This window comes from Leptospiraceae bacterium, assembly GCA_015075105.1.
In the GTDB taxonomy this organism is placed as follows: Bacteria; Spirochaetota; Leptospiria; order Leptospirales; family Leptospiraceae; genus JABWCC01.
Genome location: JABTUZ010000001.1, coordinates 560,344 through 618,014, shown reverse-complemented (window position 1 = coordinate 618,014; position 57,671 = coordinate 560,344). Strand labels below are relative to the sequence as shown.

At 34.7% G+C, this 57,671-nt stretch carries 52 protein-coding genes and 1 CRISPR repeat array (2 of these 53 only partly in view); of the genes, 19 read left to right on the top strand and 33 right to left on the bottom strand.

What is annotated here, in order from left to right:
* From sppA to HS129_03015, 11 genes are all read right to left on the bottom strand, one after another.
* Positions 1-83 carry the start of a signal peptide peptidase SppA gene (gene sppA, locus HS129_03065; GenBank protein MBE7411036.1) on the bottom strand. The gene continues 883 nt to the left of window position 1, outside the view, so only the first 83 of its 966 coding nucleotides appear in the window; its start codon is at positions 81-83; the stop codon falls past the left edge of the window.
* An 8-nt stretch (positions 84-91) separates the two neighbouring features.
* A complete protein-coding gene (locus tag HS129_03060) occupies positions 92-1,705 on the bottom strand; it encodes a tetratricopeptide repeat protein (protein MBE7411035.1) in 1,614 nt (537 codons plus the stop codon).
* 5 nt (positions 1,706-1,710) lie between these two features.
* Positions 1,711-2,022 carry a hypothetical protein gene (locus tag HS129_03055; protein MBE7411034.1) on the bottom strand — a complete coding sequence of 104 codons (312 nt, stop codon included), beginning with the start codon at positions 2,020-2,022 and terminating at the stop codon, positions 1,711-1,713.
* An 11-nt stretch (positions 2,023-2,033) separates the two neighbouring features.
* Positions 2,034-2,729, bottom strand: coding sequence for a serine O-acetyltransferase (gene cysE / locus HS129_03050; GenBank protein ID MBE7411033.1), 696 nt, complete (start codon positions 2,727-2,729; stop codon positions 2,034-2,036).
* A 25-nt stretch (positions 2,730-2,754) separates the two neighbouring features.
* Positions 2,755-4,521 carry a methyl-accepting chemotaxis protein gene (locus HS129_03045; protein ID MBE7411032.1) on the bottom strand — a complete coding sequence of 589 codons (1,767 nt, stop codon included), beginning with the start codon at positions 4,519-4,521 and terminating at the stop codon, positions 2,755-2,757.
* An 83-nt stretch (positions 4,522-4,604) separates the two neighbouring features.
* Positions 4,605-5,381: a hypothetical protein gene (locus tag HS129_03040; GenBank protein ID MBE7411031.1), complete on the bottom strand. Its 777-nt coding sequence runs from the start codon at positions 5,379-5,381 to the stop codon at positions 4,605-4,607.
* Between the two features lie 4 nt (positions 5,382-5,385).
* A complete protein-coding gene (gene rodA, locus HS129_03035; protein MBE7411030.1) occupies positions 5,386-6,900 on the bottom strand; it encodes a rod shape-determining protein RodA in 1,515 nt (504 codons plus the stop codon).
* Positions 6,887-8,836 carry a penicillin-binding protein 2 gene (gene mrdA / locus HS129_03030; GenBank protein MBE7411029.1) on the bottom strand — a complete coding sequence of 650 codons (1,950 nt, stop codon included), beginning with the start codon at positions 8,834-8,836 and terminating at the stop codon, positions 6,887-6,889. Before mrdA ends, rodA begins: the two co-directional genes overlap by 14 nt.
* On the bottom strand, positions 8,833-9,351 hold the full coding sequence (mreD, locus tag HS129_03025; protein MBE7411028.1) for a rod shape-determining protein MreD: 519 nt from the start codon (positions 9,349-9,351) through the stop codon (positions 8,833-8,835). The genes mrdA and mreD overlap by 4 nt, the downstream gene beginning before the upstream one ends.
* Entirely contained in the window at positions 9,348-10,508 is a 1,161-nt protein-coding gene (locus tag HS129_03020; GenBank protein ID MBE7411027.1) for a rod shape-determining protein MreC, read from the bottom strand. The genes mreD and HS129_03020 overlap by 4 nt, the downstream gene beginning before the upstream one ends.
* Positions 10,509-10,521: 13 nt before the next feature.
* On the bottom strand, positions 10,522-11,544 hold the full coding sequence (locus tag HS129_03015) for a rod shape-determining protein (protein ID MBE7411026.1): 1,023 nt from the start codon (positions 11,542-11,544) through the stop codon (positions 10,522-10,524).
* Between the two features lie 259 nt (positions 11,545-11,803).
* Here HS129_03015 and HS129_03010 point away from each other — a divergent pair, with 259 nt between their 5' ends.
* Entirely contained in the window at positions 11,804-13,357 is a 1,554-nt protein-coding gene (locus HS129_03010) for a Ppx/GppA family phosphatase (GenBank protein MBE7411025.1), read from the top strand.
* A gap of 11 nt (positions 13,358-13,368) precedes the next feature.
* Here the strand turns inward: HS129_03010 and HS129_03005 are convergent, their stop codons facing one another.
* Together HS129_03005 and bcp are read right to left on the bottom strand one after the other, a co-directional pair.
* On the bottom strand, positions 13,369-14,859 hold the full coding sequence (locus HS129_03005) for a leucyl aminopeptidase (protein MBE7411024.1): 1,491 nt from the start codon (positions 14,857-14,859) through the stop codon (positions 13,369-13,371).
* Positions 14,856-15,332, bottom strand: a complete 477-nt coding sequence (gene bcp, locus HS129_03000) for a thioredoxin-dependent thiol peroxidase (protein MBE7411023.1) — start codon at positions 15,330-15,332, stop codon at positions 14,856-14,858. Before bcp ends, HS129_03005 begins: the two co-directional genes overlap by 4 nt.
* A 104-nt stretch (positions 15,333-15,436) precedes the next feature.
* On the opposite strand from bcp, the gene HS129_02995 reads away from it, so the two are divergent.
* The 6 genes from HS129_02995 to HS129_02970 all read left to right on the top strand — a co-directional run bounded on the left by HS129_02995 (position 15,437) and on the right by HS129_02970 (position 20,937).
* Positions 15,437-15,811: a hypothetical protein gene (locus tag HS129_02995; GenBank protein ID MBE7411022.1), complete on the top strand. Its 375-nt coding sequence runs from the start codon at positions 15,437-15,439 to the stop codon at positions 15,809-15,811.
* Between the two features lie 84 nt (positions 15,812-15,895).
* Positions 15,896-16,228 (top strand): STAS domain-containing protein, encoded by a 333-nt coding sequence (locus tag HS129_02990; GenBank protein MBE7411021.1) that lies wholly within the window; start codon positions 15,896-15,898, stop codon positions 16,226-16,228.
* 46 nt (positions 16,229-16,274) lie between these two features.
* Positions 16,275-17,381, top strand: coding sequence for a pyridoxal phosphate-dependent aminotransferase (locus HS129_02985; protein MBE7411020.1), 1,107 nt, complete (start codon positions 16,275-16,277; stop codon positions 17,379-17,381).
* A gap of 60 nt (positions 17,382-17,441) precedes the next feature.
* Complete coding sequence (locus HS129_02980) at positions 17,442-19,178, top strand: acyl-CoA dehydrogenase family protein (protein ID MBE7411019.1); 1,737 nt, start codon at positions 17,442-17,444, stop codon at positions 19,176-19,178.
* 60 nt (positions 19,179-19,238) lie between these two features.
* Complete coding sequence (locus HS129_02975) at positions 19,239-20,315, top strand: PilZ domain-containing protein (protein MBE7411018.1); 1,077 nt, start codon at positions 19,239-19,241, stop codon at positions 20,313-20,315.
* A gap of 97 nt (positions 20,316-20,412) precedes the next feature.
* A complete protein-coding gene (locus HS129_02970; protein MBE7411017.1) occupies positions 20,413-20,937 on the top strand; it encodes a hypothetical protein in 525 nt (174 codons plus the stop codon).
* Positions 20,938-20,997: 60 nt separating this feature from the next.
* Here HS129_02970 and HS129_02965 read toward each other — a convergent pair whose 3' ends face one another.
* Together HS129_02965 and HS129_02960 are read right to left on the bottom strand one after the other, a co-directional pair.
* Positions 20,998-23,094, bottom strand: coding sequence for a hypothetical protein (locus HS129_02965; GenBank protein MBE7411016.1), 2,097 nt, complete (start codon positions 23,092-23,094; stop codon positions 20,998-21,000).
* 258 nt (positions 23,095-23,352) lie between these two features.
* Complete coding sequence (locus HS129_02960; GenBank protein MBE7411015.1) at positions 23,353-24,495, bottom strand: FecR domain-containing protein; 1,143 nt, start codon at positions 24,493-24,495, stop codon at positions 23,353-23,355.
* Positions 24,496-24,600: 105 nt separating this feature from the next.
* On the opposite strand from HS129_02960, the gene HS129_02955 reads away from it, so the two are divergent.
* Complete coding sequence (locus HS129_02955; protein MBE7411014.1) at positions 24,601-25,152, top strand: hypothetical protein; 552 nt, start codon at positions 24,601-24,603, stop codon at positions 25,150-25,152.
* A 59-nt stretch (positions 25,153-25,211) separates the two neighbouring features.
* On the opposite strand, the gene HS129_02950 is transcribed toward HS129_02955, so the two are convergent.
* The 4 genes from HS129_02950 to HS129_02935 all read right to left on the bottom strand — a co-directional run bounded on the left by HS129_02950 (position 25,212) and on the right by HS129_02935 (position 28,514).
* Complete coding sequence (locus tag HS129_02950) at positions 25,212-25,631, bottom strand: PIN domain-containing protein (GenBank protein ID MBE7411013.1); 420 nt, start codon at positions 25,629-25,631, stop codon at positions 25,212-25,214.
* Positions 25,628-25,861 (bottom strand): hypothetical protein, encoded by a 234-nt coding sequence (locus HS129_02945; protein MBE7411012.1) that lies wholly within the window; start codon positions 25,859-25,861, stop codon positions 25,628-25,630. Before HS129_02945 ends, HS129_02950 begins: the two co-directional genes overlap by 4 nt.
* Before the next feature lie 63 nt (positions 25,862-25,924).
* Entirely contained in the window at positions 25,925-27,142 is a 1,218-nt protein-coding gene (locus HS129_02940; GenBank protein ID MBE7411011.1) for a hypothetical protein, read from the bottom strand.
* Positions 27,143-27,152: 10 nt separating this feature from the next.
* Positions 27,153-28,514 carry a hypothetical protein gene (locus HS129_02935; GenBank protein ID MBE7411010.1) on the bottom strand — a complete coding sequence of 454 codons (1,362 nt, stop codon included), beginning with the start codon at positions 28,512-28,514 and terminating at the stop codon, positions 27,153-27,155.
* Positions 28,515-28,964: 450 nt separating this feature from the next.
* On the opposite strand from HS129_02935, the gene HS129_02930 reads away from it, so the two are divergent.
* The 3 genes from HS129_02930 (at position 28,965) to HS129_02920 (ending at position 32,849) form a co-directional block, all read left to right on the top strand.
* Positions 28,965-29,648, top strand: coding sequence for a heme-binding protein HmuY (locus HS129_02930; GenBank protein MBE7411009.1), 684 nt, complete (start codon positions 28,965-28,967; stop codon positions 29,646-29,648).
* A gap of 11 nt (positions 29,649-29,659) precedes the next feature.
* A complete protein-coding gene (locus HS129_02925; protein ID MBE7411008.1) occupies positions 29,660-32,068 on the top strand; it encodes a TonB-dependent receptor in 2,409 nt (802 codons plus the stop codon).
* Between the two features lie 316 nt (positions 32,069-32,384).
* Positions 32,385-32,849, top strand: a complete 465-nt coding sequence (locus HS129_02920) for a DUF1564 family protein (protein MBE7411007.1) — start codon at positions 32,385-32,387, stop codon at positions 32,847-32,849.
* Between the two features lie 157 nt (positions 32,850-33,006).
* On the opposite strand, the gene HS129_02915 is transcribed toward HS129_02920, so the two are convergent.
* The 4 genes from HS129_02915 to HS129_02900 all read right to left on the bottom strand — a co-directional run bounded on the left by HS129_02915 (position 33,007) and on the right by HS129_02900 (position 37,773).
* Positions 33,007-33,480 (bottom strand): DNA starvation/stationary phase protection protein, encoded by a 474-nt coding sequence (locus HS129_02915; protein ID MBE7411006.1) that lies wholly within the window; start codon positions 33,478-33,480, stop codon positions 33,007-33,009.
* Between the two features lie 12 nt (positions 33,481-33,492).
* Positions 33,493-34,659, bottom strand: coding sequence for an ACP S-malonyltransferase (locus tag HS129_02910; protein ID MBE7411005.1), 1,167 nt, complete (start codon positions 34,657-34,659; stop codon positions 33,493-33,495).
* A 2-nt stretch (positions 34,660-34,661) separates the two neighbouring features.
* Entirely contained in the window at positions 34,662-35,039 is a 378-nt protein-coding gene (locus tag HS129_02905; GenBank protein ID MBE7411004.1) for an RNA-binding protein, read from the bottom strand.
* 985 nt (positions 35,040-36,024) lie between these two features.
* The gene (locus HS129_02900) at positions 36,025-37,773 is read right to left on the bottom strand and encodes an O-antigen ligase family protein (GenBank protein ID MBE7411003.1); all 1,749 of its coding nucleotides are present in this window, start codon (positions 37,771-37,773) and stop codon (positions 36,025-36,027) included.
* Between the two features lie 195 nt (positions 37,774-37,968).
* Here HS129_02900 and HS129_02895 point away from each other — a divergent pair, with 195 nt between their 5' ends.
* The 4 genes from HS129_02895 to HS129_02880 are packed head-to-tail and all read left to right on the top strand — an operon-like array spanning position 37,969 to position 40,927.
* Entirely contained in the window at positions 37,969-38,784 is an 816-nt protein-coding gene (locus tag HS129_02895; protein ID MBE7411002.1) for a glycosyltransferase family 2 protein, read from the top strand.
* Complete coding sequence (locus tag HS129_02890) at positions 38,774-39,547, top strand: hypothetical protein (protein ID MBE7411001.1); 774 nt, start codon at positions 38,774-38,776, stop codon at positions 39,545-39,547. The genes HS129_02895 and HS129_02890 overlap by 11 nt, the downstream gene beginning before the upstream one ends.
* The gene (locus tag HS129_02885) at positions 39,544-40,131 is read left to right on the top strand and encodes a D-sedoheptulose 7-phosphate isomerase (protein MBE7411000.1); all 588 of its coding nucleotides are present in this window, start codon (positions 39,544-39,546) and stop codon (positions 40,129-40,131) included. The genes HS129_02890 and HS129_02885 overlap by 4 nt, the downstream gene beginning before the upstream one ends.
* Position 40,132: 1 nt before the next feature.
* Positions 40,133-40,927, top strand: coding sequence for an ABC transporter ATP-binding protein (locus HS129_02880; GenBank protein MBE7410999.1), 795 nt, complete (start codon positions 40,133-40,135; stop codon positions 40,925-40,927).
* On the opposite strand, the gene HS129_02875 is transcribed toward HS129_02880, so the two are convergent.
* The 6 genes from HS129_02875 to rplM form a co-directional block, all read right to left on the bottom strand.
* Positions 40,898-41,317 (bottom strand): DedA family protein, encoded by a 420-nt coding sequence (locus HS129_02875; GenBank protein MBE7410998.1) that lies wholly within the window; start codon positions 41,315-41,317, stop codon positions 40,898-40,900. The two genes, HS129_02880 and HS129_02875, sit on opposite strands and share 30 nt — an antisense overlap.
* 15 nt (positions 41,318-41,332) lie before the next feature.
* Positions 41,333-41,827, bottom strand: coding sequence for a YajQ family cyclic di-GMP-binding protein (locus HS129_02870; GenBank protein MBE7410997.1), 495 nt, complete (start codon positions 41,825-41,827; stop codon positions 41,333-41,335).
* A gap of 1 nt (position 41,828) precedes the next feature.
* Positions 41,829-44,585, bottom strand: coding sequence for an alanine--tRNA ligase (alaS, locus tag HS129_02865; protein ID MBE7410996.1), 2,757 nt, complete (start codon positions 44,583-44,585; stop codon positions 41,829-41,831).
* An 80-nt stretch (positions 44,586-44,665) separates the two neighbouring features.
* Positions 44,666-45,241, bottom strand: a complete 576-nt coding sequence (locus HS129_02860) for a regulatory protein RecX (GenBank protein ID MBE7410995.1) — start codon at positions 45,239-45,241, stop codon at positions 44,666-44,668.
* The gene (gene rpsI / locus HS129_02855) at positions 45,180-45,584 is read right to left on the bottom strand and encodes a 30S ribosomal protein S9 (GenBank protein MBE7410994.1); all 405 of its coding nucleotides are present in this window, start codon (positions 45,582-45,584) and stop codon (positions 45,180-45,182) included. The genes HS129_02860 and rpsI overlap by 62 nt, the downstream gene beginning before the upstream one ends.
* Before the next feature lie 9 nt (positions 45,585-45,593).
* Complete coding sequence (rplM, locus tag HS129_02850) at positions 45,594-46,043, bottom strand: 50S ribosomal protein L13 (protein MBE7410993.1); 450 nt, start codon at positions 46,041-46,043, stop codon at positions 45,594-45,596.
* 347 nt (positions 46,044-46,390) lie between these two features.
* Here rplM and cas9 point away from each other — a divergent pair, with 347 nt between their 5' ends.
* From cas9 to cas4, 4 genes are read left to right on the top strand one after another with little or no spacing between them, the layout of a single operon-like run.
* Positions 46,391-50,788 (top strand): type II-B CRISPR-associated RNA-guided endonuclease Cas9/Csx12, encoded by a 4,398-nt coding sequence (gene cas9, locus HS129_02845; GenBank protein MBE7410992.1) that lies wholly within the window; start codon positions 46,391-46,393, stop codon positions 50,786-50,788.
* Positions 50,785-51,780 carry a CRISPR-associated endonuclease Cas1 gene (gene cas1 / locus HS129_02840; protein MBE7410991.1) on the top strand — a complete coding sequence of 332 codons (996 nt, stop codon included), beginning with the start codon at positions 50,785-50,787 and terminating at the stop codon, positions 51,778-51,780. The genes cas9 and cas1 overlap by 4 nt, the downstream gene beginning before the upstream one ends.
* Positions 51,781-51,783: 3 nt before the next feature.
* On the top strand, positions 51,784-52,074 hold the full coding sequence (gene cas2 / locus HS129_02835) for a CRISPR-associated endonuclease Cas2 (protein MBE7410990.1): 291 nt from the start codon (positions 51,784-51,786) through the stop codon (positions 52,072-52,074).
* A complete protein-coding gene (gene cas4 / locus HS129_02830; GenBank protein ID MBE7410989.1) occupies positions 52,074-52,655 on the top strand; it encodes a CRISPR-associated protein Cas4 in 582 nt (193 codons plus the stop codon). The genes cas2 and cas4 overlap by 1 nt, the downstream gene beginning before the upstream one ends.
* Before the next feature lie 182 nt (positions 52,656-52,837).
* Positions 52,838-54,820: direct repeats of the CRISPR family, unit length 37 nt; unit sequence CTATATTCCAATCACTTCCACGACCTGCAACTGAAAT.
* A gap of 61 nt (positions 54,821-54,881) precedes the next feature.
* Here cas4 and HS129_02825 read toward each other — a convergent pair.
* From HS129_02825 to HS129_02810, 4 genes are all read right to left on the bottom strand, one after another.
* A complete protein-coding gene (locus HS129_02825) occupies positions 54,882-55,190 on the bottom strand; it encodes a HigA family addiction module antidote protein (GenBank protein MBE7410988.1) in 309 nt (102 codons plus the stop codon).
* Between the two features lie 18 nt (positions 55,191-55,208).
* Positions 55,209-55,496 carry a type II toxin-antitoxin system RelE/ParE family toxin gene (locus tag HS129_02820; protein ID MBE7410987.1) on the bottom strand — a complete coding sequence of 96 codons (288 nt, stop codon included), beginning with the start codon at positions 55,494-55,496 and terminating at the stop codon, positions 55,209-55,211.
* 182 nt (positions 55,497-55,678) lie between these two features.
* A complete protein-coding gene (locus tag HS129_02815) occupies positions 55,679-56,659 on the bottom strand; it encodes a DUF1554 domain-containing protein (GenBank protein MBE7410986.1) in 981 nt (326 codons plus the stop codon).
* A gap of 14 nt (positions 56,660-56,673) precedes the next feature.
* Positions 56,674-57,671 carry the 3' portion of a hypothetical protein gene (locus HS129_02810; GenBank protein ID MBE7410985.1) on the bottom strand. The gene runs 46 nt beyond the window's last position, so only the last 998 of its 1,044 coding nucleotides appear in the window; the start codon falls outside the window, past its right edge; it ends in the stop codon at positions 56,674-56,676.

Sequence of the window (57,671 nt, the reverse complement as noted above, 5' to 3'; positions counted from 1 at the left end):
ATACTGATATTTATAATTCCTATAATGGTTGAAATTACCACGAGAATCATCGAGACTGCAAGAATTGCTTTATTCTTATCCATAAAATTTCCTAAAATTTATTTTTTGAAGGATAGTAAATAATACTAATCCCTTTATTCAAAGTTCCCACCCAAACATAGTCACCCTCAAATTCGATGTGATTGATGTCATTAGAAATAAGTCCATTGACTACGGTATATTTTTCCCATTCATTTTTTTCCTGCCTAAAAATTCTAAGCCCACCGTCAACTGTGCCGACCCAAATTTCCGATCCTCTTTTTGCTATACAAACAGGGTAAGTTAGATTTAGTTTTTCGTCATTTCCCAAAAATTCGACCTTCCCTGTTTCAATGTCAATCTTGTTTAATCCTTTCCCGTGAATCCCTGCCCAAATAAATCTTCCATCAAGAATTGCATCTCTAACATCGTTACCGGACAATCCATTTTCTTTTGTAAAACTTTTGTAGGTGTTTGATTTTTTATCGTACAATACTACTCCCGCACCAAGTGTAGAAAAAACAATTCTGTTATCGTCTCCGTGGATACTCGGCACAAGATCAGACTTCAATGGACTGGACTCCCCAAGCACTGTCATTTCTTGGTTGATCTTATCATACTTTTTCACACCACCACCAAGACTCCCAAAATACAAATACCGATCGTCTTGATAAACCCTTTGCAATCGAAAATTTTTATCGCTGGAATTTTTAAAGTACGTCTTAAACTTAGAGTCTTTTTTTGTAAATCTTGTAACTCCTTCCAATGTAGAGACCCATACATAGTCTCCGTCTATTAAAATATCTCTAACCTCATTGGATAACAATCCATCCTCTGTAGTGAAAACCACAAATTTACCAGAGGATCGCGTATAACGCACAAGGCCAGATATAAAAGTTCCTATCCATATATCGTCGTTGTCAAACTTTATAGAAGTAACAGTTTCTTCGGGTAAGCCATTGGATTCAGTAATCGCAGAATTCATTATCTGTTTTATTAGTCTTTTATGTTCTGGATTTACGCTAAAATAATTTTCCGAAAGCAGATGAAAATATTTATAAGCATCAGGAGTATTTCCTTCTTGATAGGAATATTTAGAAGTAAGAAAATAGCATTCGTCTAAAATCTCTTTTTCAACGATTTGGATTCCTTTTGCAATAGATACCGCATACTTAAAATGTTGCAGTGCATCCTTTCCTTTTTTTCTTTTCGCTTCAATCTTACCGAGAAAAAATCGAGCCGTAAAAAGGAGTTCATGCGGTTTTTTGTTATTTTTCACATAATCTAAAAATATATCTGAAGACTTCTGCAATAGATTCATCTGAAAATAAGACCTACCGAGTAGGATTTTTAATTCTGATGTATATTTAATTGTTTTATAATTTTTTAAAAGCCTTTCATAGAGAGTTATTGTATCGGGGTAAGATTTTTCATCAAACTTAATTTTCCCCATTTTAAAAAGTGCGTCTCTAACCTCGTATTCATAAGGGGATTCTTTAATAAAATTTTCGTAATCCGTATAGGCTTCTTTAAAATTTCCTTTCTTGAATTGCTTTTCCCCATTTTTAAAATAGTGCAAGGGATCGTCGTTTTTTGAATACAATGCGTTTGAAAGAATTACAAGAGATAGTAAACCGATACCTATTTTTAAATAGTTAGGTTTGAAATTTTTAAAATACAAATTCAAAATATTTATTCCTCTGTCCAAGAATGGTGGAGTATTTTATAAAAATCTTCAATCGTTTTTGTTAAATTTTTAGGATAGTAGTTTTTGTTGTTTTCGATTGTCTGTTGGACTTCGTAAACCACGGATCGAATAAAAGAAGTTCTGTCTGACCTCGATCTGGAATTGATCGCTTCCATTGTAAGATTTTTTGCAGCCAATTGTTTTTTTAGTGCAGCCACTACAATCTGTATAGATTCTTCATGGCTAATTAATAGGTCTTTCATAAGTAACTTGGCAGATTCCTGAATTAACTCCATTTGTCTTTCGCTAATCGACATTTTACAAACCTCTAAATTCCATCACCATGAATAAAATCTTGAACATATTTTTCATCCTGTTCTTGTAATTTAGTAGAAGAATCAGACTTTCCAATTTTATTCATTGCCTTTTCAAGATTGTCAACCTTTTCATTAAGAATAGCAAAAACTTTAGCTACAGGATCGGGCATAAGATTATGATCCAACATCTGATCTCTTGAAAAAGAGCTATCTTTAACAACTCTTCCTGGAATTCCAACTACTGTGGAATCAGGTGGAACGTCTCTCATCACTACAGAGCCTGCACCAATCCTAACATTGTCCCCAATTGTAATATTCCCAAGAATTTTAGCCCCAGCCCCAACTACTACATTTCGATTGAGTGTCGGGTGACGCTTCCCTTTTTCTTTTCCTGTTCCTCCAAGTGTCACGCCTTGATAGATCAAACAACCCTCTCCTATCTCACTTGTCTCACCAATCACCACTCCCATCCCATGGTCGATCATTATTCCTTTGTGCAAAGTTGCCCCTGGATGAATATCGATTCCTGTAACAAACCGGCTTATCGAATTAAAAATTCTTGCGATCAAATAAAAACCAATTTTATAAAAAAAATGGGAAATATAGTGAAACCAAATAGCGTGCAAACCCGGATAACACAAAACTACTTCAAAATACGATTTTGCAGCTGGGTCATTCTGCCGAATTTTTTTTATATTCTCAAACATGATCTCGGTTTTATCCGATCCGAAATTAATTTACTTTGAATGAACCTATCAGTCCCCTCAATTTTTCGGATTGAGATGCAAGCTCAGTAGTTGATGCAGCCATTTCTTCAGCCGAAGCTGCAGTATTTTGCGCAACTCCATTTACCTGCTCGATTGCATTTGCGATCTCTCTGGTCGAAATTCCTTGCTCGTCGGTTGCCTTGGAAATAGATTGAGCCATGTTCGACAAGGTCATTACAGAAACCATTACTTTGCTGCTTTTTTCGCTTTGACTTCGGGTGGCTTGCAATATTTTATCGGAAAGGCGAGCGGCTTGATTGCTCTTATCTAAAATCTTATTCAGTGAATCTACAACTTGCATTACTATAGATTTTCCGTCGCCTACCTTGACCAGACTTTCAGAAATCAATTCTGCAATTTCTTGTGTAGCTTTCTGCGACCTCGATGCCAGTTTGGAAATTTCTTCTGCAACTACCGCAAACCCTCTGCCTGACTCACCTGCTCTTGCTGCCTCGATTGCAGCATTCAATGCAAGTAGGTTCGTTTGTTCGGATATATCGTTAATCACATTGATAATTTCGGAAATTCTTTCAGAGCTTTCTTCAATTGCGGCCATTCTCATACTTGCTTCAGATACCTTGGTTTGTCCGTCTTTCGCTTCAGCAAGTGCAGATTGAGAGCCTTCATTGACTACATTGGAGATTTCAGTAATTTCTGAAATCGACTTTGACAGTTCTTTCATCAAATTATTTGCATCTACAACTTCTTTCTCTTGGTCTTTAGCACTTCTCGAAACATATTCAACTGATTCTGAAATTTCTGTAATCGCAGAGGCGGTCTCCTCCAAGGAAGCTGCTTGGTTGGATGCACCGTCTGCAAGATTCCTCGATGTCGCAGACAATTCTTCCGCAGAAGAAGCCAACTGATCCGAAGTGTGTCCGATCTGATTGATTAAGATTTTGAAATTTTCAGAAGCACGGTTTAAAGCCTGAAGTAATTTCCCGATCTCGTCTTGTGATGGATAAGATGCACTCGCAGTTAGGTCTCCTTCGGAAAATTTATTTGCCATTTTTTCTATTAGAATAATTGGGGTAGCAATTCTTTTTACGAGTAGAGTGCTAACGATAAATACAATAAGCACGGAAATAATATAACCAACCCATAGAACAGTCTTTAAGTTTCTGGAAGTATTAATTGTTAAAATATGAGTTCCAACCATTCCTTCCTCAATATGGGAATAGAGAAAAGAAATTTTATTTAATAATGATTCATAAACTTTCGCTTTTTCCAAAAATACGATGAGTGCTTCCTTCCGTAATCCCTCACGCTTTTGAGCCGAAGACCCCGGCCCAAAAGCAGATGAATAATTCTTAACAATTTCTTTAGAAACTGCTGAAAATCCATTTACTAAAGTTTGTATTTCTTCGATGCGAGGAAGTACTTCTTTTTTTTTGTCATTATCTGCGTATTTTTGAACTTGCACTAAAATTTCTTTTATATATGTAGAAATTGAGTATTCAAGTCCTTCAATTTCTTTAGAATATTTTTGAAAATCTTCTTCATTTTCAGAGCCAACCATTAATAGCATTAAGTTTCTTCGTTTATCCAATGCAAATCCGAGTGTAGATGCTTGCTGGGACAAAGTTCCTATAAAAAACATTCTGTCTATGGTAGATTCCATACGGAATAATCCGATAGTTCCGAGAATGGTAATAAGTAAGGCAAGCAACTGAAATATAGCCACCGACCCGTAGATTTTTGTACGAATTTTTAAGTTTGAAATACTGAACATAGTACAATTATCGAAAAAATAGGGTTAATTTTCTACTATTTTGTAGTTTCTTTTTAAATTATTTTACTTAAATATCCGAAAATTCATTCGATTTTCTCAGGAATATAGTAATATCTCTCATTTTTCCACTTTATATAGTGAGTAATGGACTTTAAGCGTCTTTCTGTGGGTCGAAGCATCCTCTGAAATGTGTCTTTTGAAAATTGAACAAGTAACCCCAACTCATCGGAGTGAAAACATCTGTATCCCAAATTGGTTTTTAGAATTATTAAATCACAAAATTCATCAAAAATTCGATCTTCATCGCTAATTCCAAATCCCAAGGAAGGAAAAATCGGATAAAATTTTCCTTCTATTTTACATCGGGTTTTCTTTCTTTCTACATTTTTGATGATCTTTTTTGGAGAGTTGTCTATTATAAAATTTACAGACCGATAGCGAAATGTAAAATATTTTTCTCCACTCGAAACTTTTTTCCCTCTTTGAATCACCTCATTTTGGACAAAGTGTTCAGAGATTCTTTCTATTCTATTTTTTAGAGATTCGTTTAATAATTCGATGCTATCTGTTTTTTTTATCTTACTTACCGAGTGAAAAATCAGATCAAATTCTTTTTTACCGTATTCTCTTTTGGCACGAAAATTTTTGATGATTTTCAAAGAGTTATCAAGTCTTTTCTGAAAATATACCGACTCACTATTTTTCGCAATTTTTTTCATTTTGGCTAAAATTTCTTCTAATTGAACAATTTTTTCACTTTGTTCAAAAATCTCTTTCTCTAATTCAGATACCCCTTCTACAAATCTATCCTTTAGATCAAAGATTAAATTTACATTTTCAGTAATGCTTTTTTTTTTCATACACTTAGTTCGCGTGTTTTCTAATTTTAATCGAAATAATAATCCCTACAGCAGTCATAGACATGATTAAGTGAGAGCCACCATAGCTCATAAACGATAAAGGAATCCCTGTGATTGGTAGTAACCCAATCACTATTCCTACGTTTATTGCAATATGAAAAAAGATTAAGGCGACTATACCAGAGGCAAGCAGAGAACCAAACCTGTCTTTACTCTCAAAGCTAATCTGAAGCCCCCTTAGAGGAATTGCTAACAGAAAAAATAAAAGAATTGCCGAGCCTATAAACCCTGTTTGCTCTGCCCAAGAAGCAAAAATAAAATCTGTCCCACTCTCCGGTACGTGAGGGATTCTGCCCTCTGTCATTTCTCCGTTGAATAAACCTTTCCCAAAAAATCTTCCAGAGCCTACCGCCGGTTTAGATGCCCGAAGTTGATAACCTGCACCTTGTTTGAACTGATCTGGATTTATAAAAGCGGTCAATCGTATTACTTGGTTCTCCCTAAAAGGAATTGTTTTGTAAACAACAACCGACGAGATAATACTAATCCCAAGTATTCCTACCGGAATATAATATTTCCTGAGTTTTTCCTGTCCTCTGGAGACTCGAATAATTATCATAACCAGACTGGCTAAAATTAAAACACCACCGGTGATGAGCATAACAGTTTGGTTTTCAAAAATCTTATAAAAAATACTTGCGTGCTCTTCTTTCACTGCCTCTACAGTGTCCCTCAATATCTGGATATTTTTCGAATCCAAAACAAATCCATCTTTATTGGAGTGGTTTCTATTTTCTAAAATCGCCCATACCTTTCCACCTAATTGGTTTACAATAGAAAGAAGTTCTGTCTTTTCGGCTTTCTGAAGACCTTCTACTAAAAATGGAAAAAGAGTCAGCTTCGTATATTCTAAATACATCGGAATAGAAAGTGACACTCCACCCAGAACTATAAGTGAGCCTATATGAAGTATATCTGCTCCTCCGAGATAAAGCATTGTAAATAAAATAGGTAAAAAAGAAACCGCAGTTCCAAAGTCCGGCTGCAAGATAATGAAAAGCATAGGAATAAGCACAATAATAAATGGAATGACGAGAACTGTAATTTTTTTCATTTCCCTTTCTTTTAATACCAAATATTGTCCTAGAAGAATCACCGTTGACAACTTGGCAAATTCACTCACCTGAATTCCTATTGGTCCAAGTTTCAACCAAGACCGAGCCCCTCTTCCACTAGGGAGGTAACCGATTCCAGGTATCAGTGTAATGATAAGTAAGAAAATCGTAAACAGATAAATAGCCAAGGCGTAAGAGCCTATCAATTGATAGTTGACTCTTGTCATTAAATACATGCAGATAAGTCCGATACAAAAAAAGATTAATTGCTTATACCATCTACCCGTTCCACCGGAAACATTGGCTTCTTGAGTGTAGAGTACAAGGATTCCACAAAAAACTGTAATGACTACAGAGACTACCAAAAGATAATCTATCTTGTCCAAACTTTTATTCGCCATTATCCGATGCCTCCTGTGGAGATTCTTCATCCATTCGATAGTTTGCAGGTGCTTCGACTCTTTTGAATGTTCCGGGTGGAAATGCAGCTTTAAAAACTTCCCTTGCAACAGGACCCGCTCCAGCAGCACCACCTATACCGTATTCTAAAAACACTGCAACGAGTACTTGTTCTTCTGGCATAGCGTTGAAAGGGGCATAACCTATAAACCAAGCATGGTTTGACCCGGATGTTCCCCTTCTCTTCGTTTGAGCTGTTCCAGTCTTACCTGCAATCTCAGGAAGAAACGGAAGATTTAATATCTTAGACGCTGTACCAGTTTTTCCGACTGCTCGTAGCCCTAATTTAATCGCATCTATAGAAGACCTTTTTAAAGGAATATCTCTCAAAACTTTTGGAATATTTCTTTGAATCACTGAATTGTCAATCGGGTTTCGTATCTCGCTTACAATATAGGGTTCATAGATTTTTCCACCATTGATAATCCCTGCATAAAAAAGTGCCATACCCATAGGTGTAGTAGAAATAAACCCTTGCCCTATGGATAAATTTACGGTATCCCCATCAAACCATTTAGTACCGTAAGTTCTCTTCTTCCATTCATTAGATGGGACAAACCCTACGATTTCTCCCGGAAGATCAATATTGCTTTTTTTATCTAAACCGAAAAGTCTCGCATAAGACAATATAGACTCCGATCCGAGCTGATAACCAAGATTATAAAAATACACAGAGCAAGATTTTTCGATAGCATGGATTAGATCATTTGTTCCATGCCCTTTTTTATCCCAACATAAAAATTCCTGATCAGGAAATCCTGCGAATGAGCTTTTCAATACCCATTTGCCACTACAAGTATAAGAAACAGAAGGATGAAAATCCATTTTATGCTCACTTTCCAATGCAGCAAGAGCAACTAACGTCTTAAAAGTAGATGCAGGAGGAAATTTAGACTGAATCGCAAGATTTAAAAATCCTCTATTTTTTTTCACTCTATTAAAATGTAAGAGTCTTTCTTGCTTATTTTTTCCCGAAAGAATATTCGGATCAAAACTCGGATTGGAAGCAATTGCAAGAATTTCACCTGTTGCCGGTTTCATTGCAATCACTGTTCCGCGTATATTTTTTAGTGCCCTGTACGCCGCTATCTGAATATTTTTATCTATGGTTAAAATTAAATTGCTTCCTGATTTAGCGTGCTCTATTACCCTTTCTTCTTCTATATTTCCTTCTGAATTTCTTTTCTGAATCCTAAAACCATCGCTACCTCGTAAAATAGAATCGTACTGTACCTCAATCCCACCTTTTCCGACAAGTTGGTAAGATTTGATTTCGCGACTCACAAGGTCTTCTCTACTCGGCTTGCCCACATAACCACTGATATGGGCAAAAGCCGGACCCATCTGGTATATTCTTCTGGGAGAAGGAACGAATAAAATATATTTTGCTACATTGTCAAAAACAGAAATTCTTTCATGTTGCTTTTTAGAAATTCCTTCCAGAAGTACTATCGGCTGCTTGGAACGAACTTTTTTTGTAAACTTTGGCTCTGAAATTTCTTCCGAGTAATATTCTAAAGGAATCGAAAGTACTTTATAAAATATTTTTATATACTCTTTGATTTTTTCTGGATTATTTTTTAGTAGCGCGCTATTGACAACTGCATCCAAAGAAGCTGTATTGGAAATGAGAGGACTGGAAATCTCTGGTGTCAAAAAATTACGGTCAAAGATCTGTCCTCGAGATGCCGGGAGAGACTCACTTTTTCGTATAAATCTCTCTGCCTTTAAAGAATTTTCAGCTCCCTGAAGAAGTTGCAAATTGATCAGTTGAATTATAAAAACTACAAGTGTAAAAACAATAATTCCCGTAAAAAAATATAGTCTTTGTTTAAAACTTTTCTCAAGTCTGTACTCCGAGACAGAAGACGATTGTCTCATATTTTTGAGCCTTCCACAGGTTCTAAACGATATGCCCAAGTAAGGAGAAAAAATACGATAGGCGAAATTGCTCCATTGTATAACGAAGTCACTAAAAATCCATAATTTTCATTGGAATGAAAAAAAATAACGAATAGAAAGTATGTAAATATTCTTGAAACCAAAGTGACAATAAAGTTAGCAACGAATACGGATAGCAAATTTTCGTTGTAAGCCGCCCTACCAAATTTCCCGATTAAATAACCAAGAATAGAAAAGCTCATACTATGGAGACCGACCTTGTATTGAATCATCCCTGTAGAGCTGATTTCGCCCCCAAGACCTGCATCACTTAACAACCCTCCGACAAAACCCACCCAAAGTCCGCTCAACGCCCCTTTTCTAAGTGCAAAAAATGTTACGATAAGAATCATGAAATCGGGTTTAATATTTTTTCCGAGTTCAAATAAATTGGATCCGTTTAAAAAATAGGCTATCAAGATTCCCGAAAATATAACAATTTTTTCTAATATCATTCAGTTACCGGTGGAATTTTTAAATTCTCTTCTTCAGTTGACTCATTTTCTTCTGATGGCTTGGGAACAGAAGTGGACTCTTGTTTTTTCTTATCATTTTTTACTTGAGGGGCATTCATGTCTTTTGTAGTTTTTTGCTTTTCTTCCTTTGTCTCATCAGGAAAATTCAACTCACCGAAAATAGAATTTTCTATGGAAATGTTTTTTTCTTCCGGCCAGCTCAATGCCCACTTGTCGGGTGCTTTCAAGATTACAGTAACGTATTTTAATTCTTCAAATTTTACAAAAGGACGAAGGTAAGCTGTTTTAAAATATCCATTTCTTGGACCTTCTTCTATAATTGTACCTACTGGAATACCGGGTGGAAAAATACCGCTTCCGCCTGACGTATATACTGACTTCCCGATTTTGCTAAAAGAATTTAAGTCAGAGCCTTCTTTTCCCTGAGGGAGGGAAGGACCCATCTGAAAAGAGCTAAAAGTTCTTGGATCAATAATAATTCCACTATCTATAAAATTCAAAACTGCATCTGTTCCTCTCCCAGAATTCCCGGAAAGGTTTGCCCATAAGTTTGTGCCAGGAATCTCTACACCCATATAAAAATTGGAATTGATAAGTGGTTGAATCACAGACGACGAAGACGAAACTGCAACAATCTTTCCAACAATAGAACTAATGACTTCTCCTTTGTCGTCTAACGCACGTGCAACAACGGGCATGTACGGTTTTATACCTGCATCAGATCCTTTATCGAGTAGAATCGTTCTATAGATAGAATTCAATCTTACAGAAACTACCTCAGCCTTGACCCAAGGATGTTGCACTAAAGGAGAAAATTTTAATTCTCTGCGAAGTGATTCATTTTCATTTTTTAATTTCTCAAGATCGTGAGGAAGTAGCTTGTATTCATCGGCTAACTTTTTATAAAAATCTCTTTCTTTGCGAACAGTTTCAAAACTTTCGATTTTATTGTAGGTACTCTTAAATACATCTCCGAGAGAGTCTATCGAACTGGAAACTGTGTCTCCTATTCTTGCGGTATTCACCACTCCCCTGACTAAAAAATTACCATTCCAGAATAAAGAAAAAAGAGAAAATAAAAAACAAAAGCTAACCGAGCTAAATTCTTTATACTGATAAATTTTTGCCCAGAGCATAAATTCCCAAGCCCTATCTCACTCCCGGCTTAATGTATTTTAATTCATCAAGGTATTTTCCGGTTCCTAAAACCACACAGGTCAAAGGATTTTCTGCCCTAAACACAGGCACACCGGTTTCTCTTGCAAGGAAAAGCTCCAATCCTCGAAGTAAACAACCCCCACCAGTAAGAACGATCCCTCTTTCTACTATATCCGACGCGAGTTCGGGTGGAGTTCTTTCCAATACTCTCTTGATTCCGTCTAAGATTTGATCTGTAGGCTCCTTGAGTGCTTTTCTTACTTCGTTTGAGTCCAATTCTAAGGTTCTAGGTAAACCGGAAATAGCGTCCCTTCCTTTTACTTCCATTGTATCTACTTTTTTTTCACTGAAAGCATTTCCAATTGTAAGTTTAATGTCTTCAGCGGTTCTGTCTCCAATTACCAAATTGTACTGACCTCTGAGGTGCTTAATAATAGCCTCGTCAAACTCATCCCCACCCGTTCGGATAGAATCTGCAATCACCATTCCTCCCAAAGAAATTACGGCTATTTCTGTGGTTCCACCACCAATATCTACAATCATATTTCCGGCAGGCTCGTGAATAGGGATATTGGCACCGATTGCAGCAGCGAGTGCCTCTTCTATCAAAAAAATCTCCCTTGCCCCTGCTTGCTCTGCGGATTCTCTTACGGCTCTTCTTTCCACTTCAGTAATCCCTGAAGGTACTCCGATTACAATCCTTGGCTTAACAAATGTAGTTCTGTTATGGACTTTTGCTATAAAATAACGAATCATTTTCTCTACAGTTTCAAAATCTGCAATCACTCCATCCTTCATCGGTCGAATGGCAACAATATCACCAGGGGTTCTGCCGAGCATTCTTTTTGCTTCCTGCCCCACAGCCAAAACCCTACCGGTTGAAGCCTGAACTGCTACAACACTCGGCTCAGACAGAACAATCCCTTGTCCTTTTACGTGAACAAGTGTGTTTGCCGTTCCCAAATCGATTCCCATATCGTTTGAAAACAAGGCATATAAATTATCAAAAATCATATTGCATTCCCCAAAGAATAATAAAATAAAAGTAAAACGTAAGATTCCCTACTTGAAATTATCGGAAAAAACTAAATTTTCCGGTAAAGAATAAGTAGTCTATTTCACTACTGAAATCAATATTTTTATACTATGTCTCACTTGCAACTTGAAAACCTTTTTTCAAAATCTAAAAAATTTTGAGTGAAATAAATCTACAGTTCCGTAAAATTGATTCGTAGTCAGGTCAAAATACATTATGGCAAGTGAGTCAAAAACTATGGAAAAGCGAAACCTTGCAGCAATCGACTTAGGCACGAACTCCTTTCATCTTGTCATAGTAAAAGTAAAACAAAATTCTTCTTTTGAAATACTTGGAAAAGACAAAGAATCCGTTAGACTTGGCAGTGGAGCCGGACTAAACGAAATCATCACTCCTGAAGCAATGGAAAGGGGAATCGCTTGCCTGAAAAGGTTTAAACTACAGGCAGACAGGCAAAGTGCAGATGTCAGGGCAATTGCAACTAGCGCTCTCAGAGAAGCAAAAAACAGAGCTGATTTTTTAAAAAAAGCAAAAACAGAAGTCGGAATTGATATAGAAGTAGTTAGCGGGGTAGAAGAAGCAAGGCTTATATATTACGGGATATTGCAAGGACTTCAAATATTCGATAAAAAAATTCTGATGATTGATATTGGCGGTGGGAGTACGGAAATTTTAATCGGACAAAAAGGAAACATACTTTTTTCTCAAAGTTTAAAATTAGGGTCGATTCGACTGACAGACAAATTTTTTATAGGAGATCCTATTTCCAATTCAGATATTTCTCATTGCAAAATGCACGTAGAAGGAATGATTTCCCATTTTAAAAAGGAAATTGAAAAACACCAACCAGAAATTGTGGTAGGTGCATCCGGTACAATTCAGTCCATTGCCCAAATGAATATATCGACCGGCTCAGAAGAACTTCAAAGAAGTCTGAACAATTATACATTTTCCATAGAGGATTTAAAAAAAGTCAGAGGTATTTTAGACTCGGCTGATACTCTAAAAAAAAGAACAAAAATCCCTGGATTAGACGCTCGGCGTGCAGATATTATCGTTGCAGGGAGTGTGATACTAGAAAAAATCTTTGATACTTTTCAACTAAAAGAGCTAACTGTTTCAGATTATGCTCTAAGAGAAGGAATAATATACGATTCAATTCAAAAAGCAGAAGGAGAAAAAAAATCTCCCTTCCATAACCTTGACAATATTCGTCTGACTGCGATCACAAATGTTTCCAACTCTTTTCCGTTTGAAAAGGAGCACTCTCTCCACGTAAAAAATTTGGCACTCAAAATATTCGATGAGCTTTTAGATATTCATAAATGCAGTGGAGAAGAAAGGGAATATTTAGAGGCAGCAGCTATCTTACACGAGATAGGTCTCGGTATTTCTCACAGCTCTCACCATAAGCACAGTTATTACATTATCAGAAATGCAGAAGCTATGGTAGGTTTCAACTTTACTGAAATCGAAATCATAGCACTCATCGCAAGATACCACAGAAAAAGCTCCCCTAAGCCAAAGCATTTAGAGTTCCAAAAACTTTCTGCAGAAAATCAGCTTCTTGTAAAAAAACTTGCAGGAATACTTAGGATTGCAGATGGACTGGACAGAAACCACAAACAAAACATTGAAGACCTAAACTGTGAAATTCAATCGAAAATCATTCTTTTCAAGCTAAGAGCCAAGTCGGGGGCAGACACTCTCTTAGAAATCTGGTCGGCTCAACAGAAAAAAGAGCTCTTTGAAGAAGTGTTTGATCTAAAAGCCGGGTTTGTGATAGTTTGAAATGTTGAATTTTATTTATTTCTTAAAACTTCAGCTAACTCTACTAACAACCTTACACCATACCCTGTTGGACCACTGGATTGAGTACCGGAAGGCTTTCCTCTCCATGCAGTTCCGGCTATGTCTAAATGAGCCCATTCGATTTTAGGATCAATAAATTTAAACAAAAATTGTGCCGCAGATAGAGTTCCTGCTCCTTTGCCGCCAGTAATATTTTTTAGATCGGCGATATCGCTTTTCAAATCTTCGCCATACTCTTCCCAAAAAGGCATTTCCCAAACCCTGTCTTTGGATACATTTGAAGCCTTTTGAATATAATCAATAAAAAGTCCAGAATTAGAAATTAAGGCAGCCGCCTCATGTCCAAGTGCAGTGATCACAGCCCCTGTGAGTGTAGCTAAATCCACCATATATGTAGGCTTGTATTTTTTACTGACGTATGCCAAAACATCACCAAGCACTAGCCTTCCTTCGGCATCTGTATTTTGCACTTCTACTGTTGTGCCGTTGTAAGCAGTATATACATCTCCGGGTCGAATAGCTTCTCCATCCGGCATATTTTCTACAACTCCAATTGCAGCAATTACAGAAATATCTAATTTTAAACTTGCAATCGCAGCTATAGCATGAATTGCAACTGCAGCCCCTGACATGTCGTATTTCATTTCGTGCATATCCGCCGAAGGTTTGATACTAATCCCACCTGCATCAAATGTAAGCCCCTTCCCAATAATTGCAAGCTGAACTGATCTTGATTTTTTCTTAGGCATATATTCTAATAGAATCATTTTGGGTTTTATGGGAGAGCCTTTACTCACCGCAAGAATTCCGCCGAACTTTTCTCTTTTTAGTCTGTCCTCGTCAAATACCGTAATATTTAAATTTGTAGTCTTTGCAATTTCTCTCGATCTCTCTACAAATTCTACAGGAGTAAAATAATTAGCAGGCAGGTGTTGAATATAACGAGCCTCATTCAAATACTTGGAAACAATTTTTGCTTTTTCTAATGATTTTTTTGCATCTGGAATTTTATTTTCATCTTCTACTATAAACGTAATATTGCAAGTCTCTCTTTTATTGCTTTTAAATTCCTTAGATAGCACCTTCAAATCATAAGCTCCAACTTCCAAGGCCACAGATAAATGATAAATAAGCTCATGAAAAGGAGTTAGAGAAAGGATAAGTCCTTTTGATAAATGAATTTCAAGGTCAACACCTTTCCATTTTGAAATTTTTGCACCTAACTTAATATAGACTTCTGAAATCTTTCTAATATTCAGTGAATCTTCATCGCCCAGACCAAGGTAAATCGTATTTTCTGTAGAAGACTCTAACTGTTGATTCCACTCTCCCGTGAACATATTCCCACCAATTTGCAAATCAAACTTACGTTTTAAATCTGAACTGATCTTGTCTTTAAAAACATGGTGAATTTTTAAACATGAGGATTTCTTACTTGAACGGCTAACACTAAATTTTAACTTTGACTCATCAATTTTCATTTTACTAATTCCATTATATCGTTCTTAATATTTGCAACATGAGATTTTACCTTCACTTCATCATAGACTTTTAAAATCTTTAAATCTTTGTCCAATAAAATCGTAGTCCTGACTATTCCCTTACTCACTTTGCCCATAAATTTCTTATCTCTATAGACTCCAAACCTTTTGCAAATATTATAATCTTTGTCTGAAATTAAAATAAACGGAAGCTCATACTTATCTTTAAATTTCTGATGAGAAGCCTCGCTGTCTCCGGAAACTCCTGCAATACTAAACCCCAATTTTTTTATATCCCCAAAATTATCTCTAAAGTCACAAGCCTCAGTAGTGCAACCCGGAGTCATATCTCTCGGATAAAAATACAATACGATACCTTTTTTCCCAAGAATAGAATTTATATCTTTACTTTTTCCTTCTTCATCTGTAAAACTAAAAGATAAAATTTTTTCTCCAATCTTAAGCTCACCCAATTATTTCTCCTCTTCACCCAATAAAAATTCCAGTCCTTGAGTGTAAATTTCTATTTTTTGCTTAGTCCGTCAGGTTTTCTTGAAAATCAGCCGAAAGAAAAAATATGAACCCAAAAGAAAGAGCCGAAAAAATCAGGGAAGGAAATAAATCTTTTAATGAAGGAGATTATTCCAAAGCAAGAGCCTTATTCCTTGAGACAGACTATAAAGATGGGCTTATCCGTATGGGGGACTACTTTTTTTATGAGAGAAGACTTCCTATTTTAGCCTTTGGTTATTACAAAAAAGCAGGGTATCAAAGAAAAGTGGATGAGATTTTTCAAAGGATGATACTCGCACTCGGTCAATGGATTGGTATGGATAAATTAAAAATTCAACCTATCAAACCACCTCAAATCCCGGATCTTTCTCCCGATGATTTTATAGTACACCCGATCTTAAAGCAAAAAGCGCTTGAAATTCTCGGAAAAAAAACATAAGAAATTTCCAAAATTTTCACAAGATTATTTTTTTTTCTGGACTTTTTCTCTTTGTCTGGCAAAAAAGTGAAAAGGATTGAGTAAATGAACTTCAACGTACAAGAAATAAATCAAGTTCAGGTTATTGATGTTCAAGGAAATATAGACCTGTACAACATAAAGCACCTAAAAGATTTGGTCGATTCACTTATCGCAGAAAACAAATCAAAGATTATACTCACATTGGACAATGTACCTTTCATTGATTCATCAGGGCTTGGAGGTCTTTTTTATATGATAAATAAGATCAAAAAATCAGGCGGAATGATGAAGGTCACTAAATCCACCAAGACTTTAACAAATTCCATAGAATTGATCTTGCAAGATACGAATATTCAATTTTGTAAAACTGTGGATGAAGCAGTAAAGTCATTCTAAGAACCTTATTTTCAAAGTGTAACCGCTCACAATAAACCTATCCCAATTGAGACTACGTGAATTTTTCATTGAAGACAGATTAGAAAAATACAGACTCAACTCTTTTTGCAACCTTGGAGAGAGTGGCATAAAAAATAAAAACTTAGACTCTCTTCTACAAGAAATTGATTTCAATTTTCAAGAATTTAAAAATATTACACTCGATGATTCTCCCAATACCGGAAGAAAAGACTTGCGAGAAACAATCGCATCTCTTTATCCCAATGTCCACCCGGATGAAGTTCTGATTACAACCGGAACCGGTGAAGCTCTTTTTATACTTTTCCAACTGATTTGTAAACCAAATTCCAGAGTTAGCTTATTCTCCCCTGCGTTTCAGGCTTTGTATGAAATTCCTTCCATGCTTGGTTGCAAAATTGAAAATATAGAAGTAAAGGACTCTCTTGAGATTGCCTCGCTATTCAATTCTAAATCGGATATACTTGTAATAAACCACCCCCACAATCCTACTGGAAAAATTCTAAGTGATAAAGAACTTAGTTTCCTGAAAACAGAGGCACCCAAGTTTCAAGGGTATATCGTATTCGACGAACACTATAGATTTCTTCACCCTACGGAAGACATGTTCTTTAGTGGAGCAAAACTATCAGAAAAAACTTTTACCACAGGCTCAATCACAAAATGCTTTGGAGTCATGGGGCTAAAAATCGGATGGCTAATAGGAGATAGAAACTTTTTAAAAAAAGCTCGCTCTTTCAAAGACTATCTTACCCATACAGTAAGCCCGATTACAGAGCTACTAACTCTTAAAATTTTACAGAAAAGAAAAAAATTGATCGAGCCTATAAAAAAAAATCTTCAAAAAAACATTCAGTACATGAAGGAAAATTTTTCAAAAATCTATTCTATTCGCTCTTTTCATCCTCCTGAAGGAGGCGTGGTGAGTTTTCCTGAATTAAGAAAGGGAATTCAAAGCGAAAAATACTGCGACGACCTATACGAAAATACGGGTGTATTTATACTTCCCGGAAAAAATTTTGAAAAAGAAGGATTTGTGAGAGTTGGTTTTGGAGAAAGCCCCGAAATTTTTCAAAATGGAATAGACTTATGGATCGAATTTGAAAAAAGTTATAATCTAAAAGAAAAAAAGTAGTTTCCCAAAAGAGAGGTTGAAAAATTCTCTTTTTTAAATTAAAATAAAAAGGTACTTATCATGATCCAAAGCAATTACTTCACAGACAACGATGACCTTCAACTGCAATTTCAGAAAATAGTAAACTGGGACGAGGTTGTAAAAACTTACGAAGGAGATTTTGAAGACTCCAAGAAATATAAAGAAACCGGAGACGAAAGATATTCATTTGCCCCATCTACAAAAGAAGAAGCCTTAGACTACTACCAATCAGTGTTAAATTCTCTCGGAGAAATTTCAGGAACAGAAATCTCTCAAAGAGCCAAAGCCATGGACAACACCGGATTAAAATACAAAGACGGAAAAGTCACATTCCCCAAAGAAATGATCGAAGCCTACAACTTGGTGGTCGATGCTGGGCTACATTCTTTTTCCATGAGTCGAAAATTCGGTGGACTCGGAATTCCACTCTCTGTTCAAGTTTTTGCGATGGAATTGGTAGCCAGAGCAGACGCATCTCTTTATATTGCACTTAGTTGCGTAAGCCTTGCAGAAACCATAGAAAGATACGGCTCCGAAGAAATGAAAGAAGAATGGGTTACTAAAATGGCAAAAGGCAGCGTAACCGGCGCTATGGCACTCACAGAGCCAAATTTTGGAAGTGACCTTCCTTCTGTTCAAACCAAGGCAGTAAAAAATCCAGACGGAACTTATACTCTAAACGGTACAAAAAGATTTATCACCCACGCTTGCGGGTTTGCGGACATACCATCCGTTATTTTAACCTTGGCAAGAACAGGAAGCCCTACAAGTGGTGCAAGAGGACTTTCGTTTTTTCTTGTGGAAAGTAAAGACATTCAAATAGCAGGGATAGAAAAAAAGATGGGGCTACACTGCTCCCCTACTTGTGAAGTTGTGTATGAAAACACCAAGGGAATCCTGATCGGTGAAGAAGGCAATGGTCTTGTAAAATACGCCATGGGAATGATGAATACTGCAAGAATGAGCATTGCAGGACAGTCTCTCGGTATTGCAACTGCAGCAGCCTTTGAAGCCAAAAAATATGCAAGAGAAAGAGTGCAATTCGGTAAAACCTTAGAAAACATCCCTGCTGTTAAAAAAATGTTGGATAGGATGGACAGAGAGCTTGCCGCAGGTAGATGTTTGCTTTTAGAGGCGGCAAGAACAGTTGATAACTATCTATGGAAAACGGAAAGATTAGAAAGAAACGGAGTAAGCGAAAAAGAAATTCGTAAAGATGAAGAAATTCGCAAATGGGAAAAGTTAGCAAACTATTTTACCCCACTTGCAAAATACTATTTATCGGAATTGTGTATTTCTATTTCTTTTGATGCTATTCAAATCCACGGTGGTTCTGGATATACAGAAGACTACGATGTTGCAAAAATCTATAAGGACTCAAGAATTACAAATATCTACGAAGGAACTACCCAACTTCAAGTTGTTGCTGCCATTGGCGGGGTAGTGTCTGGAATGTCTCCAAGCGGCCACCTAAGAGCCTATATAGATGAAACTATGTCGAATTTTTCGATTACACCTGAGCTTGCCAAGGTGAAAGAAATTTTTGAAACTGTAGTCAGTACATTCAAAGAAATCAAAGACAATACACGAAAAGATACATTAGCTTTTGAAACAGTTGAAACCTCTGCAAGATTTATAATTGGTTTACTATTTGAAAAATCTGCATCCAAGTTAAGCGGAGAAAAAAGAGAAGAAAGGTTAAAGTTGATTAAGGCTTACAACCAAGATAGTATCGCTATTTGCGAGGCGAATAAAATAAAAATTTCATTCAACTAAACAGTTCAGTAAATTATAAAATCGGTTGACAGATTTTTTTTCTAATTAGAATCATGCCCTATGGCAATTTTAATCAGATCCATTCCTCTTCCGATTTTTTTTATCTCAGCATTTTTTTTCACAATTCCACCGGTTAGTTATTTTATGACTGCATACAGTTATAGAATACCTATCGAACAACCTCTGATGATTTTTGCCAGATTCAATTGGGTGACTTATCTATTTTTTGTCCTATCCTTTTTCATAGGTTTTGGTTTACTGAAAGCAAAAAAATGGGCGTTCTATCTATTTATCGGATTTTCCTCTGTGATTGTGCTCTACAATGTGTTTTCCATGGGGAAGGTAATTTTTCTCCCCAATCACTATTCTCAATTTTCTGTTTCTGGAATTGTGATAAACACACTCGTTTCACTCACTATTTTAATAGGAATATTCTATTTTCTTCAAAAAGAAATCTCCGCCCCCTACCTTAGCATTCTACCTAGAGGTTGGAGAAACAATATTCGAGATACGATCCCACTACCTGTAAAAATCACAAACAATAAAGGGGAATCTGTTACACTGCCTACTGACAATGTATCCATAAACGGTATATTTGTGAAACTACCGGATTATACTCTGATAAATGCAGGAGATACAGTAAACCTGACAATTTTTCCTGAAGAAAAAGAGCCGATTCCTTTGCAATTTACGGGAGAAGTAACAAGAACCATAGATTCAGACGAGGGCACTCCGGGTGCCGGAATTCGATTTATAAAAGATCAAAAATTTCAAGAATCTGGCAAATATCTTCAGTCATTTTTAGAAGAACAGTACGCACCAAGATATGAAATTGATGGGACAGCTTCATTTGAAATTAAAGGAAAAGATGAAACCTATTCAGGAACACTCTACAATTTGTCTTCCAACGGATTCTTTCTTGAAACAGACTCTCTGCCCCAAAAAGGAGACAGCATATATTTATCCTTGATTAGCCTTGCAGTCAAAAGAAAAGTGCCCGCAAAAGTAGTTTGGGTAAATTCTGAAAAAATTAACTCTAAACCAAAAGGGTTTGGAGCCAAGTTTGAAAAGAATGTATTCTTTTCTCTTTTTCCCCTACTCTTAAAACTATCTCTGAAAGGATCAATCAAAAGATAATTTTTGCATCTCTTTTCTTTTATTTGACAGAAAATAGTTTTTTTAAAAAAAATATTTTCATTAGTAAAAATTAAAAAAATTATTCATTGGAGAATGTATGAAAAAGTTATTTAGCTTAGCTGTTGCAGTTGTATTTTTACTGTCTATGCCTATTTTTGGAGACGTGAAATTTCCAGAGCTGGAAGTTATCCAGATAGCCAAAAAAACTAAGAAAGACAAAGAAGAAGAAAAAAAAGAAACAAAAAAAACAAAAAAGAAAAAATCAGATAAAGACGAATCTTCCGAAGAACCTAAAGAAAAAAAGGAAAAGAAATCTAAAAAAGAAATCTCATCAGAAAAGAAGAAAGAATCTTTAGACGACGAAAAAGAAACTAAATCTAAAAAGAAACCCAAAAAAGATAAAGATGAGTCCTCTGAAGAAAAAAAAGAAAAAAAGTCAAAGAAAGAAAAATATTCTTCAGATGACGAGCACAAGGATCATAAAAATCACAAGACTTCAGATAAATCCAATAAGTCAGGAAAGTGCACAGTATTCTGTGACAAGGGAAAACCTTGTGGAGATGCGTGTATCGCAGACGATAAAGAATGCCACAAAGAGCCGGGCACTGCTTGTAAAAAATAAATTTCTTAAATAGGCACAAGTTCGCTAAATATACTTGTGTCTATTCTTACATAAAAAGTTTCAGTTTAACTTCATAACTCCAGTCCAGTTAGAAGGTGGAGGGCTTGAAATATATTTCTCACACCTCGTTATATACAGCTCGGTTGGTTTGTCCCAAGGGCAGATTTTTAAAATATTTTCAAACACTTTTTTAGCTTCCAAAAAAGAACCCGATTTATATAAGGCTAAACCCTTAGTAAAATCTATTAAAATTTTCTTTTTAGCAAGTCGAATTTCTTCAGGCTCTGCATTAAATATTTCGTAAAGAACTATCGGCTTAGTTTTACCTTTTACAATAACAGAGTCAATTTCTCGGAAATCGTATCTTTCTAAATTTTCTAAATTTTCTATATTTTGAAGTAAAATATCTGTAATCAAAACTCTGACTCCATAAAATTTTGTAAGAGATTCTACCCTCGAAGCTAAATTTACCGCATCACCGATTACTGTGCTATCTAACCTGTCTTGAGAGCCAACAGCACCCATCATGAGTAAGCCAGTATTTATTCCAATCCCGATTTCTATCGGAATAAAACCCTTACTTTTTCTACGTTCATTATAGTTACCTAAGGTATGACGCATTTCAATTGCAGCCTCAATCGCATTTTCAACTGGAGACGCAAATAACGCCATAATCGCATCACCAATAAATTTATCTATAAATCCGTTGTATTTTTGAATTACAGGCCCCATTCTTTTTAAGTAGGAGTTAATAAATTTAAAAGTATCTTCCGCATTCATGTTTTCTGAAAGTGATGTAAACCCTCGAATGTCCGCAAACAGGACAGACATATTTACCTGTTTTGAATCACCTAAATTCAAATACGAAACATCTTCCTTGTCCAAAATTTTTATAAACTGTTTTGGGACAAATCTGGAGATAGAGTTTAAGATTAAAACTTTTTCTTTTAAGCTGCTAATTTCAGCTCGCTCTTTTTCAAGTTTAATTAGGTTGTACCTGTATCCAATTCCAAGAGAGAAGATAAGCATCTCAATTGCAGAGCCGATAAACGGAGACCAATAAATAATGGCAATGGATGGGAGATACCCTAAAATACGCAAGGCAGTAAACAAGTTACCTAAAATAAAAAATCCAAAGCCCCCTAAATAAAAATAAGCAAGCTTCTTTTTAAGTGTGGCTTGGTGAATACTGGAAACTATAATAATCACCATGATTAAAATTGCTATCACTATCATCATTTGAATTGAAAGTCTATAGCCAATTACGATGCGTGCGAAAAAAGAAAGAAATACAAATATATTCAATACTACAATTGAGTAATAATAAAGACCTTTCGTACTTCTTGAGAAAAGATAACTATAGAAAAAAACACTATGAGTCACTAAAGTAATAGCCAAAAATACAAGTGGTGCTTCTTGTTCAAAGTAACGGATGCCCGTCCACACGTATAAACCACCGTATCCATTTAAAGCAAGAGAAAATAATCCGTAAGAGGCAACCGCAGAGCAATAAATCAAGTGAATATTCTCTCGGGTCATAATAAAAATAAAAACGTTATAAAGAAAAATGGCTATAAAAATTCCGTAATAGATCCATATTATCACACCCTCGTGAATTTCTTTTGCTCGAAATGCTCTTTCTTTCCATAGCTTTAGAGGAAATATTAAAGGGCTCGTTGACTGAATACGGAAATAGTAAACTGTTTCTACTCCTATCGCCGGCTCGATTGGAAACGCAAAATAATTGGAAAGAGTCGGTCTCTCACTTGGAGGGTGGTTATCCCCAGTAGATAATTTTGTATAACCGGTTTGAGATGGAAAATAAAAATCTACATGGTCTAATAAGGGGTATTCAATTTCAAGCAAATGTTTTGATTCGATAGAATGATTTTTTTGAACCTGAAATTTTATCCATAACGACGAGTTCTTATACCCAAAATTTGGACTATCGACTGTATTTTTTTGCCAAGGAATCTTCTCTGTAAGAATTTTTTCTAAAGTAAGCGAGTTTGTATTGTCTTCATATACTTCAAAGTATTTCCCCAAAAGCACAGAGTCCTCAATATCTTGGATCGTATAGACAGCAAAAATGTCCCTAAAGGGAGTAAATAATAGAATTAGACATGTAATTAACCCGAAAGAATATAAACGATTCATGAACCTCTTGAAAGAATCCTTAGCGTGTTTTTTTATCAATGCGCATGGTAGTTTTGTCTTATTTTTAAGTACTTTCGTTTCAAAATAAAATTTATATAGATGAAATTTTTGTAAAACCCCATCTATATAAAAAATACACCCATACATCAATAATTTTCATTTCTATCACAATTATTTTGAATGCGATATTATAAAAGCAAAAAAAATGAATTTACTAAATCTTTCTATCGACTGAAAATGAACAAGCGAGAACTTATGTTATAAATCCATTCCCTCAACTTGCTCCTCGGTAAAAATTTCTTTTCCGTCAGGGGTAAGAACAATGTAGTTTCCTGATTCCTGAAAGATTACACCTTCTAATTTTCTACCGTCTTTTAAAATTAATCTTTCAGAAGATTTCCCTACGATCTGCTCGATTCTTTTCATTAAAACTGCCTTGTCTTTGGCGTTTCTCTCTTTGATTGCAGTTTTTGTGGAAGTCTCGCTTTCCAATTTTTTCTTTTCGATAGAAATCAACTCTTCCACTTCTTTGATTTTTTGCTCAAGGTCTTTGTTTTTAATAGTTTCAATTTTTGGAATTGTTTTGATTTCTTTTTTCTTTTTCAGATCTTCTTTTTTTTCGGATGCTTCCACTGCCTTTTCAATTTTCTCAATTGCTTTTTGAATCTCTTCAGGACTCATTCCTATCTTTACATCCGGTTTGATCTTGGCTACAATTTCAGATACTCCGGTCTCTTTTAGGATTTTTTCCGTATCCGATTTCTTTACCGAAACACTTTGCCCTTTCTCTACTACTTGCTCAGTAGATTCTACTGATTGAATAGCGTTTGCCAATACTTCATTTTTCTGTACGATTTCCTTTGGCAAATCCTCTACATCCGCAATTCTTGGACGAGTCGCAACCTTGCCTTCAATGACAAATAGATTTGAAGAGCCGTCAGACGATACACCTATCTCGAACTTTGTTCCACGAACTCCTGCAAGTGAAGTAGGAGTTACGATTTCCAAACTGTCGTTTGATTTTAACTTTTTAGGAACATTCACAAGAGCAACTCCGGCTTTCAGAATTCCCTGCCTAAGTTCACTATCTCCGACCTTTTTACCACGAAGAGAAAATTCACTGTCGCTTTTCAACCGGATAATTGCTTCACTTTCGGATTCTCTCAATTGCAAATCACAAGTCGATTTCTTTCCTGTCTTTACGATATCTGTTTCACTTACTATATCTCCCGGAGCCAATTTTCTTTGTCCGGAAAAAACTTCACCAACCGTAAAAAGAATTACACCCGTTGCAGATACTTTTTTATCCGAGCTATCTATTTTTGTTTCTCCCTTGCAAAATACAAAAACACATAGGACAACAAATCCTGTTAACCATTTTCTAAAAAATTTTTTTCCCATTTTTTTCTCCTTTTCTTTCGTTATTGCTCTTTTTATGTAAGGTTTAAATACAACTCATATAAAAAAATCCTTGATCTCTTTTTCTCTTCATGCAAAAATGCCTCTATGGTAACTGATGTTCTAATTGATTCTCTAAAAATATATGAACGATTGAAAAATGCCGAAATCAATGATAAAGCGGCTAAAGAAATCGCATCTGTTTTTTCAGATATCACAGAAACACAATTGGCATCCAAAAGGGATATCAAAGAACTTGAATTAAATATGAGTAACCAAACAAAAATTGCAGAACAATCTCTAAAGCGAGACATTAAAGAAATGGAACTTGTTATGGAGGCTCGAATAAAGGAATCCGAACAAACCCTGAAACGAGACATCAAAGAATTGGAGCTTACTACAGATGCACGCATAAAGGAATCCGAAGAATCTCTGAAGCGAGACATCAAAGAATTGGAGCTTGTCATGGATAATAGATTTAAAAAATTTGAATTGATCATGGAAGCAAAAAATAAAGAATTATCAACCTTTCTTGAACTGAAAATCAAAGATAACGAAATGAAAATCCAAGATACAAAAGTCGAAATCATCAAATGGGTCGCAGGTATGTTCATAGCACAAACAGGAATCCTTGTTTCTGCGATCAAATTTCTCCGATAATCGAATTTTCTATCCATCTTCATCTCTTCTAAGAAATCCAGCAAAGTTTTTTCACAATTCTACAAACCCAACACTTCAATTCCCAATGCCTCTGAGCAAACTTTCATCTGTTTATCCCTCGTAAGAAGAACGAAAGGTTTGCGAAGTTCTTCCGCCCACAAAAGCGCCGAAGAAAGATGAATCGCGTCTAACGTTCCAATAATAGTTGGAAAACTATCTTTCGCACGTTTTTTGATTTTTTCCGTAATCTCGATGAGTCCGATGCTTTCCAAAAGCGACTTTAATTTTTTCTTGGACTCGGAAACTTTCACGTCATCCAAAAGTGCCTGAAGCCTGTATCGGTCCAAAACGCGACTGCATTCTATTTCCAATAGCTCGCTTGAAACAATTGTCTCGATTTTTTTCAAACCAATCGGTTCAACGCTTTTCAAATGCAAAATCCAGTCCAGTGCCACGGATGAGTCAAGGTAGCAATTCATCTACTTTTCCTGTCCTCCAAAAGAAAATCCAAAGGATCTACATCTACCAACACCGGATTTTTTGGAAGCTTGAATTTTTTTTTGGGTTTACGGATCACTAAATCCCGGTCCATATAAGGAACCATTCGGGCTACGGGAATATCTCGGTCGTAGATCAGAAAACTCATTTTATTTTCGCGAATTTCTTTCAAGGCTCTGCTTGCATGGGCTTTTAATAGGGAAACGTTCATTTCATTTTTCTTCATAATGACTATATATGGTCAGGTTACTTGCAAAAGTCAAGCTTGTTTTCCTCACAAACTCACCTTGGTCCAGGTCTGACCGTCCGTGGATTTCATAAGATAACTATTTGTATTGGATGAAGAAGCACTCACTTTGAAAGACACGGAAGCAAAAAACGTATTTCCAAGAGCTCCAAGCCCATAGATGCCATCTACCGTTCCGAGTTCGTTCGGAAAAGTTGGCGTTATGATACTCCAGGAAGTCCCATTAGTGGACTTCAACCATGTAAGCGTGTTTACATTATTACTCCAATTGGATGCATACATCAAATAAACCCCACCGGAAGTTTTTACAATTTTCTCTGGCCTCATATTGGAAGAAGAAAGAGAAATGCTGCTATCCGCAGCCCCGGGAAAAGTCACACCGGATGTAATGGAACCAGATGTAGATTTGTAAAGCGTGAGAGTTCCTGAATTGTTTTGCCATGCATAAAAAGCATTATCCAGATAGCTTGAATTAGAGCTTGTATTCACAACTCCTCCTCCTCCTGAAATTGCTCCGGCATTTATCCAAGTTGTTCCATTGTAGTATTTACTCAAACCACACGCCGGAGTGCCGCTATCTGCAAGATACATTGTGCTACAGGAAAAAGAGGCAGTATATGGGGTCCAAGAACTTCCATCGCTTGTAGTATAAATTGCATTGGTAGTTCCGCTTTGGTAGGCGTGAAACTTTCCAGAGGAATAGATAAATGGTTGATTACTTCCGATCGTAGCACCGGGACTTGTAGAGTTTACGGTAATTGTGCTTAGGTCTGTGCCCTTCCCGAAATAATTTGCCAAAGTGGAACTTGAACCTGTAGAGTTTTGTGTTTTGTATCCAAAGACCGCATAAGTCCCGTTTTCATAGCCAACCGCAGATACAATACAACCAATATTTCCTGAAGAAGATGAAGAGTATGACCCAGTGCAGTCTCCTAATTTTACGCTGGATTTAGTAAATGTAATTCCGTCGGTACTTACCCATACGCTTGGTGCCGTGGAAGAATACGATTCAGATGCGATGATAATTCGGTCCGCATAGGAAAAAATTAAACGAGGTTGGGAGCCACCACCACCCCAATTTGCAAAAAATGTAGGAGCGTATAAATACATTAATAAACCAGTTGGAGTTTTTATGTCTGAAGCATTATCGTATTTAAAATGTAAATCTGAACAAGAAAGAAAGAATCCTACCAGAATTCCAACCATAGATTTTGTAATATAAAAATTTTTTATGATTTTTTTCATTTTATTTCTCCTAAAATACATATTCGAGGGTGAGTCCAACTTTATTCTCTAATACTGCGGGCGAATTAGAATGGCTTTGAGTTTTTGCAACGGAAATTTCAGGACGAATTTGAAATGAGCCTGCCTGTGATGACTTGCCACTAAAATATACCGCATCAAAAATATTGTATATCCAAAATCCAATCAAAACGCCTAACGCATTATTTCTATTTTTCACGGCATCTCCAACTGCCTTTCGAGAGTTTACAGAGTTTGAATTCGCAAGATAATAAATCGCCGCATTGGGTAATTTAGTAGAAGAAGTAGTCATTGTTTCATTGTAGTAGTAATACATTATATTATTCTGGTTTCCTCTATATTTTGATTGTTCCCCCTTGACTACATTGTCTAACCCCATTGCTGTCGCAATAAGTGTAATACCAGTTGTTAAAAAAATAGAACCCTTTGTTGTGTTTCCTCCATAAAGTTGCCCCCAACCAGGAAAAAAGGCAGATCGAATACCACGGGACCCGGGAGTAGATGGTCTTGCACCAACATCACCAGTCCAAGTTCCTTCATTCCATTCCGATGCAGAAAAACCAGATACAATTGAGTCAATCAATAGTGTTGTAACTAAAATCGCATAGGTGCTGGTTCTTACACTATTTATTTTTCTTTCATTTACAGAGTTTGTTCCTATTTGATTAACAATTTTTCTTCCGGTTATTCCTCCGGTATAGCTTTGAGAATTTATACTACCGGCAAACATGATCAAACCTGCACTGCCCATAGATGATGATTGTGATGAAGCGTATTGTCCCCCAGGCAAATAGGGTAAAGACATCATTAACATTCCGACTTCTCCAACAGTCATTGTATGTTTTTTCTTGGCAGTCACAAAATCCAGAGTGTTCAATAACGCTAATCCTTCAAGAATACTCATCGCAATTCCAGTTTTCATTTTTCCCGTACGATAGGCACCACTGTATATCGGAATCATTCCGAGTGCAGCGTTTTTTGTAGGACTAATTTTATCCTCTTCTGCACGCAACTCAAAATCAGTTCCTTTTTCGGATGCCTCTGCTACCCTTGCTTTCTCCTCTTCCTCTGCTTTTCTTTTTTCTTCTGCAAACCTTGCTTCTGCCTCTGCGTTTTGCTTACGTTTTTTTTCTTCAGCGAGTCTCCAAACCACAGAACGAACTTTCAGACTCTTAATTTCTCCTTTCGGCCGCGTTTCTTTTCGACCTTCTTCATATTGAATCACTACGCTATCTTTCAAAATTGTAGTCTTTACGTTTTCCACGACTTTGCCACTGCGAAAGGTAACTATGTCTGCCCGAACCTCTATCACAACGATCAAAATTGCTGCAATGCTTATTAGGATTTTTTTCATTTTCTTTCCCATTTATCTTTCTTTATGTATATTCTACCATTTTTGATTTTTTCTGTAAATACCACAAATTAGGTATTTTTGTAAAAATTTTCACTTTTTATGAAAAAAAGCGGGAACTCCAATTCAGAGGATAAAAGGACTAAAGTCTGAAATCGGTGAGCTTCGAAATCCTTTTCGTTTAGATTCTCTTTTAAGGTAGCTTTTTATTTTAGTTTGGTTTAGTATTAAGTTTACACATTTTATACTAATAGAGAACTTTTTACGCTAAAATGTGGGAACTCCAATCTGATAAGAGCTGATACGAATACAGATTTTATACCTCTACAATACTTTATACGAAAAAGGAAAAATTAGAATAATTCTCATAATTGAGTCTAAGTCTCAATTTCAATTGACAAAAATTTACTCAATTTTTTTAGTGGTAATTCAAAAAGGAGAATTTTTAATTTTATGGAAAAAAATTTACAAATTTTTAAGAAGAGTATCTTTCTTATACTAACTTTGGCTTTGGCGATTTCCAACTGTACTCAAAAGAAATCATCTGAAAACCCGATCGTGGACTTTTTAATTTTACGTTCAGTTGAAAGTGCGGCGACAGCAGGTGAAGTTAAAACTACATTAAACAATGGAGTTTACACTACTACAGTAAACGCAACATCCAATTCAGACTGGGTTTACGTTAGTTTAAAAAATAACGGAGTAAAGGCAGGCTCTACAGATTCTTGGGACTTAAAATTGCAGAGAATGAACATCGGAACCTACAGTGGGACAAGTGTTTCTTCTGGGGGAATTGGAGGAGCTTGTACAAATGGCTCTACAGATTTTAATGCAACTCATACTGCCGGCGAATGCACTAAGTCTGTGGACGAGGTTTTAATTTCTTCTGTTATTGCGGGCGTTGTTGCGGCTTTTAACTCAAGGTTAAATCCGTTTTTGTCTTCACCAATCGACTCTACTTCTAAGCCAGCAAATTCCCCATGGTACGACTACTCAGGTTTTCATGTAATCACCACTCGTGGTTTTGTTTATATTATTACCGGTAGTGATGGAAGCAAATACATTTTAAAGATTTCGGATTATTATAATGCAGCAGGGACAAGCGGTAATCCAAAATTTATTTGGAAAAAAATCTGAACTATTTCGTCATGCCTCATTTTTTTCTTTGGTCATTATTCTTCTTAGTCTCTTTTGGAATTGTTGCAAAAGATTTTTCAGAAGCAAAAAAGCAAAATACAAGCAATAAAATTTCACAAGCTACCAACAAGAAAGAATTCTCAAATAATGAACCCTTCGATGAAAGACAAAACATGATTACAGTGACAGGAACAAGAAGAGAAGGTCTTTTGAAAGACTCGGCAATTACTACAGAGGTGATTTCAAGAAAAGACATTGACGACATGGGAGCAAAAGACCTTTCAGAGGCTGTACGAAATATTCCAGGGGTAAATGTTCGACCTGCTACTTCCGGCGAAAGAGGAGAAACAATTCAGATACAGGGCTTAAGCGCCCAAAATGTTTTAATCCTTGTGGACGGTCAAAGGACTACAGGTAGATTCAATGGGGCCATTGACCTCACGAGGTTTAAAGCCGAAGAAATAGAAAGAATTGAAATAGTAAAAGGCTCGTCTTCTGCAATTTACGGCTCTGATGCTATTGCAGGTGTGATCAACATTATTACAAAGGAAGCTATTTCTCCTTTTAGTGCAAACTTCAGAACTCTTGGAGGAACCGGCAGTAAAAAATATTACAGCGAAACTTTAGATTTTAGAAATACCGGATCTGTAGGAGTGAAAACAGAAAACTATTCTACAAACTTTACTGCCGGCTGGCACAGAGGAGAAGGGTACGACTTAACCTTAGATGCTACAAAAGGACCGAGAAATGGGAGGATAGCATCTACGTCGGGTGCTTACAACCCTTTTCCTCACGGAATGTCTAAAAGAGAAATGTATTACTTGGCAACTAACGCCCCATCTTATTCATTTCCATTAGAATCTACTTCTGGAAATTCATTTAATGATTTAAACGTAGCGAACAAATCTATTCTCCATGTTAAGGAAAATGTCAAATTGACTTCTCAATTTTATTATAGATACTTAGACCAAAGTGGAGTAGATGCAGTTCTACCCAGAACAATTTATGATAGAAACAGCAAGACACACGATTTCATGGGAGCTTTAAATTTAGATTGGGCTATCACTCAAAAATTAAATCTGACACTAAATACAAATTACTCAAGATTCCAAGACTTATATACAATGGATCAAAGAAAGGCAGATGACCTTGATTCCAAACAAAGGACAGATAATACTGTAATTGAAGAAAGATCGAAATTAGATTACAAATTTTCAGAAAACCATGTATTGTCTTTTGGAGCAGAAAATTTAACCGACCAAATTTCATCTGCAAGAATTTCTCCCGATTGCAAAAGAGAATTTCCGAATATTTGTCTAAGCGATATTCGTCCAGAGCTTTTTCAATCCCAAGTAATCAATGGCTACGCCGATAGATTTAGACACGCATTTTATGTTCAGGATGAATGGAGAATTTCCGATGCTCCAAGAATCCAAATTGTGCCGGGTGTTCGATACGACAGGGATTCTATTTACGGTGGTCAATGGTTGCCTAAACTTGCAGTGCGTTTTGATACGAGTGAAAATTTTAGAATACGTGCAGCTTCAGGATTGGGCTATAGAGCACCAAGCTTTCAGGATTTGTATTACAATTTTTTCAATCCTGGGGTCGGTTACAGAGTTACAGGAAACGACCAACTAAAACCGGAATTGTCCAGAACAAATAATTTAGGTTTTGAATGGGATATTAATAGAAAAATCTGGCTTAGCTCAAATCTATTTTACAACAGTGTCAGTAATTTGATCGGACTCAGGTTAAGTCCTTCCAACGATTCATCTGGCATGCAAGTTTACAAATCCTCCAACTACCTAAAAGCAAAAACAGGGGGATTAGAGTCTTCAATTAATTTTAGGCTAAATTCCTTTTTATCATTTGGGCTCGGCTACACTTACACTTCCACAAAAGATGAAATAACAAACCTTCCTTTAGAAGGAAGAACACCACACCGTTGGAACGCAAATATTAAAATAGATCATAAACCTACTGGATTCGGAGTTTCTCTATTTGCGGTCTCCTTTGGGAAATCTCCATACTACTGCACCAATAGTTTTTTGGGATGTACTCCAGACTTACCTGAATATTTGGATTCTCTGGAATCCGAGATCACAACAAGAGTCAGCTCCATTCAAAATAATTTTATTAATAGTTTAAATATTCCTAAACCAGTCTCAGATTACTGCACAGAAAGAAATCAAGTCACCTGTACATCAAACACGACATACGGGTACAGAATGGTAAATGCGCACACTAACATCAACTTGCGTATCAGCCAAAAATTTGCAAATTACTTCCAATGGTTTTTTGGTGTGGAGAATGTTTTGGATTCTTGGGATACAAAATACAACCCACAAAAGCCGAGATATTTCTATTTTGGTTTAGACACCAAGTTTGAGATTCAAGAAGAGAATAACAAAGGATGAAATTTTTTATTTTTAGCATAGTTTATAGGTTTCACATTTAGTGCAGATTTTGCACCTTTCGTGCAAAAATGTGGGATCTCCACTCTTTTCAGTAAAGTGCATGTTTTATACAAATTGTTCACCTTTTATGCAAAAATGTGGGATCTCCACTTTTTTAGGTGATATCACATTAAATACAATTTTAGGACTTTTTCGGTAAAACTTAAGAAAAAATTCTAAAAAAAGAAAAATTTTTTTTTCTAAAGCAAACTTTTTTTACCTTATAGCAGGGGACAGAAACTATAGAAAGAAAAAATTTTTATATTAGGAGAATACTATGAACCCGGAAAAATTTGAGCGAACCCAATCGAGTCTGCTTATTCCAGAAAAATTTATGGATGAGTTTAATTCGAGGACTGAAACTATTTCGAGAGAAGATTACTTGCATGATTTGCTGGAGAGGTATCGCAATGTGTTACTTTGGAGGACTTTTGAAAAGTTGGATTGTGTTAAGACGGTGTATCAGGAAGAAGGGCAAAACTTGCAGAAGAAGAATTTTCGTCCAGAGAACGCAGATTGGATTGAGCTTGGTGAGTTTGCTCAATGGCTTGGTATTTCCCGAACGGCTCTTTTTACTCTTCTTTTGTTACTTGACATTGCCGGATGGGACATAATCATCCCTGCCAAGTTCTATGACTTTGGAGTTCCACCCAAGGTCAGTTCGATTGCGATAGGAGTCTATCTCTCAAAGAGAAAAACTATCCGATACAATAGGCTGATACGACAAAAGCCATTGATGTAAGAAGGAAAAAACAAGAACAAAAAACAAAAAACAAAAAAGTCTTTGGGATAACCCATACCCCGAACCTAAACAAAAAATTCTACCCTGTATGCCAAAAAAATAAGGGTAGAAACTAAACTAAATTATAAACCGACTACCTATCACACAATGAATATACTCAAGCATCAAGCATTGATCTAAGCATCCAAGCTGTTTTTTCGTGAACATTGAGTCTTTGAGTAAGCAAGTCCAAACTGGCTTGGTCATTGGCAGACTCAGCTGACTTTAAAATACCTCTTGCAGTTTTAATTACAGCTTCATTACCTGAAACTAAATTAGAAAGCATATTTTCTGCATTCGGCACTTCCTTATCATCCGAAATACTTGTCAACTTGGCAAGCTCAGAGTAACCCGAAGGAGCAAAAAAACCAAGAGATCGAATTCTTTCTGCAATGACATCAATCGAATTCCAAAGCTCGGTGTATTGCTCCATGAACATCAAATGAAGAGTATTAAACATGGGTCCCGTAACATTCCAATGGTAGCCATGAGTCTTGTGATAAAGGGTATAAGTGTCCGCCAGGAGCTTACTTAATCCTTCTGAAATTTCTTTCCTATTACTGTCTGAAATACCAATGTCCATCTTAACCATAAAAAATCTCCCTTAACCTTCTAATAATATTTTTAAATCTTTCGGATTTGCTGCACACAAAACTTGATTGGATTTTCCTCTTGCGGCAATCTGCCCTTGAGTAAGTTTTGCGCTGACTACACTCGGACCAAAATCAATCACCGGAGAAATTTTTTCATTAGATAAAACTTGTCCAACTGCTTTATCCCAATGAAGTGCTTGAATCACAACTTCTTTAAAAAGAACTTCTGCAAGATTTTCTACACTTTGAAAATTTCTACCGTCCCAGATAGAATAGACCGGAATTTTTAAATCGCTTCCCTTAAAAGGAAACTGAACGTAAGACTCTAAATCTTTTTGAAACACTACCCAAGAATCATCCATCAATGGACAATGAAAAGGTGCAGTAGTCTTTAAATACACAAACTTAGCCTTTTTCTCCTCCATTTCCGAATGGAATTTTTTTCTAAAACCAAGTAGAGAAGAAGGTTTACCAGAAATAATCATTGAATCAGGAGTGTTGTACAAACTAATGTAGAGAGTATCCTTACCCTTAAAGCCCAGCGCATCGTTTGCTTCATTAACTCTTTTTTCTAATTCGTCCTTAGAATAACCAATGCAAGCAACCATTGGAGCAGGGTTTTTGTCTCCAATTGCAGAATTTCCCTCCAAGACAGAATTTTCTAAATCAAAAAAAGGAAACTGCTCTTGTGCCCTATAACCAAGGTAAAAAATAAAGGTAATGAATTTAGAAAATGTATCGTAAAATTCTTCTTTTTCTTTCCCAAGCGCAGCTAAAGAGGCAGCAACAATCCCCTGACTGTGACCTGTAGTTCCGGAAGAATTAGCCATTAACTCAGAGACAGAATAACCTTTCAAAGTAAGTAGATGATAATGAGCAAGCTGAGTAATAAAAATCATTCCAACAGAAACACTTCCCCTGCAAAGATAGTTTTCACTTGGTGCCTTGTCTGGATTTTCGATCCAAGACTGAATATTTAAACCTTCCGAAATCAAATTAGTTCTACCGAGTCTTTTTTCTTCTTTTTGAATGGCAGAAAAAGCTACCTCAAAAAATTCTTTTAGTAAAGGCTCTTCATAAAGTTTAGAAATCTCTTTTAAATAGGGAGAGCCTTGTCCACCAAATTGGAGAAATAATTTCTTACCTGATTGTTTTGCATCGTTTAATACTTTCGTCATTTTTACTTTCCTCTTCCTCCACCCCCACTTCTGCGAACCGCACTACCGGGTCCTCCCCCACCTCTAAAACCAGAAAAATTATTTGGCTGTAATTTGCCACCTGCATTTTTATCCCAATGCTTATCTTGATGCTCTGCCTGAAGTTTCTCTGCCTCAACAAGGACTATTTTTTTCCCTTCAATTTCCTTTCCGTTCAAACCGTTGATCGCAGAGTTCATGCCATTTTCATCCGACATTTCTGCACTCCCATAACCTAAGGAAGTGTTAGTTTTTTTGTCCCTTTTGATATGAACAGAAACTACCTCTCCAAAAGAAGATAACATCTTTTTTAACTCATCTTCCTTTAAAGACTGAGGTAGATTACCCAATGAAATTTTCATACAATATCCCCTTAATAAGAGAGATATTCATTGCCGTAAAATGTTTCAACCTTCTTTTCATGAATTTCTCTTTTATACTGAGCAAATATAACATGGTGGACAACATTTCTTGCTTACCCGAAGCTTACCAATAACGCGAATTTTTGCATAGAAAAAATCGTTACAAAAGGTAAAATTCCCGAAAGGGAATGAATCCCTCATCATTTATTGCTCCAGTTCAGATGAAACCGTAATTTTTAGATAGAAAAAATGTAACTGCTTAATCAACTCCACCCTATAGCATCATAAAAAAGCTTTTTTAATGTCAGTGATAGATTTACAAAATGGTAAACTCTTTAGGAATGTTCTCTGCAATAAGCTCTTTTTGAGTGATCGCTCTTGCGCCAATTTATTAAATATTCTTCTTTTGTAAATTTTTCCTTTCTTTTTGAATATAATTAATTTTGACTTTTTAAAATATGCATTTGTTTTAGCGATTAGGTTATTACAGAAAAAGTCCTAAAATTGTACTAAATGCGAAACTTTCCAAAAAAGTGGAGTTCCCACATTTTTACACAAAAAGTTCCAAATTTGTACTAAATGCGAAACTTTCCAAAAAAGTGGAGTTCCCACATTTTTGCACAAAAAGTTCCAAATTTGTACTAAATATGAAACTTTCCAAAAAAGTGGAGTTCCCACATTTTTACACAAAAAGTTCCCAATTTGTGGTATAAGTCATGTAATTCTATAGATGGCACACCTGCAAAAAGTCGATCTAGGGAGTATATACGCTCAAAACTTAAGAATCACTATTTATTGGCAACCCCAGATCTTGCAACACAAGGGCTTGGCAGAAGTGTCATAAACTATACTAAAAATAAAAAAATTTTTCAAACTTATTACAGAAAAAATTACCTCTTTAGAGAATCTAGTTAAAAAAAATACGAAAACTGGGTAGATTGAATTTTACAAAACATAAGATAAGGCTTGAGGTGGAATTTTTCTATTATAAACCACAGTTTTTTCCAAAATCAATTTTTGGTAAAATAATTTCTTCAGGCTTGGAATGAAAAAACTGAAATTGAAAATCTCGAAAAAAGATATTTTCAGGGAATAGATTTGAATTCTGATTAGATTGTATTTCAGAAAGAGAAATAATATTCTTTCCGGGTTTTAGTTGAAATTGATATTCTTTTAAAATTCGGCTCTCGTGCGCTTTGTACAATTTATCTTGATCGAAAGCATCTCTCTCTATTGCAGTGATTTTTAATAACTTAGGGTGATTAAAATCAATATTCGGAAATTCTAACATTATTGTATAATTTTCTTTTCGTGGTGTAATTGGATTTGTAAATCTATGCGTTAGGCATCCTTCTATAACAAAGCCCTTCTCTGCATGCAGTCGATCCATTTTTTGAAAAGGTGTATTTTTATATAAGGATTTTCTTATTTTGTCAATATCCTCTAAATAAATAGACTTGATTTTTCTCTTATAAACTTGTTCTGGATTTTTCCTCGTAGAATAATATAAAAACACAATCATAGATGCGAAAAGAAAAATGGTTGCAACGAGTGAAATTTTAAAAATCTTATTATTTTTAATTAAACGATTTTTTTTCATTGATGTAAGTAACCCTACTATTGCGTAAAAAGGAAGTGACACTTCATCGTCTTGAATATAACACTGAAAAAAACCGGCAGGCAGAATGGAAAAAATCCCGGAAAATAAAATGAGGGTGGGAGTTTTTTTAATTTGAAAAAAATAATTCAATAAGAAAACCCAAAATAGCAAAAAAAGAATTGCGGGCAATACGCCTCCAATTGCCATAAAATGCAATAGATCATGGTGGGCGTGTCCTCTTGGGGTGATAAATAATTCGTACCAAAGTTCTTCTTTTTTTAAGATCAATTTGTCTGATTCAATTTGGTGGGCTTTTGAGAAATTACCCGGCCCCACACCAAACAGAAAATTATTTTTAATAATTTCAAAATTCACATTGTGTATAAAATACCTTTGATTTTCGGTTGTATTGTCTTTTGTAGCTTCGGAAATTGCACGTTGGACTAACCAGTTTTTCTGGACAAGGTTAAAAAAAAGAATAATAAGTAAAAAAGTAAGTGCACCAAATATAAGAAATACTCTTTTTTTGTATTTTTGAATTATGGAAAAAATTTTACGGAAATATTTCAAAAAAACTAAAGTGCAAGAGAAAAATATACCAATCCAAACACTCCTCGACTGATTATAAATAAATACAAAAAAAGATAGTAAGGCAAAACAAAAAAAAATAGTTTTGAATATTAAGTGAGAATTTTGATTATTATAAAACCAATAAAAAAATATCGCAGGAAAAAAAAGTCCGAATATTCCACCATAAGTAAGGTGAGTATTCATTAGACCAATAGGTAAATATGTCTGAATCCCAAAAATTTCTCCTGCAAAATGTTGAAGCCTGTCTCCTTGCAAAATTTGAAATCCATTGGAAATAAACTTGGCAAGCCTAAATGGAGTAAAAACGGAAATGAAACCGGAAGAGAGTAGAATTGTGAAGGAAAAACAAAAGACTTGGATGATTCTATTTCTTTTTTCTCTATTTTGAAAATGAAAAGAAGCAGTGGGTAGAATAAAAATCATCCATATATCTCCCATTTCATTTTTGAACAAAGATTGAAATGATAAAGTGTAGTTTTTAATATTTACTATTTCGGATAGAATTAAAAACAGAAAGATGAGCAATAAGACTCCAAAAAACATGTTATGGAATCTACTTTTTATTTTTCTTTGGAAAGCTGAATCAATGAAAAAAAATAAGATTGATAAACCTGCAAAGATTTGAGAAATTGAAACTGAAAATACGAAAGTGCTAAAAAAGATTAAAAATGAGTAATAGGAAATAGTGAGATTTATGTTTTTTGGTAATTTCAATATGATTGATATGGATTCCATCCTTTGATTACAGGTAAACAAAAAAAAATACAATTGTCGGTTGCCGTAATCACTTACAATGAAGAAAAAAATCTAAGAGCTTGCATAGACTCTTTTGAAAATATTGCAGATGAGATAATCATACTCGACTCATATAGCACGGATAAAACAAAATCTATCGCTAAATCTTATAAAAAAGTACGCTTTTTTCAACACAAATTCACCGGTCATATAGAACAAAAAAATAGAGCTATTGATTTATGCAAGGGAGAATTTATTCTCTCATTAGATTCGGATGAAAGAGTAAGCGAAAACTTAAATCTCGAAATTCAAAAATTATTGAAAGAAGATTTTTTAAAAGATGGATATAAAATTCCAAGACTCACTTTTCATCTTGGGAAATTTATTCGTCATTCCGGCTGGTATCCATTGAAACGATTCAGATTTTTTAGGAAAGGCCACGGAAAATGGACAGGAGAAAATCCTCACGATTTTATAGAGATCGTTGGTTCTGAGTCGGAATTAAAAGGAGACATCATCCATTATAGTTTTACAGATCTTTCTCATCAAGTCGATACAATAAATAAATTCTCTTCAATTGTTGCATTTACCAGATTCCAAAAAATGCAAAAATTTTCATACAGTAAATGTGTTTGGAAACCAATAGTCAAATTCTTTGAAATATATTTCTATAAATTAGGATTTTTAGATGGGTTTGCAGGTTTCACGATCGCTATTTCTTCTGCGTATTCTACTTTTTTGAAACAAGCCAAAATCTTTGAGCTAGAAAAAAATGGATTGAAAAGACCTTCCAATTTGAGAGCTGATTATGGGAATTAGTAAAAAGCTTTATACAATTTTTAATACAATTTTTCGATTTAAAAAAACTCAAGTCACGGAAGAAAAATCTGAATTAAAACCCAAGATTCCAAAAGGATTAGAGGGGGAGTTAGGAGACCTTCGACTAAAGCTCTCTCAATTTTTAATAACCCAAAAAAAAGAATCAGGTTTGCTATTAGAAAGAAAAAATTTTAAAGTCACAAAAATCTCAGAAAAATTATTCAGATTAGAAGGAAAAGAGAAAGATGGAAGCGACTACTCCATTCTAATCAGCACGGGTAGCTATTTAAGCCTCAAGGAAGAAAAAATTTCAGGTCTTGTATTTTTATCGGAAGCAGATTTCAATAAAACAATTGCTTATGAGCATTCAAGTCTTCGCTCTTTTTTTTCTAGAGCGAGAGGAATTGAATTTGATGAAATTTCGGGGACAATATACGACAACCATACTAATTTTGATTGGAAGGTTATCTTGAACTGGGAAATCTTTTGGCAACAGCAAGTTTTTTTGCGATTAAACGCGAATAGCACCGCTCTTTTACTCGTCACTTTAGAGGATTCTTTTTTTGAGTTATTTAAAAAAATTGCTACAAGAAAACAGAAAAACATTATTTCGGAAGAGTTGTTTTTTCTAAATCAAGGTGTAACTTCAGAAGAAATGAATCCCCACTCTAAAAATAAAAATTTATTTGATTTAGATTTTGCATTAAAAGATTTCAAAAAGGTAATTGAAGGTCTAAAAGCCAAGAGAGAAAAGGAACTATGAATAATTCTGAATTAATTAAGGAAACAATCCAAGTCTCGATTCAAGTAAAAGAAAAACTAATCGAAAGCCATATTGATTCTATAGAAAAAGCAAGTGATATAGCGGCTAACGTACTTTTGTCGGGTGGAAAATTATTGTTTTGTGGAAATGGAGGCTCATCTTGCGACGCATCTCATATCGCAACAGAGTTGGTAGTTAGGTTCAAATCTGGTAATGAAAGAAAAGCCTTACCCGCTATTTCTCTATCTAGTGATAGTGCTACCTTGACTGCTTGCGGGAATGATTACGGTTATAAAGAAATTTTTTCAAGACAAATTGAAGCATTCGGAAAACCAGAGGATTTACTTTTTGCGATTACCACATCTGGGAATTCAGAAAATATTTTACTTGCAGTAGAGAAGGCTAAGTCTATTGGTATGAAAACAATTGCCTTACTTGGTGGAACGGGTGGAAAATTAAAATCTCTATGCGATCACGAAATAATTGTTCCAAGCACGGAAACTGCAAGAATCCAAGAATCGCATATTTTGATTGGACATATAATATGCTCTATTATCGAAAAAAAATTGTTTGATTTGAATTGAATTGAAATTTACTGAAAGGTTAATAGAGGTCTCTAAATTAGAAATTGAAGACATCGGTCAAAATAAAAAAATTTTAAGTAGTTTTGATTTTGTATTAAACAGAGGTGAAGTCCATTCAGTGATTGGTGAATCTGGAAGTGGAAAGTCAACATTTGCATTAAGTCTTTTTTCTCTACTCGCTCCAAATCTTAACATGAATTACGAACAGTTTTTACTATTTGGAAATAAAATTTCTAATTTCACAAAATCAGACTGGGGAAGAATTCGAGGAAAAAAAATATCTCTTATCCCACAAAATACTTCTGTTTCCTTCCACCCGTATATGAAAATTGGCACTCAGATTATAGAATTTTTAAATTATAAAAGCGACAGAAAAATAACCATCTCTCAAATTATTCATTCCTTTGAAGAAGTTGGAATTCAAAATGCCGAAGAAAAAATTTTTAAATTTCCAAAAGAAGTGTCTGGAGGAGAAAGGCAAAGAATTTTAATCGCTTCTTCTGTTTTGGTCAAACCTGAAATTTTAGTCGCAGACGAGCCTACAAGTTCCATGGACTTGGTAAACAGGAGGTCGGTCATTTCTTTAATAAAAAAAATTATCAAAACAACAGAAATTGGAATTGTACTTGTTACCCACGATATGAGTTTAGTGAAAGAGTTATCCGATAAAGTGACTGTCTTGAAAAATGGCGACACAATAGAAAAACTTAACTTTAAAAATAAAAAAGTAAAATTAAAAACCGATTATTCAAAATCGCTTTTTTCTTTAAGTGATTTTTACAAACACTCCTGTTAAAACAATAAATCGAATCGATTTTCCTAAAATAACAAAGATCGAAAATTTTAAAAATGGGTATTTTAATACTCCTGCAATTACAGTCAAAGGGTCACCAACTATAGGAATAAAAGAAAAAAATGTAACCAGACCACCATATTTTTTAAAATAGGATATATTTTTTTCTATACCATTTTCATCTAATCTGTATATTTTTTTTAAAAGATAGAGAGAGCCCTTTCTTCCAATTTGATAATTGAAAAAAGCTCCTAGGCTGTTTCCAAGGATCGCAATGAGTAGCAAAATATACACCGGGTGAGTTTTTGTCTTTAAAAGATAAATTAAAAACGTCTCACTTGGAAAAGGAACAATACTCCCTGCAAGAAAAGTCAAGGAGAACAGTTTCAGCAAATCTAAAATAAATCGTCAACCTTTATAATTGGTAAACTGGCAGTCAAAGTTTAATTCTGCATCCTTAATCAATCTTTGAACTTCCTGAAGATCATCCTTCTTCTTTGCTGTAACTCTTATATACTCTCCCATGATTGCAGATTGTACTTTTAGTTTAGAATCCTTTATAATTCTGTTCAATTCTTTGGTGTGCTCTTTTTCTAACCCTGTTTGAATTTTTACTTTTTGCCTAACAGTACCACCTGTGGCGGGTTCAATTTTTGATTCAAAATCAAAAGCTCTTAGACCGATTCCTCTTTTAGCGAGCTTACTCAAGAGCACATCTATTACTTGTTTCAATTTTATTTCATTGTCTGAGGTAATTACTAATTGTGTATCTTCTTGCTTGATTTCTGACTTGGAACCTTTAAAATCAAACCGAGTGGTGATTTCAGTCATTGCCTGACTTACTGCATTTGTAAGTTCTGCTTTATCTACTTTGGATACAATATCGAATGAAGGGTCTGCCATACTATGCTCCTAATTTTATTTTAACTTCATTTACAATTTCGTCTAACGTACTTGGAATACTTGAAGAATCTTTCCCGCCACCTTGAGCCATGTCTGCCTTTCCCCCACCTCTCCCACTTGTCAACTGGCAGGCCTTTTTCATTAAATCTCCACAATGAATTCCTTCTTCAGTAGTAATTTTATTTGTCATAAATAAAAATGTCACACCATCAGTTGTTATATTTGCAAATAAAATGAGGATCTTTTTTTCCTTTTCTTTTAACTTATCTCCGAGTATTTTTAGAAAATCAAGATTTTCGTTTTCAAAAACTTTTACAACTAAAACTATGTCTTTTATATGTGTTGCATTTTCCAAAATTTCAGATGATGTATCAGATTTTTTTTCAAATTCAGAAATTGATTTTTTCTTTTTCTCTTTGATTAGAATTAAATTTTTTGAATTAAGTTCTGTTTCAGCTTCTCTTTTTATTTTTCTCATTTCTGAAATTGTTTTTGGATCGTTTTCAGAAAATTGTTTTGAAATTTTTTCCGGTGTAGGAATTGGAAACTCAATCAGTTTGCCGGAAGTTTCACCATACACATCTTTTGCTTCTAAGTTATAGGTTTGAATTTTTTGTGTTAGTTCTTGGAAAATTTTTTGGAAGTATTCAATTACAAAATTACCACAAATCGCCTCGATTCTTCTATTCCCTGCACCCGGGCTTGATTCTTTCAATATAGAGAAGTATTCGATCTCCGAAGTATTGTGAACATGCACCCCGCCACAAAATTCAATAGAGTCTTCACCCATTCCAACTACCCTAACTTGGTCACCATATTTTTCATCGAACACAGACACTGCATTTGTTTTTTTTGCTTCTTCAATTGGCAAAACTTTTGTATTTACTAAAATAGAATTTTTTATAGATATGTTTACAGTTTCTTCAATTTTTTCTATTTCGGTTTCTTCCAAGGCTTTTGAGTGAGAAAAATCAAATCGTAAATAATCAGGACAAACCAAAGAAGCTTTTTGCATTACATGACTTCCTAAGATTTTTCTTAAAGCCCCATTCAGCAAGTGAGTGCCCGAATGGTGCTTTGAAAGATTTTTTCTTCTAACCTCATCTATTTCAAGCTCTACAATTTCTTTTTCAGAAAACTTTCCGGAAAGTACAATTCCTATGTGAAAGTAAACATCATTTTCCTTTTGTGTGTCGGTTACTTGGAATGTGGAATTTTTGCCTCGAATGTATCCTGTGTCTCCTAATTGCCCGCCTGACTCGGCATAGAATGGAGTGGCTCTGGTAATGATTTCTCCCTCTTGGCCAGATTCAAGTGTGTTCACTTTTACTCCATTTGCAAAAAGAAACGAAATTTCTGAACCGGATTTTGTTTCGGTGTAACCGGTAAAATTTGTTTCAGGAATTTTTTCTTCTATTCTTGAAAGCAGGCTTTCCTTTTTTCCTTTCCATGTTTCGCGAGAGGTGGTTCTATCTTTTTCTAACTCTTCATTAAAGCCATTTTCATCAAATTCTAAACCACGCTCTAATACAATTTCTTTTGTCATTTCAGGAGGAAATCCATAAGTACCGTAGAGCCTGAAAGAATCTATTCCTGAAAATACTTTCTCTTTTTTTTCAGAATATTTTTCCAAGATATTTTCAAGGTGATCCAATCCGAGTTCCAAAGTATTCCAAAAAAGAATTTCTTCGGATTGCACAATTTTTTCTATTTCATTTTTTTTGTTTTTTAATTCAGGGTACTCATCTGAATATATAGAAATAATTTCAGGGATGATTTTGTAAATAAAAGGTTCATCTATTCCGATTTTCTTACCGAATAGAACTCCTCTGCGAATCAGTCTTCGTATAACGTATCCTCTTCCAGCTTTATCGGGGTAGATGCCGTCTGAAATAGCAAATGCAATCGCACGAGAATGGTCGGTCAAAACTCGAAAAGAAGGAGCGTTTAAGGAATCGTATTTCAACTGTATTTTATTTTCGATAAATGAAATAATTCTTTTTAACTCATCTGTATCATATACCGAATCCACATTTTGAATCAGTAAGGCAACCCTTTCAAGTCCCGAGCCAGTATCTATCCCTGTTTGCTTTAAAGGATGCAAAATACCTGAGCTGTCTTGATCAAATTGGTTAAATACAATATTCCAAAATTCTAAAAATCTATCGCAATCGCACCCGGGTTTACAATCCAAATTATTTTTACAATTGGGTCCTGCTTTTTCTATTCCTCTATCTAAATACAATTCAGAACAAGGACCGCATGCACCACTTTCTCCTGCCGGCCCCCAGAAATTGTCTTTCTTTCCGAGTTTTACAATTTTCTCTTGCGGGATACCTTTTTTTTTCCAAATTTCTATAGCTTCGTCATCGTCTAGATAAACCGTGATCCAGATTTTTTCGTGTGGAAATCCCAAAATCTTAGTAGAAAATTCATAGGAAAAGTCTATTGCCTCTTTTTTAAAATAATCCCCAAAGCTAAAATTTCCGAGCATCTCAAAAAAAGTGCAGTGCCTTTCTGTTTTCCCTACATTTTCTAAGTCAGTAGTTCTAAGACATTTTTGAGAAGAGGCTGCCCGAGTGAAAGGCAAATCAACTGCACCGGTAAAATAGGGTTTAAACTGAACCATTCCCGCAGTCGTAAAGAGTAGTGTTGGGTCCCCAACAGGTACAAGGCTGGAAGATTGGACAATTGTATGCCCCTTGGATTTAAAAAATTCTAAAAATGCCTGCCTAATTTCTTTAACAGAATATACCATTGGATTGTCTTCTTAAAATGATTTTAATACCAAATCTAAATTACTAAAAATTTTGAAAATAGGAAAAATATTTATTCTATTTAAAGTTCTGAGGGCCAGTCGATTTTTAGTTCTTTGAATATCTGCCTTGAAATTTCGTCCTCGTATCCGAGTCGTAAAAATTTATTTAAGAGGTTACTTGCAGTTTTTTTGTTTACCTTTTTTGTACCTAAGTATTTGTTTGCGATTTTTCTTGCATTTTCAACCCAAGTATCTTCATCAACAATTGAAATTGCCTCTTCGATTATAGAGTTATCAATATTGTGCTCTTCTAATTCAGTACGGATTTTTACTCTTCCGTGTTGGTACATTTTGATTCGTGACAGAACTTTGGATTCAGAAAATCTCTTATCGTTTACAAGACCTCTTTTTTTAAGGCTTGTAAGGATTTTATTGCACTCTGCTTCCGGCTTCTTTTTAATTAAAAAATCAAAAACTTCCTTTGCAGACCTTTCTCGTGTTTTTAAAAAACGAAAAAGTTCATCTGCAAATTCGTTTGATTCATCAAAATCTGTATTTTCCTCCACAGCTCGAATAGACCTCTGAAGTATAAAATTATCGTTTTGAGAACTGAGTTCCCCTTCTCGCTTTGTGTTTACCGTATTTCTTTCTTTCAACCATTCTCGGATCGCGAGTAAGGAAGCCCTCTTTTTTTAGAGATGACTTAGTTTCAGTTCCTAAATGATTTGATAACGCTCTGGCTAATGCGTGACGAATTGCACCAATTTGACCGTTATATCCACCACCATGAACATTCAGCATAATATCGTATTTGCCTGTGGCACCGATTAAAGTTAATGGTTTAATAGCTTCATTGACTCGGTTATCTAACCCACCCATAAAATCTTTAATAGTTTTATGGTTTACAGTTATCTTACCTGTTCCATCGGTTAGCTTAGCTCTTGCAATAGAAGTTTTCCTTCTTCCTACACTCCAAATTTCTTTAGTTTTAGGTGCCATAAATACTCCTTAGAATTCCAACTTAACCGGTTTTTGAGATTTTAAATCGTGATCTTCGCCTGCAAATACTCTACAATGTGTGAGCATTTTATCGCCCAATTTAGACTTCGGCAGCATTCCTTTGACAGCAGATAAAATTACTTTCTCAGGACTTTTTTCTATCATTACATTAAACGGAGTAGCTTTCAATCCGCCCGGGTAAAGAGAATGTTGGTAATACATTTTTTGTTCTTCTTTGTTTCCGGTGACTTGAATTTTAGAAGCATTGATTACTATAATATTATCTCCACAATCTTGGTTTGGAGTAAAGGTGGGCTTGTGCTTTCCTCTGATTCTGGAAGCTACGAAAGAAGTCAATCGACCAAGAGTTTTCCCTGATGCGTCAACTACGAACCAATTTTTCTGTACTTCTTCTTTTTTTAAAGAAGGAGTTCTATGTTGTTTTGAAAGAAGTGGCATGATTACAAATTTTCCTTATAAAAATCCAATATTTCTCCTATACTTCTTTAGTCAAGAAAAATTAAGGAATAATTGTATTTTTTCAATATTTCAGAAAGATTTTTTTCATAAACGACGCACTTTTAAAAAGTCTTTCTTTGAAATCAAAATACGTAAAAATTTCGAGTACTATTACTATTTGCTACTGATACAAAACCTAATTTAACCGTTTTTGTAGAGAAATGTCCATGATTTTTAACTTTTCTTCAGGAAATTTTATAATTTTTTCATTTTAGATTTATTTTTGTCCTATTGACAAGATAGAATAGTTTTTACAAATTTGAAAATTTGCAGAAGGAGAAAACAATATGAAAAACTATATCTCACCTATTTCTTTGGACTTAGGAGCTTTAAACACAGGTGCAGTATTCACTCACTTTATAGAAGGCGAAGAGCCTGATTCTCACAATGGAGTTACTTTTGTGCTGGCTCCAAACGATTTTCAGGTATCGCAAAGTAACAGACTTGTAAATCGTCATCGGATGAGAGGAGAGCAAAGAAGAAAATTAGCAAAAAGACTTTTTTTTCTGATTTTAGAAGAAGAATATGGGTTAACTCAAAAAGAAAATAAGTTATGGGAATTCATCCGTGGATTATTGAACAGAAGAGGATTCACCTATATACAAGAGGAAGGAGAAAATGATACAGTCGAAACCATTGAAATCCCGATTGAATTTGCAAAATTTATTTTTCCAGAACAGTTTAAGAAAATCAAGTCAAATCAAAACGATACTATCGTGCAATACATTCATGATAAGGCAAATGGTGAAGAAAAAGATGCGATTTCCTTTTGGAAGACATTAAGAGATGAAAAAGTAGAATCAAGACTAAAAGAATTTCAAGAAGATTTTTCTGAATCCTACACTACAAATGAGTGCAAAAAATTTCTTTCTCGAATTCGAGAAATTTCAGACCGCTTAATTAAAGAATTTGAATTAGGGAATAAGCACAGAAAAAAGTATTTTGAAGAGATCTATTTAGATCTAAAAGAGTTTCAATTAGACGAAGATGATCCTGATTTTTCTCCAAAGAAAAAACCCATAGAGGAATTACTATCTTCGGCAAAGAAAAAAATTTCCTTAGAGGAATTTTACAAACTAATCGGACATATATCTAACCTACAATTAAGGGTTCTTAGAAAATATTTTAATGATAAAAAAATGTCAGAAAAAGATTACTGGGATAAAGACAGATTAAAAAAATATTTTATATTATGGTTAAAAAGCTGGCATATCAAAAAAGACTCAACTGAAAAAGAAAATCAGTATAGACTTATTTATCAAGCTGAAAAAGAAAACAAAGATATTTTTCTTCTCTTTTTTGAAAATAGTCCAGAAACTACAATTCCACCTTACGAAGACCAAAATAACCGCAGACCTCCAAAGTGTCAAAATTTGCTCCTTTCAGAAAAAATATTAAACCAAAATTATTCTGGTTGGAAAGAAGTTACAAACATAATTTTAAGAGAAAAGAAAGATGATTATGGGTTAATCAATATTCCGGAACTGATAGAAAGATATAAGTCTGGAAATTCTAATCTATCTATTTGTACAGAATCGATTTCACTGCAAAGAATTTTAGAAAAATCGATCAGTCTTGATAATTTCAAAATTCGACAAAATGTGAGAATGAAGTCTTTAACCAATGAAGAGTTAAACAATAAGTATTCAAAAAATGAGTTAAAATTAGCCGAAGATGGTTTGAATAGATTAAAATCAATCCTTTCTGAATCCCAAATTGAACTTCTGTTTAACATAGCAAATAGTTTCTATAGAGAAATTCAAGAAGCAAGGGCCGGCTATTGGAATGAAAATTCATCCATGCTGCAAAAATGTGAATCAAAACCAAGACACAAATCTAAATCTAAAAAAGAATTAGTCTCACAAATACTAGGAATAAAACTCAATGAAGAGGAAATGCAAAAATTCATTGAGAAAGTATGGATGACAAGCGTAAAAGGAAAGTCAACCGTAAAATCCTTGTGCAAAGGAATTGAGGATTACAGGAAAAAATACGGAAATCTTTTTAGTGAATACTATTCTGGATTCGAGAAAAGACTCTACGCAATTTCTAAATCCAATAATGTAGAGCTTAACGAATCTTTTAAAATTCTTAAATCTGACATAGAAGAAAAAATACGTTCAGAAAAAAGTGAGAGATATATAGAAAACCTACATAGAAACTTAGATGATTATAAAGAGTTTGTTTCTATCCACGAAAAGGTAACTCTCATTTCCGAAATAATAGGAAAACATTTTTCTTTTAATCAGACACAAGTTTCAAGGTTTGAAAATCCATTTTCTCTTGCACAGCTTTCTAATATTATAGACGGAGAACAGCACGGGTTTTCCAATATTTGCTTTGCCTGCCAAAAAGAAAATTCATGGAGAGGAGAAATCATCATGGATTCGGCAAATGCAACACAACTAACGTCCGACACGGGGAGACCCTTTGACGGACAACTCGACCGAATCTTAAAAAGACTGTCCATCGAAATTACAAAAGAAAAATTCAGTCAATTAGAAAGTCACTTTCAAAATGGAGACAATTTGGAAATACCAATTTTAATGGAAAATAACCAATTTTCATTTACTGAAGAATTAAATAATTTAAAAGGAGCTTCTAAAAAGGCAAAAGAAAAAGTTAAAAGAGGAATAGAAAAATTTCATGATAGACTAATTTCAAAAGAAGAAAGGATTAAAAAGGATTCTGGCGGCTTGTGCCCTTATACAGGTGAGAAGATCGGAAAAAATGGAGAAATCGACCATATCTACCCTCGCTCAAAAACAATCGGGACTGTATTCAATTCAGAGTTAAATCTAATCTATACAAGTCAGATGGGAAATCAAAAAAAAGGAAACAAATTATACTCCTTAAAAAATATACATGAAAACTTCTTGAATAAACATTTTAAGACAAGTGAAGTTCCCAAGGTAAAAGAAAAAATTAAAAATTGTATAGATAAAGTAGTAGAGAAAAATAAAATAATTTCTCAAAAATTTATCATTCCTGACAGGTTAGAAAACTTTGAGAGACTTTGTTTTAAGTTGGCGATGTTTGACGATGATCTAAGAAATAGAGTGAGTGGAAATCTACAAACCCATTCCAGAGCTTTGGTAAATGGAACACAGGTTTGGTTGTTTAAACTATTAAAAAGGGAATTACAAAAACAAATTCAAAAAAAGTATCCAAAATCAGAAGTTAAGATTTTACCTTATTATTTTGGAACTAGGGAAGACGACTTTGCATTAAGTGGTTATCGAAAAAAACTTTCAACATTGAATCCAAACTATGAAAAACAGGAAAATCAACCTGAGCCAAGCCATATAGTGGACGCTACAATGGTATTTGCTCATGCTCTAACCCTAAGCTCACTTGGAAGACTATCTCTAAAAAGTCCATTGATTAAAGATAATACTATCGAAGACGGGAAATGGTTAGAGAGTCTTTTACCGGAAGAAATAAAAATCAAAAATATTAAAAGAAAATTAAAGTACAGAAAAGAAAACCCAGAAAGTTCCTCCTTATTTAAAGCAGGGATGTTTTCAGAAAGATTTTTAAGTATATTAGTAAATGAAAAAGGAATTCGGTTTGGATTTACAGGCAAAAAGTCCGGTAAATTTATAGATAAAAAATTTAACCAAATAGTGTTTGAAAAGTTAAAACCTTTCCTGCTGTATAAATCCAACCCTGTAACAGAAAATCTTGAACACTACTTAAAACTAGAAAAAAATCCAAAGTATTCTATTTTAAAAATACACCGAGATAAAGCAAAAGAGTATCTTCAAAGATGTCCTAAAGAAGATGAAATAGGAAATTATTTAGAATCTTTGAGGTATATGACCCAAAATAAAAACATATTTGACGACAAAGGAAATTTTACTCCCCCGGAAGTAAATTCAAAAGAAAAATTTATTGTAAAAATCGGTAAAGAAAAAATTTCGGAATTTGAAATTCAGATGCCTTACTTAGACGAATGGAAGAAACTTAGCCTACTTCTTAAAACAGAGAAAGACCCGGAAAAGAAAATTGAAATTGCCAAAAAGTATTTTCATGAGGAAAAAATAAAAAATCCAAATAGACATGGTAAAACATCCAGAAAGCTTTCTCTGCCTATTAAAAAAGAGCCTTCGGGAGGGTTTAGAATTCGTCGTAAAGACCCATTCAATAATTTTGTCTATCAAATACATGAAGGAGAAACACAAAATTTAGGATTCTCGAAAGAGTCAGAAAATATTAATTTTAAAAATAGTGTGCTTCATCCCATTTACAATTCTAAAAATGTAACTCCGTACAAATTAGAAGAAAAAGGAAGTTACCAAGAAATTGTATATTTTGACGAATGGAGAAAATTACAAATTTCAGATGACCAACAAAAAGCAGGTATTGTATCGATTGATATGGCACCCGGTACTAAGTCCAGATGTTATTTGCAAGTAATCATTCAAAGAAAAAACTTTGATGAGATAGTCTTTGCCTCTAATTCTTCAAAACTTGAATTTTACAAACTAAAAACTTCCGGTAAAAAGGACTCTGATGATTTTCAAAATTTAAGTGATTTTTTAAAAAAGGAAATTGCTGACCAAAGAGATTTTATTAAAATTTTGCATATAAATCAAACCGAAGTGAAATTAGAATACACGGTAAATGGTTTCCCTTCTTCCTTAAAAAATTTGTATGACAAAGGAGAAAAAATTAATTTATGAGACACCTCACTGTTCTTACTAATGGTTGCTTTATTGGCTTGGAGAGTAAAAGGTTAATCATAAAAGAAAAAAACACAATAATTGGTGATTACCCGATTTCAAAACTTAAATCAGTACAAGTTGCCGGATCGGGAACATCGTTTTCTTCTAACTTATTACAGGAACTATCACTGAGGGGAGTTTCATTTTTTATTTTAGATTTTCGGTCAATTCCTATATTATCACTTTCAGGAATAAGACAACACGCTGTAGTTGAACTAAGAAAAAAACAATTTCAATTTGCTGAGACTGAGAGAGTTGCAGAGCTTTGCTTAAAAATTGTTCAAGGAAAATTGCATAGTCAAAGAGCAGTTTTGTTGTACTTTTTAAAATCTAAAAATTTAGAAATGGAAAAAAAAGAATCTTTGAATAAATCAATCCAAGGAATAGAAAAATCTATAACTGAGTTAAAAAATACAGAATGGCTAAAATTTTCTAATTGGAAAGAGAAACTTATGGGTTTTGAAGGAAGCGCTGCCCATTTTTATTTTCAATCTTTAAGAATATCCGAGTTATTGCCAGAAAGTTTTCAATCAAGAACGGGGAGAGGGGCATTGGATGTTACGAATCAATCTTTAAATTTTGGATATTCGATTTTAATGTCGTATATCTGGAATGCAGTAATTAAGTCTGGTTTAGAGCCTTATTTGGGGTTTTACCATGTAGAAAGACCCGGGAGACCTTCCCTCATTTTAGATATTATGGAAGAATACAGAGCATGGGTCGTCGATAGAAGTGTAATTAAGTTAAGGCATATTTTTAACAAAGAGAAAATACTAACAGTAGAAATTAAAAAAAGATTAATAGAAGAAATCCATGAAACTTTTTCAAAGAAATATCAGTTTTCTGGAAAAAAATTAAAATTAGAAACAATACTTCAAAGACAAGTGTATAGGCTTTGTAGTTTTATTTACGGCAAGAAAAAATATAAATCTATTCGCTTCAAATGGTGACTTATGTATATTGAAATAATCGTTTGTTATGACATAAGCTCAAATAAAAGTAGAAGGAAGTTAGTGAAAGAGTTGAAAGATATGGGACTTTCTAATATTCAAGAATCGGTATTTTGGGGAAGAGTCTTGAATGCAGAGATAAGCTCGATTAAAAGAATTTTCACAGAAATATTAGATAAAGAATTCGATAGAGCTTTTTTGGTTAAGACAAATTTTTCTAAACAGGCAATCGAATATAGTTTTGGATATAAAGACGTAAAAAATTTTCAAGAAAGAGACTATGAGATAGTATAATGTTTGAAGACAATATTACTATATCAGAAATTAGGCAATATTTTTTTTGTCCAAGAATTCCTTGGTACAGTGCAAATCAAATTCAGCCTATAAGAGAAAATATCTGGATGGAGCAAGGAGAAGCCTATCATAATAAAAGAGAATCTCTTCTGAAAAAAAAATTATTAAAAAAATTTTCGAGCGATTATCAAATTCAATATAAAGTAAAAGTTCACTCCAATGATCTTCAGATTTATGGAATTGCAGATGCAATTATTTTTTCAGGAAACTGTGTCTTCCCTGTTGAGTTTAAAATGAATTTTAAATCTATTTCAAAAGGAATATTTTTTCAGCTAATTGGATATGGGGTTTCTGCGAAAGAAATGTATTCTTTAGAAATGAACTCAGGGTTTATTATTTCCGGTAAAAATGCCAAAATGATTGAAATAAAATTCAACGATAACGATATAGCTGTTTTTAAAGATACAATTCTTACAATAAGAGACATTAAAAATTCAGGTCTTTTGCCAGATAGCTCTGCAAGCGCAGAAAAATGTTTACAGTGTGAATATATTAATTTTTGTAATGACAGAAATTATTAACTCTCCATGCTTAACGCAGAGGGAGAGCCAACTTTGATTTGGTTGTTTTCAGTGCTAGGTCGTAATTTTACTTTTAAAAAATCTTCGAAAAATAGCAAGTATTTTTTCAATTTTTCAAAATTCGAAGTTTTAGAAAATTTGTCCTCTCTGAAACCCTTAAAAAATAAGGGTTTCAGAGAGGACTATATTCCAATCACTTCCACGACCTGCAACTGAAATGTATTTGTTTTGGAATAGATTTTAATTTCGATGGGACTATATTCCAATCACTTCCACGACCTGCAACTGAAATATGTATTTCCAATTTTTTCTCACCCTTTTACAGTCTATATTCCAATCACTTCCACGACCTGCAACTGAAATGTTGCGCCTGCATCCACCGCAGAGGCTTTGACTAGCTATATTCCAATCACTTCCACGACCTGCAACTGAAATGTTTAGAATCAATTTTCCGATTCCTTCTTTTACCTATATTCCAATCACTTCCACGACCTGCAACTGAAATCCGTTTGCAAAAACCCATAAATCTTCAATTATCACTATATTCCAATCACTTCCACGACCTGCAACTGAAATTAAATGATCTCGTGAATTCCGCACCGGGGACATTGCTATATTCCAATCACTTCCACGACCTGCAACTGAAATCGTTTGTATTCCGGTCGAATGAAAAAACCACCAGAATCTATATTCCAATCACTTCCACGACCTGCAACTGAAATTTAGTCCATTGCTCATGCCTGAGATAAGTATAAAATCTATATTCCAATCACTTCCACGACCTGCAACTGAAATACACATAAACTTTGGCTCGATAATGGGAAACTATTACACTATATTCCAATCACTTCCACGACCTGCAACTGAAATAGCAATACTCCTGTGATTATCAATACAGTGGAAACTATATTCCAATCACTTCCACGACCTGCAACTGAAATATAAATCTCTGAAAGATATTTTCGTTTTAATGGCCTATATTCCAATCACTTCCACGACCTGCAACTGAAATGCTTCCTACCTGAATAGATCGCTATTGTCGAATTCCTATATTCCAATCACTTCCACGACCTGCAACTGAAATACAGTTTTTCATGCGATTGGAATGCAGCAATCGGTAACTATATTCCAATCACTTCCACGACCTGCAACTGAAATGAGTTCCAATTCCTGAAAAAGCTAGATAACATAGCTATATTCCAATCACTTCCACGACCTGCAACTGAAATTGCTAAGCTGAATCCTTGACAGGGGCTTCCTCCTATTCTATATTCCAATCACTTCCACGACCTGCAACTGAAATGAAGAACTGCTTTGATTTTCCCTGCAAAATTGGCTATATTCCAATCACTTCCACGACCTGCAACTGAAATTTCACTCAGGCAGGATTCCGGATGTATGAAAAATCTATATTCCAATCACTTCCACGACCTGCAACTGAAATGATGCGTCATAAGAACCCCGATCGCTCAATAGTCCCTATATTCCAATCACTTCCACGACCTGCAACTGAAATAAACAAATCAGGGTTCAAATATCCGCAGAAATAAATCTATATTCCAATCACTTCCACGACCTGCAACTGAAATTCATCATTCTCTTTTTTAATGCTGAAACATTTGTCTATATTCCAATCACTTCCACGACCTGCAACTGAAATCTCTATACTTATCAATTGTCTTACCGGCTCCTTTCGCCCTATATTCCAATCACTTCCACGACCTGCAACTGAAATCTATGTCTCCGGCACTCGAAAATGCCAAAAATAACTATATTCCAATCACTTCCACGACCTGCAACTGAAATGAACTACTGACTGCTCCTCAAGTGAGATATTCATACTATATTCCAATCACTTCCACGACCTGCAACTGAAATATCTAAAGAATTTGAATTTCTTAAAGGTTTTCTACCCTATATTCCAATCACTTCCACGACCTGCAACTGAAATAACAATTCAGAATATGTTTTTGCATATCCTAAACTATATTCCAATCACTTCCACGACCTGCAACTGAAATAGTAAATCTTGTTTTTTTATTTAATTGTATATTTCTATATTCCAATCACTTCCACGACCTGCAACTGAAATGCGTATTTCTTATTGAGTTCTTTGAGTTTGTTATTGCTATATTCCAATCACTTCCACGACCTGCAACCGAAATGCTTGCATAAATTAGTATTTGAGGTTCGTATTCTGTGATATATGCAGATGCGATTGTTAACTTAAATGGCAATTTTTTCAATGGAAGTCATTGGCTTTATTTTTTTTATTTCTTTTAAAAATTTTTTGCTAGCCTCTTCAAGATCATACAAATTTTGTAGGTTTAACCAAAACTGAGCTTCCATGTTAAAGAATTTTGATAATTTCAAAGCTGTTTCGGCAGTAATTGAACGATTGCCTTTGACAATATGTCCAAGTCTAGTCTGTGTTAGTCCTGTTTCTAATGCAAGTTTATAAATAGAAATTCCCATTGGATCTAAAAAATCTTCCTTTAAGATTTCACCCGGATGAATATTTTTAAGAGTTTTCATGTTAGTTTCTCCAAAATTTTAATGATAATCGCAAATTTCCACATCACAAGCATTTCCCTCCGACCAGTTAAAACAAATTCTCCACTGAGAATTAATTCTGATACTAAATTGCCCATTTCGATTTCCTGTAAGTTTTTCTAATTGATTTCCAGGAGGAAGCTTTAACGTTTCGACAATAGTTGCCGCATAAATCATTCTGAGTTTTCGCCTTGCTATATTATGTAAATTAGTAGGGAGTTTGATTTTCTTGCTGAAAGAGCCTTCCCAAATAGCTTTTGTTTCCTCATCATAAAAAGATAATATCACATCATGATAGTATTATTCAATGATATTATTTATCAATACAAAAAAATTTATCATTGTCTGTTCTTAGAATATTTTTCAATGCTGTTTTTTTTCGGTCGTTTTTAATAACTGTTAATCACTGTAGTTTATTAGCTATATTCCAATCACTTCCACGACCTGCAACTGAAATTATATAAACAAACTCACTGCTGAACACATAATAAACTACTGGGATTTGTAGGAGTACAAGACAAGTTTCCTCCAAAAAGTGCCTGAGAATTCGTAGTCTGGGGAAATGCAAAAGCTCCCCAGTCTCCTCCATTATTACTGGTCCAATTTAAGCATCCGCCGCCTCCCGTCCAATCATTAGTGTTATTCAAACCCATCCTGACCGCAGTAGCATTGGTTCCAAAGGAATTTGTAAGATTGGAAGCAAAGTCATGAAGTCCGACTGAATTCGTAGTAGTGATCGGTGTTCCGTCGGGTCTGGTATAGAATTGATTGGGTCTTAAAACCCAGTCAATCTGACCATCTCCTGCATTGGCTGTCACAGATGCTATTCTTACACCTGTCAAGACAATCATTGCTTTATAAGTTCCTGTATTAGCAGGCTTGGAAACATAAGAGTTACAGATGGAATCTGCTCCAGATATACCTCCGAAGTTTCCTCCTAAGCCTAAATCGCCCGTTTGAAAGATTAACTTTCTAAAGTCGCGGTTTGACATGATAATACTGTTCATAGACAAACCATTATAATTTGGATCAGCACTTATAGTCGGTCCAATATTGATAGTAAAATTTTCTGCGACCCCATAGTTGAAATCTTCGAGCCCTGCAACTGTGACGATTTGTGGAGAATTCCAATTGATTGGTGTAAAGCTCAAAGAAGAAGTTGAAACGGATACTTGAGATATATTAGAAACTGAAACTGGCATAGTGACTGTTTCAGTTGGTTGACTCGACAGTTTAACAGTAACAGTATCTGTACCACCATTTTTGAGTGTATAACCCAATACCGGAGAGCTAACCAAAATTGAATATTGTATAGGTACGGCTGGATTCCCAAGTATTCCTTCTGGGAATAACAGATCCTCCAACTCGACTTTTCGCATTGTTTCCGGCTCTAACCTACAAGCGAAGTGAAAAAAAAATACAAACCATGATAAGATTTTAAAAAACTTCATAATATTTTTCCTCATCAAAATAAATAGGTATATTGAATCGTAAAAACATTTTCTCTTTTTTGTCCGATTGAATTTTGAAATGCGCTCGTCTTCATACCTTTTTTCACGTAGTTTGAATTCTGTAGGGATACATCGGAAGTGTTTTTTGAAAAATAGGCATCTACTAAATTGATTGCATACAATATTCCTAATACAATTGAAGCATTGAAAGCATTGTTTGAATTTTTTACAGAATCTGCGTGGTCTTTTTGCAATCCTTGGTAAATAAGGATTTTTCCTTCACCGACTGGAAGTAGAAAAAATAATTTTTCTTTTTCGGCAAATCTATTTTGTGATTCTAAAAAATCGTATTTGGATTTGTAAATTATCCCTGCTGCAAGAATTGAGCTAAAAAAGAACAGCGAGGACTTTCTTTTTTCATTTTTTGCCCACTGCCCCCAGCCTGGAAGGATAAGAGACCTCCAGAAAAAACTTTTTCGAGGAATGAAATTTTTTTCTTTTTTGTTCGCTTGCGTTTTATGGTTAAACTCCTCATTCTTTTTGGAGTTTATTTCTTGATGAGTTGAAGAGTACTCTTTTGGTACAGAGTTTGGATTTCTCTTTTTTTTTAAAGACTCTAAGGCTTTTAATTTTTGTTCGGGTGTGAATGGCGTGTATTGAATCTTTATGATATTTGCTTTGGAAATTATTTCTGTTCCTTTTCTTGTATGAATTATAACTTCCTCTGATGTTATTCCAGAAACTCTTCCGGAAATAATCGAGCCGTTCTTCAGAAGGACTTCTTCTCCGTATATTGCCGTAAAAATACTCGATGTAATAAAAGTAATAAAAAATAATTTTAATTGATTTATATAAAAATTTCTTTTATTTTCAATTACAAAGATTTTAACTTTTCTTCTGATTGCTTTAGTGCTTTTGATTGTTTTAAAGAAAATTAATTCAACCCCTTTTAAATTTGTGATTGCAAAAGGCTCTAAAAAATAGAAACCAAGTAACAAATTTCTTGGGATTT

Bases quoted from the DNA above. Each gene is read 5' to 3' on its own strand.
- HS129_03055 (MBE7411034.1), bottom strand. From the start codon at position 2,022: ATGTCGATTAGCGAAAGACAAATGGAGTTAATTCAGGAATCTGCCAAG.
- cysE (MBE7411033.1), bottom strand. From the start codon at position 2,729: ATGTTTGAGAATATAAAAAAAATTCGGCAGAATGACCCAGCTGCAAAA.
- HS129_03045 (MBE7411032.1), bottom strand. From the start codon at position 4,521: ATGTTCAGTATTTCAAACTTAAAAATTCGTACAAAAATCTACGGGTCG.
- HS129_03040 (MBE7411031.1), bottom strand. From the start codon at position 5,381: ATGAAAAAAAAAAGCATTACTGAAAATGTAAATTTAATCTTTGATCTA.
- mrdA (MBE7411029.1), bottom strand. From the start codon at position 8,836: ATGAGACAATCGTCTTCTGTCTCGGAGTACAGACTTGAGAAAAGTTTT.
- mreD (MBE7411028.1), bottom strand. From the start codon at position 9,351: ATGATATTAGAAAAAATTGTTATATTTTCGGGAATCTTGATAGCCTAT.
- HS129_03020 (MBE7411027.1), bottom strand. From the start codon at position 10,508: ATGCTCTGGGCAAAAATTTATCAGTATAAAGAATTTAGCTCGGTTAGC.
- HS129_03015 (MBE7411026.1), bottom strand. From the start codon at position 11,544: ATGATTTTTGATAATTTATATGCCTTGTTTTCAAACGATATGGGAATC.
- HS129_03010 (MBE7411025.1), top strand. From the start codon at position 11,804: ATGGAAAAGCGAAACCTTGCAGCAATCGACTTAGGCACGAACTCCTTT.
- HS129_03005 (MBE7411024.1), bottom strand. From the start codon at position 14,859: ATGAAAATTGATGAGTCAAAGTTAAAATTTAGTGTTAGCCGTTCAAGT.
- HS129_02995 (MBE7411022.1), top strand. From the start codon at position 15,437: ATGAACCCAAAAGAAAGAGCCGAAAAAATCAGGGAAGGAAATAAATCT.
- HS129_02990 (MBE7411021.1), top strand. From the start codon at position 15,896: ATGAACTTCAACGTACAAGAAATAAATCAAGTTCAGGTTATTGATGTT.
- HS129_02980 (MBE7411019.1), top strand. From the start codon at position 17,442: ATGATCCAAAGCAATTACTTCACAGACAACGATGACCTTCAACTGCAA.
- HS129_02975 (MBE7411018.1), top strand. From the start codon at position 19,239: ATGGCAATTTTAATCAGATCCATTCCTCTTCCGATTTTTTTTATCTCA.
- HS129_02970 (MBE7411017.1), top strand. From the start codon at position 20,413: ATGAAAAAGTTATTTAGCTTAGCTGTTGCAGTTGTATTTTTACTGTCT.
- HS129_02965 (MBE7411016.1), bottom strand. From the start codon at position 23,094: ATGAATCGTTTATATTCTTTCGGGTTAATTACATGTCTAATTCTATTA.
- HS129_02960 (MBE7411015.1), bottom strand. From the start codon at position 24,495: ATGGGAAAAAAATTTTTTAGAAAATGGTTAACAGGATTTGTTGTCCTA.
- HS129_02955 (MBE7411014.1), top strand. From the start codon at position 24,601: ATGGTAACTGATGTTCTAATTGATTCTCTAAAAATATATGAACGATTG.
- HS129_02950 (MBE7411013.1), bottom strand. From the start codon at position 25,631: ATGAATTGCTACCTTGACTCATCCGTGGCACTGGACTGGATTTTGCAT.
- HS129_02945 (MBE7411012.1), bottom strand. From the start codon at position 25,861: ATGAACGTTTCCCTATTAAAAGCCCATGCAAGCAGAGCCTTGAAAGAA.
- HS129_02940 (MBE7411011.1), bottom strand. From the start codon at position 27,142: ATGAAAAAAATCATAAAAAATTTTTATATTACAAAATCTATGGTTGGA.
- HS129_02935 (MBE7411010.1), bottom strand. From the start codon at position 28,514: ATGAAAAAAATCCTAATAAGCATTGCAGCAATTTTGATCGTTGTGATA.
- HS129_02930 (MBE7411009.1), top strand. From the start codon at position 28,965: ATGGAAAAAAATTTACAAATTTTTAAGAAGAGTATCTTTCTTATACTA.
- HS129_02925 (MBE7411008.1), top strand. From the start codon at position 29,660: ATGCCTCATTTTTTTCTTTGGTCATTATTCTTCTTAGTCTCTTTTGGA.
- HS129_02920 (MBE7411007.1), top strand. From the start codon at position 32,385: ATGAACCCGGAAAAATTTGAGCGAACCCAATCGAGTCTGCTTATTCCA.
- HS129_02915 (MBE7411006.1), bottom strand. From the start codon at position 33,480: ATGGTTAAGATGGACATTGGTATTTCAGACAGTAATAGGAAAGAAATT.
- HS129_02910 (MBE7411005.1), bottom strand. From the start codon at position 34,659: ATGACGAAAGTATTAAACGATGCAAAACAATCAGGTAAGAAATTATTT.
- HS129_02905 (MBE7411004.1), bottom strand. From the start codon at position 35,039: ATGAAAATTTCATTGGGTAATCTACCTCAGTCTTTAAAGGAAGATGAG.
- HS129_02900 (MBE7411003.1), bottom strand. From the start codon at position 37,773: ATGTTTTTTGGAGTCTTATTGCTCATCTTTCTGTTTTTAATTCTATCC.
- HS129_02890 (MBE7411001.1), top strand. From the start codon at position 38,774: ATGGGAATTAGTAAAAAGCTTTATACAATTTTTAATACAATTTTTCGA.
- HS129_02885 (MBE7411000.1), top strand. From the start codon at position 39,544: ATGAATAATTCTGAATTAATTAAGGAAACAATCCAAGTCTCGATTCAA.
- HS129_02870 (MBE7410997.1), bottom strand. From the start codon at position 41,827: ATGGCAGACCCTTCATTCGATATTGTATCCAAAGTAGATAAAGCAGAA.
- alaS (MBE7410996.1), bottom strand. From the start codon at position 44,585: ATGGTATATTCTGTTAAAGAAATTAGGCAGGCATTTTTAGAATTTTTT.
- rpsI (MBE7410994.1), bottom strand. From the start codon at position 45,584: ATGGCACCTAAAACTAAAGAAATTTGGAGTGTAGGAAGAAGGAAAACT.
- rplM (MBE7410993.1), bottom strand. From the start codon at position 46,043: ATGCCACTTCTTTCAAAACAACATAGAACTCCTTCTTTAAAAAAAGAA.
- cas9 (MBE7410992.1), top strand. From the start codon at position 46,391: ATGAAAAACTATATCTCACCTATTTCTTTGGACTTAGGAGCTTTAAAC.
- cas1 (MBE7410991.1), top strand. From the start codon at position 50,785: ATGAGACACCTCACTGTTCTTACTAATGGTTGCTTTATTGGCTTGGAG.
- cas2 (MBE7410990.1), top strand. From the start codon at position 51,784: ATGTATATTGAAATAATCGTTTGTTATGACATAAGCTCAAATAAAAGT.
- cas4 (MBE7410989.1), top strand. From the start codon at position 52,074: ATGTTTGAAGACAATATTACTATATCAGAAATTAGGCAATATTTTTTT.
- HS129_02825 (MBE7410988.1), bottom strand. From the start codon at position 55,190: ATGAAAACTCTTAAAAATATTCATCCGGGTGAAATCTTAAAGGAAGAT.
- HS129_02815 (MBE7410986.1), bottom strand. From the start codon at position 56,659: ATGAAGTTTTTTAAAATCTTATCATGGTTTGTATTTTTTTTTCACTTC.